The organism is Butyrivibrio sp. TB, from assembly GCF_900110805.1.
In the GTDB taxonomy this organism is placed as follows: Bacteria; Bacillota; Clostridia; order Lachnospirales; family Lachnospiraceae; genus Butyrivibrio; species Butyrivibrio fibrisolvens_C.
This window is the reverse complement of record NZ_FOER01000003.1, coordinates 115343-173013: the sequence shown is the minus strand read 5'-3', so window position 1 is coordinate 173013 and position 57671 is coordinate 115343. Positions and strand designations below refer to the sequence as shown.

Here is a 57671-nt window from a genome sequence, read left to right as displayed (position 1 = left end):
TATAGTTGCCAGATGGAGTGATGCTCATTTGTTCTTTAAAGGGATCATGGTATTTGGGCTTTGCCTTTTTCCTGTGATACAGCCTGCAACTATATACATAAGGTCGTCTGCTCAGGCAGAGAGCATCAAAGATGAGACACTGCTTTATTTTGATGATGCCGGTATGCATATAAGTGTTAATAGTCATAGTCAGATGATAAAATGGAAGGATTATAAGGCAACTATAAACAGACCCTTTGTACTGATTCCTGTTCCGGATGGTCAGCATGCATATATTCTTACAGACAGGATCTTAAAGGGTCAAAGAAAAGAATTGTATAATTATATCCAAGGAAGAAAGCATAGGGTGCTTTTCTAAGGAGATGCTGCATGGCAAAAGATCTTTTTTCATACAATAAAATAAGAATATTTGTATGTATAGTGCTGATCCTGGGATTTGTTTCAGGACTGATCATGGGATGCGGAAAGACAGATACAGGAGATGATGTTCTACCTCAGTACAGGACTATATGTGAAGAATATAAGGATGTTAATCCCAAGTACGTTTTTTCTTATGCAGAGAATCAGGCCAAGGATTATCCTACATCACTTGGGGCGTTCAGATTTGCATATCTTGTCCATGAGAGGTCTAAGGGCAGAATCCAGATAAGAGTATATACGGATTCGGAGCTTGGAGATGAACCTGATCTTGTAAGAGAGCTGACAAGAGGCGGACTGGACTTCATACGAGCATCTATGTCAGGCCTTACCGAGTACAATGATGAAGCCAATGTCCTTGTCATGCCATATTTATACAAGGATGCGGATCATATGTGGAAGGTTCTGGACGGAGATATAGGGCAGGAGATAATGGACTCATTTGATGGAACAGGCATGGTAGCACTATCCTGGTATGATGCAGGTGTCAGGAATTTCTATTCAGATGAGCCTATAAACTGTCTTGAAGATATGAGCGGCAAAGTGGTACGTATTCAGGATTCGGATATCATGGATGATATTATAAAGAGTCTTGGAGCGATATCTTATCCTACTATGTTCGATGAGGTCTATTCTGCCTTGCAGACAGGCCGCGTAGATATCGCTGAGAACAACTTATCAAGTTATGAGTCTATGGAGCATTACAAGGTCGCTCCATATTATATAGTCGATGAACATACCAGAATTCCTGAACTGCAGCTCATATCGCAGACTACATATGATAAATTAACTGATGAAGAAAAAGATATCATAGTATCCTGTGCCAGAGAATCAGCCATGTACGAAAGGCAACTCTGGAAGGAAAGAGAAGAAGTATCACTTGAACGTGTCATGGATGGAGGCTGCCATATAATATATCTTTCTGATGAAGAGAAAGAAAGATTTAAAAAAGCTGTTGAAGGTGTATATGAGAAATACTGCAGCGATTATATGGATCTGATAAATAGGATTCAGGAATATTAACGCACTGCTTTTTGTATCAGGAAATTCAAACTTCTAACTTGGGCAGATCAGCATCCCCCAAGCCTTTGCATGGCTAGGCAGTATATAAATCATTGTCACACTGTTAATCATTTCATGAATTCATGGCATGATATCTGCAGTTTTTTATTCTGGGGTCCAAACTCGCTTCGCTCAGACAGGTGGACCCCGAGCAGAATAAAAATCTGCATCTATCACGCTCATGAATTCTATAAAATGATTAAAAAGTGTGACAATGATTTATATACTGCCTAGCCATGCAAAGGCTTGAGGGATACTGATCTGCCCAAGTGTTAAGATATAACATAAAACATCCGATATATATGAAGAGATAAGTATAGGTATGCCCTGCTAATGACTTGGCTGGTATCAAGGAAGTCGGCCTTTAAAACGGATTTAAGGCTTTTCTACATGGAGGTAGATATTATGGCAGGAAGTTTTAGAATAGAGGGGTATCTGCCCTTTTATAACAATAGTATGACAAGAACCGGAAGTAATGGCGGACGAAGTGTGTCCTCATATGCTTCCGGTCTTTTTGCGTCTTCAAATGCAAAATCGTCAGGGGATGATTCTTTTAACAAAGTAGCTGATGGAATAAATGATGATGCCAAAAAGCGTAAACAAGATCAGCTCAAACAGATAAGAGATAGTCTTCGTCAGATGCAGAAGGAACAAAGGCAAAAAGAGTATATGGATCAGATGAAGCAGATGCAAAGAGAGCAGTTTCAAAAGACCGGAATACTGGATCCTAAGCCTTCGAACTACGTGGATGATTTCCTCAAAATGTCCGGAGCACCTGATGAAGAAGAGGAGGAAGAGGAACTTGTAGTCCAAAAGTATAACTATAAAGACGTTGCTAATAAGATACTTAGGGCCAAGAATTCTCAGAGCGCAGGTCAGGCGGTACTAAGTGCTAAGAGAAAAGTCCTTGAAGTTAAGCGTATGATAGGAAGAGGCGAAGGAGACCCGGAAGAGCTGCAGCTGGCACTTACTCATGCTAAGAGAATGGAGATGGCTGCCAGGAAGAAAAAGCATCATTTAGAACTTGAAGAATTCGTAGAACATTCTCAGAAGCGCAAAGAGAATATGGATAAAGAAGAGGATCAGACTCAGGATCTTAAATCTATGATGACAGAAGCTGCAGAACTTGAAGTAGAAAAGCAGGAAGATGCTATATTTGAAGCAAGGCAGGATATGATAGCTGAAGTTGTAGATAGCGTCAGAGAAAGCGGGATGGAAGCATCTGATGAAGCTTTTGCTTCTATCAATGAGATGATATCTGAGTTTGGTGAAGAAGAGCTTGAGATGCTTGAAGAAACTATGGCGATGCTTGAAGAGATGGAGATAGCCAATCCTAATATGAGTGAGGAAGATCTTGAAGAACTAAAGAAAAAGCACAGAGCATCTGAAAATAAGGCGATAGCCAAGGCCAATATGGACTATCTAAAGGGAATGTTCAAGCATATGGAAGATAAGAAGGCAGCAGGAATCACGCATTCTATGGGAAGTGGCACAGGCTTTAAAATGCCGATGACGATGGGAGGAGCAGGTATGGGCGCTATAGAAGGAGCTGGTCCGGACCCTGGAGGAGCGCCGTCTGTAGCAGCTGTGTTTGTAGATTCCGGAGGTTCATCCGGTTCTGTTGATGTATCTATATGATGACGTAAGGTTCATAACTTCCCACTTGGAGATGCCGGTCCGTCCAAGTGGGAAGTTTTAGTTCATAAGTTAATTTAATTCAAGATTATCTCCAATCGAATATGAATAAGCCGGTACACTGGTGGCTTTTAAAGCATTATTCCTTTATCAAGTTTAGAGAGATTGTTTTTATGAAGGATCATGATCAGTGGGTTTTCTGCTTTAAGTGGTTCGTCAGGATCTATAGATTCTTTGACCACGCCGTCCTTGATGGCGATTACGTTGACTCCGTATTTTTTTCTAAGATTAAGTTCTTTTAAAGTCTTGCCAACCCACTTATCCTTTGGGGCCATCTCTACAAGACACAGTTCATTGCTTATGTCGAAGTATTCAAGGAAGTTACTTGCAATGAGCCTTTTTGCAGTTCTTATGCCGCTTTCTTCTTCTGGATAGATGATCTCGTCGGCACCGACTTTTTTTAGTACTGTGCCCATTCGCTCACTTCCTGCCTTGGCTACTACCCACTTTACTCCGCACTCTTTAGATACCATGGTGCAGATGATGCTGGCTTCAAGGCTCATGCCCATGGATACTATTGCGCAGTCTATATTGGAGATGCCAAGAGCTTTGATGGCTGTAGGATCTGTAAGATCAGCTTCTATGGCAGTAGTTGCCTTGGCAGAGTACTGTTCGATGATATCCTCATCATTGTCTGCAACCATGACATCTGCGCCGCTTTCAAGAAGTTTGTCAGCTATAGCCTGTCCGAATTTTCCAAGTCCGAATACTACAAATGATTTATATTTCATACATATACCTCTTTTTTTATCTTATAAGCTCCGTTTTGATCCAGATGATACACTTATCTAAAATCTGTTATACGGGCCAACTAATTACTACGAGTTATAATTTAACCCACTATAAAGTGTCCGTTTGAGTACTTGATATCATTTTTGTCTGCATGAGATGTACTAAAGAACAGTGCCATGGATATAGGTCCTATCCTTCCTGCGTACATTCCTATCATAACTACTATCATGCCTGCAAGATTCAGACTGGATGTAAGACCTCTTGTAAGGCCTACAGTTCCTGTTGCACTGAATATCTCATAAGTTGCTGATAAAAGCGGCATCTGCGCTGTCTGCATAAGTGCTAGAATAAGAACAATAGTGATGATCAGATTTGAAGTTATGATAGCAGTAGCCTTGTTAATAAGCTTGGCAGAAACAGCTCTTTTAAGAACAACAGCTTCATTTCTGTCTCTTATAAAGGATATTGCATTAAGGAACAATACAAATATAGTAACAGTCTTGATACCACCGGCAGTACCTACAGGAGAGCCACCTATGAACATATAGATGCAGCCTATAAGGCAGGTGGATGGTGTAAGAGCATCCTGAGGAACTGTTGCAAATCCTGCAGTTCTGAAAGTTACTGACTGGAAGAAACTTGTCAGTATCTTATTGCCAAGAGGAAGATTGGCTATAGTATCAGGATTGTTCCACTCAAACCCTAGTACAAACAAGGTTCCTGATATAAGGAAAAAGAGTGTCAGGTTAATAACAAGTCGTGTGTGCTCATTTAGTTTCTTCCAGAAGACTCTGAAATGATAGCCTCTTTTGTAGCTAAGCTTAGCAGTTTCTATAACATCGAACCATACGACATAACCAAGACCGCCAAGTACTATAAGTGTGATAGTAATAGCATTGACAGCGATGTCTGTATTGTAGTCTATAAGTGAATTGGGGCCTATTACGTCCATACCTGCATTACAGAAGGCTGATATTGCATTGAATATTGAGATCCATAAACCTTTAAAAAATCCAAATTTAGGTATGAATACAAAGCTGTATAGAAGCGCTCCCACACCTTCCACTTTCAACGTGTCCTTAATGACTCGTTTCAGGAATTTGATAAGTCCGTGGATGGAATCAAGATTATAGTAGTCCTGGATAAGGAGCCTTGTACTAAGCGAGAACCTTTTTTTCATAAGGATCACAAATCCTGAGTACAGGGTGATAACACCAAATCCTCCGATCTGGATCAGGATCAGTACTATGATCTGTCCAAAGATAGACCAATGTGAGAAGGTATCTACTACTACAAGACCGGTAACACATATAGAAGTTGTAGCTGTAAATAGTGCTGTAGACAGTCCTGTATGCTGGCCTCTTGCAGTTGCAAAAGGAAGCATCAAAAGACCTGCTCCTATAAAGATTGCAAGAAGAAAACCAAGAACGATGATCTGTGTAGAAGACATCTTGGTCTTTTTTTGGTAATTTTCATTGAAAACTCTCAAAACAACTCTCCCAAAAAAATTGATTGATATGACTAAAAAATACTCTCAGAGAAGTAAAACGGCAGTTTTTAATGCGTCAGAATATTGCCTTGTATAGTCATAACTTAACTATTATAAAGCACAGCGTCTTATAAGTCATCACCTAACATATTTATAGATTATTGCGGGCTGTTTCTGCTTTTGCCCACAAGAAGTCATAAGCTTTGAAGACTGCGTGTAAAGTTTTTTTCTTTTATCATACAGTGACCATATGTAATTTAAGACTATAAAGCGTGTGAGCGTTAAAACTATAAAACATCGGCGCGTCGCCGCGTTAAAATACATCAATATTATTGATTTAACTTGTCTTTTTCTCGAAATTGCGATATACTACTTTCTTGCGTTGAAGTTATGCGCTGTTTAAGTGTGCAGTGCTGATTTCCTTTTTTATGTCAGGAATCGCTTCTATGCAGAAATTTATTAGAAATAGGGAAAAGGAAAAACAAATGAAACAAGAAAAGAAAATGACCGGAATGACACTTGCATTCATTGCGTTTTCAACTGTTTGGGGGTTCGGAAATGTTTTAAATGGATTTGTTTATTTCAACGGAATTCAGGTTATCTTCAGTTGGATCCTGATGTTCGCTTTATACTTTGTTCCTTATGCTCTTATGGTCGGAGAGCTTGGATCAGCATTTAAGGAATCAGGCGGTGGTGTAAGCTCATGGATTCACTCAACTATGGGCAAGAAGCTCGCTTACTATGCAGGATGGACATACTGGGCTGTTCACATCACTTATATTGCCAGTAAGTCAAGCGGTGGTCTTAAGGCGCTTAGCTGGGCTGTATTCCAGAATGCAGAAGCTTATGATGAGCTTAATACAAAGCTTGTACAGACTGTAACTTTTATTGTACTTATTGTATTTTGTTATATCGCAAGTAAAGGTCTTAGTCCTCTTAAGGCTATGACAACAATTGCAGGAACCAGCATGTTCGTAATGTCACTTTTATATATCGTTATGATGTTTGCTGCTCCTGTTATCAATCCTGGTGCTTCATACGTATCAATGGATTTTAGTATGAAGAATCTCATTCCTAATTTTAACGTTAACTATTTTACCAGCCTCTCAATCCTTGTATTTGCAGTTGGTGGATGTGAGAAGATATCTCCTTATGTTAATAAGATGAGAAAGCCCAGCAAGGACTTCCCTAAGGGAATGATCTTCCTTGCAATCATGGTAGTTGTATGCGCTATGCTTGGTACTATCTCTATGGGTATGATGTTCGATCCTAAGGAGATCAACGCATCTGAAGAAGCTTTCAGTAGCTATATGTCCAATGGTTCATACTGGGCATTCCAGAAGCTTGGCCAGTACTACCATGTTGGTAACCTTCTTATGATCGTATACGCACTTTGCAACGTAGTAGGACAGTTCTCAACACTTCTTCTTAGTATTGATGCTCCTCTTCGTATCCTTCTTGGCAATGAAGACAGTAAAGAGTTCATCCCTTCAGGTCTTCTCAAGCAGAACAAGAATGGTGCATATGTTAACGGTATAATCATGGTTGCCATACTTTCAGGTGCTATCATAATCACTCAGTCATTTGTACCTGGTGCTGCAGATGTACTTCGTCAGCTTACAAAGCTTAACTCAGTATGTATGCCAATGCGTTATCTGTGGGTATTTGCTGCATATATTGCACTTCGTGTTCACAATGATAAGTTCAATCCTGAATATCGTTTTGTTAAGAACAAGACCGTTGGTATTATATTTGGTGCATGGTGCTTCATAGTAACAGCTGCATGCTGCATAATGGGTGTGTACTCAACAGATCCGCTTACACTTGCACTTAATATCATCACACCTGTTGTACTTATCGCTCTTGGTCTCATCCTTCCTGTAATTGCAGGGTATGAGAAAAAGTCTGGCAAAAAGGTTGCATAAGTATATAAGATCAGGGAATAAGCATTTTAGATAAAAATAATCTTGAACATATTATTTATGGTTAGGATCCTATAAAAAAGACCGGGAACTTTATAGTAAAGCGCCCGGTCTTTTTGTTCATAATGAGTGAATAGAATCAGTTATAAAATGTAATATCGGCCTTAGCAGATGCTTATCAGTCACCTTCGATAACAGCAAGGGTCAGGATACCGACAATTACAAGGAATATGAAGAAGTACTGCTTGGCTGTAAGCTTCTCTTTAAGGAAGATACGGGACAGTAAAAGCGATACTACGCATACAGCTGATATAATAGGAGCTGCGATCGCACCGTTACCACTCATTGCAAATACATAAGTGAACTGGCCGGCTGTCTCGCAGATAGCAGCAAGGATCTTGTCACGCTGTTTAGGAAGTTCATACTTTACACCTTTTGCCGTTATGAAGATATAAAGGATAATTGCTACGAAGAAAAAGGTAAGCTCATAGCTTGTATTGGCTACCTCTTCGATAGTATCTTCTGTAACTCCTATCAAAGGCGTTGTAGCTACATCGTCAAGATAATAGATATCGAAGAAGCTTCCGAAAGCATCAAGAAGAGCATAAAGGAAAGGCATTGCAAATGCGATTATAGCCATCTTGCGTCCTATCTTGGCACTTCTGTTGGTAGAACCTGTGTTTTCAAGGAAGCCTACACCTACAATGCCGACTGCTATAATAAGGATAGCTATAACAGAAGGAATTGAAAGCTTCTCATGAAGGAAGATAACGCATAAAAGCGCAGCTATAGCTCCGGAAGTGTTCTCTATAGGATCTGAGATGGACTCCTCTATGAAGCGCATTCCAAAAAATGAAAATGCCATGGATATAACGTAAAAAAGTGAAACCGGAAGATACCTAAGAAGGTTCACGGGATCATAGCCTATATCCTTGGTAAGCAGAGTGAAAAGAGCGTGGAGTCCCATAACTGCACCTACAGATATACAGATCTTAAGGTGGGCGTATTTCTCGTTAGGAAGGGCTCCTTTTTTATAGAATAATTCGGCAAGACCCCATATGAAGGTGGTCGCCAGAGTGAATATAAACCACATGTTTTTTCTCCTTATCATAGTGGCATTTTAGACGGATCATATGAACTTTGATACTGTCAAAGCCGATGTACTGGCTGATTCATATTTGACCAAATATGAACGAGTCTGCACACTAGTGTGGGTCTTATCTTATTAGTGTTATCCCGTTAAAATGCATTTTAAATTACCAAAGAATATTTCTAACATAATTTGATTATATTATCAATAGGTAGTAAAATTCTATAACTATTCCAAGAAGTTCAGTTTTTAAGATTTCCTTAATATAGAGCTTTTTTGGTTGTATGACCTATATTAATGTGATATAAACAATACGGTGCTGTTTGTTTATGATGAAACAGATGAGATATTAATGAAAAGTTTTGTCAAACTTTGAAAGTCATGTTATGACGACTGCAAAAGAAGGCGTTATGACATTTTGAAGTCTTATAAATAGGCATAGTTGCAGGATATTATTATGATCAGATATTTAAAACGTAAAGAGATACATGATAATCAGACAATCGGAGCTATCATCCTTCATATGGTGATGGCTGCTGTAAGTCTTTTCTTTAACGGATTTGGGATATATCTTACTATAAAGGCAGGTATAGGAGCCGGACCGTGGGATGTTCTGAACCTTGGAATATCCAAGACAAGTGGGATATCTTATGGCAATGCTTCTGTGATGGTGTCGTTTACGATCCTTTTAATAGATATCTTTTTAAGAGAGCCGATAGGAATAGCAATGTTTATAGATTCCGTTGTAGTTGGTAAGGCGGTAGACTTATTTGACAGGCTTGATCTTATCAAGACATGTACCAATAATGCTTCAGGTATAATATTAATGCTTGTAGGGCTTATCATAATGGGATATACGCAGTATACTTATATGGTTGCATCGCTTGGATGCGGACCAAGGGATACTCTTTTGGTAGGTCTGTCCAAACGTATCAGAAAGATCCCGATTGGCATCATAAGCGTAGCACTTCTAAGTCTTGCAACTTTTATAGGTTATATTCTGGGAGGACCTGTAGGTATCGGTACTTTGATATGTGCTTTTGCCACAGGGCCTATAATGCAGCTTGCATTTCACACAGTTCACTTCGATGCGGCAATGGTTCATCATCAGTCACTGACAGGCTCTGTTAAAGTGCTTATGTCTAGAATTGCTTCATAATTAAATTACTATGATATATCATGGCTTCATCATTGAAGATCTATGTCATAAAGTGGTTTAATCATATAGCAGCCTGGAATGGATAGACTTTATTATTTGATATGAAGGGTAAGTTTGAAAATGGGAAAAAACAAGGTCTTATGGTCTGTCCTTTTTCTTGTCCTTGCGGGACTAACGATGGCAGCCATTATTTCGCAAAGTAAAAATTTTTCCCCCGATGATATTTCACAATTGTTCGAGGAATCACATAAAGGCTGGCTTGTATTAGCCTTTGTATCCATGTTTGGATATATATTTTTTGAAGGGTATGCTCTGGTACGTATGGCCAGACGCCTTGGATACAGAGTAGGTGCCATAAACGGAATGACTTATGGCGGGGCAGATGTATATTTTTCTGCTATAACTCCGTCGGCTACAGGCGGACAGCCGGCAAGCGCCTATTTTATGATAAAAGATGGAATAGCACCATCGATGGTCGCAGTAATGCTTCTTATAAATCTTGTAATGTATACTGCGGCACTGCTTATATCAAGTATTGCAGTGTTCATATTCGGAGGAGATCTTTTCTGGGGATTTTCACTTGCGGGTAAGATTCTTGTCGCATTTGGAGCTGCGGTGCTGGTAGTGCTTATCTTCGGATTTTTCTTACTGCTCAAAAAAACCTCATTTTTACATGGGATTTTTGATAAGATATTGGTATTCCTGTCAAGGATACATGTTGTCAAGCATATAGAAAGACGCAAAGCTCAGCTTAAGAATGCTATGAGAGAATACAAAGAATGCTCTGATTTTATATTCGGAAGAGGAAGACTGTTATTAGAAGTACTTGGATGGAACATTTTGCAGAGGATGTCTTATCTGCTTGTTATCTTCATGATATTCATGTCTACAGCTCAGGGCTTCGATAATGCTGTCAAAGCTATGGGGATTCAGTGTTTTGTTACAGTAGGATCCAATTGTATACCTATCCCCGGGGCAATGGGGGTTGCTGACTTCCTTATGATCGATGGACTTAGGCAGATCATAAGCCCTGATAATCTGGTAGCAATGGAACTTCTGTGCAGAGGAATAACATTTTATTCCAGTGTTCTGGTCGGACTTTTAGTAGTGATCATTGGATATATAAGAAGAAAGGAAAAGAAAAACTAATGTTAGGATTTTATGATTATACTTGTTGGCTTACATACTTATCTTTATTGTCTGCAGGATCAGGCATACTTTTGTGCCTTAATGATGACGGACACCCTTATATCGGAATATTCTTCCTGATGATAAGCGGTCTGTGTGATGCTTTTGACGGCAAGGTTGCAAGAACCAAAAAGAACAGAACACAGGCTGAGAAGAACTTTGGAATACAGATAGATTCACTAACAGATGTAGTTGCTTTTGGAGTACTGCCTGCATGTATCGGATATGCAATGCTCCGTAAGTTCCCTTTTATGGAGAGATTCCCTCTTATAAGTGTATTCTTTGCTATCATGCTTATATATATGCTGGCTGCTATGATCAGACTTGCATATTTTAATGTTATGGAAGAAGAGAGACAAAAGACTGAGAATACAGTCAGAGAGTACTATTCAGGACTTCCTGTAACATCATCTGCTCTTATATTCCCTATCATACTTTTGATCCATTATATTGTTGTATGGGATATCACTCCTATATTCTTTGCAGTTATGCTATTTACAGCATTTGCATTCCTTATGCCTATACCGATCAAAAAGCCCAAGCTTAACGGAATTCTGGCTTTGGTTGGAATCGGCGCTGTAATATTCATAGCACTTCTGTGGTTGATTCTTGCAAGAATGTGATATAGCCAAAGTCAAGGCATGCTACTTGCATGGCCAGGACCTGATCTTATATGATTTTCATTAAAAAAACTATAGATTGGTGTGATCAGTCGTAGATATACAAAGGGGGATTAGATGCTCAATTTATTATATGGATCTGCATTGGGAAGGATGATCCTTAAGATACTAACATATCCGCGCTTATCTATCATCGCCGGTAAGTTCCTTGATTCTAAGGCATCAAGATTCCTGATACCTTTGTTTATTAAAAAGAACAATATATCACTGGAAGAATATGAAGATGAAGAGTATGAGAGCTTTAATGCTTTTTTTACCAGAAGGATAAAGCCGGAATGCAGGCCTGTAGATACGGATCCTAATCACTTCATAGCTCCTTGCGATGGATATCTTAGTGTATATCCTATAGAAGATGGACTGATCATGCCTGTAAAGCAGAGCATGTACTCTGTAGCAGATCTTCTTAAGGATGAAGAACTTGCCAAAAAGTATGACGGCGGAACCTGCATGGTATTTCGCTTATGTGTACATCACTATCACAGGTACTGCTATCTGGACGGGGCTTTTAAAGATGATAATGTCCATATAGACGGAGTGCTGCACACAGTAAGACCTGTAGCGCTTAGAAAAGTACCTGTGTTTAAAGAAAATTCCAGAGAATATACGATCCTTCATACTGACCACTTCGGAGAAGTCATTCAGATGGAGGTGGGAGCCATGTTTGTGGGAAGGATAGACAACTACCATCAGAAAGCTCGTGTAGAAAGAGGCTTAGAGAAGGGGCGCTTTCTATTTGGAGGTTCTACTATCATAGTTCTTACCAAGAAGGATATTATAAGGCTTCCTTCCAGTGTCTTCGACAAGACTAGAAGAGGCAAAGAAATACCGGTTAAGCAAGGCCAGAAGATCGGTATTCGAAAAAGGTAAGGCTGCCCTCTCTCAAAACAATACGCCACCCATTGCAACTGCGGCTTCGTAGATAGTAAATAAAGTTTTTTCGTATCTTGAAGGTATTACAATTCAGGGCATGATATCTGGATATTTATATTCTGGGGTTCGAAACTCGCTTCGCTCAGACATGCGGACCCCGAGAAGAATATAAATACCCATCTATCATGCTCCTGAATTTAGTAATACCTTCAAAAGAATACGAAAAAACTTTATTTACTATCTACGAAGCCGCAGTTGCAATGGGTGGCGTATTGTTTTGAGAGGAATAGAAAATTGCTTTGATTGTAAAGATACTGCCAAATAATAAATGTATACTAAAAATGTCAAAACTATTAATGATGATATATATAATTGGAAAGGATATATAGTAGAATTGTGATGCTGTTTTGGTAGCTATATGTTACATTAATAGAAAGTATTCAAATTTTAATCTGATTTTAATCTTACTAAAATCTTATATTAATTTTGGGCGCGTATCATTTCAGATATCAAATAAAGTTACTTACAACTTTGGTCTAAGGCAAGGGTTAAAAATAAAGGCTTTAGGCACAACATATCTGAAAGGAAGGTAGTAGTTATGGAAAATTTTGAGAAGGTTGAAAAGATCGTTGAGAAGACTGGTGTATCTTATGAGGATGCCAAAAAGGCGCTTGAAGAAAGTAATTATGATATGCTTGATGCGATCATAGCATTGGAGCGTCAGGGCAAGGTCAATGAGCCCAAAGAGGGAACTTATACAGCAGGTGCAAGTCAGGATATGCAGAATGTTCAGAAGTTTGAGCTTGCAAGAAGGCAGTATGAGAATGACTGCAAGAAGAACAATTTCAAGGAAGGCTTCAGAAAGCTTGCAGATATCTTCAGAACAGCATTCCGTAAGAGTCTTGAGATCAATTTCTGTATCAACAAGGGTGGCAGGAATGTTATAGCTGTTCCGCTTCTGGTTCTTATCCTTTTGCTTATAGGATTTTTCTGGATCACACTTCCGGCTCTTGTCATAGGTCTTTTCTTTGGTATATCCTATAGCTTTACCGGCGTTGATAAAGTAGTAGTAGATGTTAACAGTGTATGCGACAAGGCTTCTCAGACAGCTGAGAATATCAAAAATGAATTCAAAAAGGAAAACGAACAAAAATAATGAGCAAAATACTGATCGTAGAGGATGAAGCACAAATTGCACGTTTTGTAGAACTTGAACTTATCCATGAAGGAAATACCGTGGATAAGGCAGAGGATGGCAGGACAGGCCTTGATAAGGCACTTGCAAGTGATTATGACCTTATACTTCTTGATGTGATGCTGCCCGGTATCAACGGCTTTGAAGTACTTAGAAGGGTCAGAGCCAAGAAAGATACTCCTGTCATCCTGTTGACTGCAAGGGACGCCGTTATGGACAAGGTATCAGGTCTTGATGCAGGAGCAGATGACTATATCACTAAGCCTTTTGCTATCGAAGAGCTACTCGCTCGTATCAGAGTAGCTCTCAAAAGAAAGGGTTCTGCATCTACTTCCACAAGACAGATCACAGTCGGCAAAGTGATGATAGATCTTGACAGGCATGAAGTAGTAGCAGACGGCAATCCTGTTGAGCTTACCAACTACGAGTTTGAACTGCTCAGAATACTCATGGAGAATCGTAACATAGTCCTTGACAGAGAGCGTCTTATAGGCGATATCTGGGGCTATGATTACGATGGTGAGAACAATGTGGTAGATGTATATATAAGGCATCTTAGAACTAAAATTGATGATAGATATGGCATCAAGCTGATCCAGACAGTCAGAGGTGTCGGATATGTCATCAAAGAGGACTTTCGATGAATATTAATAAACGTACATCATCAATTGCAAGAGGTATCAATACGGCTTTCTGGTTTAACAAACTGAAAGCCTTTTTTACCGTGGACATTCTTATAGTATTGGTATCCTTCGGACTTTTTTGCTATAAGAGTTATCTTACTATACCTACTGATGAATATGTGAGGCGCTTCGATTTGACAGGACAGAGTATAGACAGGATCGTTCTTGAGCTTTATACAGATATCACGCTGTATAGCTTTCCTATGGGTGAGTATATCTATTTTATAGGAATCATAATGGGAGTAATAGGAGTATATCAGGTGCTGAATCTCTTTGGCTCTTTTACCTATACATCGAGGATCAGAAAGAAGCTAAAGCCGCTTAATGAGCTTGCGTTAAAGGCGGAAGCCATAAGCGAAGTGCCGCTTGATACTACTAAATTCGAAGAGCTTGAAGAGGCTATATTAAAGGTGCCTGCAGATAACGCAGGAGCCAGGATCTCGACAGGGGATGAAGATCTTGCCAGTATAGAGGCGGCTCTTAACAGCCTCCTATACAGAATGCAGGATGCACGACTTCAGCAGGCAAGATTTGTGGACGATGCGTCTCATGAACTAAGGACTCCTATCGCTGTAATACAGGGTTATGCCAATATGCTGGATCGCTGGGGCAAGGATGATCCTGCAGTTCTGGAAGAGTCTATCAAAGCTATAAAAAATGAATCTGATAATATGAAAGAGCTAATAGATCAGCTGTTATTCCTTGCAAGGGGAGACAATGGACGTCAGAAGCTGTCTATGGACAGGATAGACCTGTCATCCGTGATAAGAGAAGTCTGGGAAGAATCCATGATGATAGATCCGGATCATAAATATGTGCTGGAAGATTGTGATAACTGCTATATCTATGGCGATAATGCCATGATCAAGCAGTCTGTGAGGATATTCGTACAAAACGCTGCCAAATATTCCGATAAGGGCAATAATATAAAACTTGCTATTAGAAAAAATGGAGCTAAGATCTGCTATATCGTTCAGGACGAGGGAATCGGAATAGCAGGAGATGAGCTAAGTCACATATTTGAACGTTTCTACAGATCAGACAAGGCGAGAAACTCATCCACAGGCGGATCCGGTCTTGGACTTTCCATAGCAAAATGGATCATAGATGCACATAAAGGTAATGTAGAAGTCCTTTCAAGGCAGGACATAGGAACCAGGATCACGGTAAGCTTTGATGCTGTGGTATAAAAAAATATACGCCCCATGCAGTTACGGCGAAGAAGTGTCGCAGTAAAATATGCGCTCTCATGCAGCTACGACCGTGGGGCAGTTTATAAAGTCTTTTCGTGCCATGAAGTTGTTATTATTTCAGGGCATGCTAGCTGAATATTATTATTCCAGGGTCCGAAACTCGCTTCGCTCAGACATGCGGACCCTGGGAAGAATAATAATATTCATCTACCACGCTCCTGAAATTAATAACACCTTCAAATGACACGAAAAGACTTTATAAACTGTCCCACGGTCGTAGCTGCATGAGGGCACATATTTTACAGCGACACTTCTTCGCAGTAGCTGTATGGGACGTATATTTTTTGTATTGTTGGACATTTGTTGGACAGGAGTTTTTATAATATAGATGGTAGAATGGTATTAAGTATAATAACTGACTAAAACTTTCCACTTGGACGTTGCAGTATTACCAAAGCCTTTAGTGATCTGCAACGTCTTAGCGGGAACATATAGGTGGTACCTTAACTGGTATACGGGGGCATTATGTTTGCTGATATTATTAATGCATTGAATGATCCAAACGGGCAGATTCTTCTGGCCCTTAATTTTGCGCTTATAATGCAGCTTTTAGGTGCGCTACTTGCAGTTGCCATTGACCCTTATATGAAGAGGGATAACAGACGCAGGATCTTCCTCATAGTTATGATCATATTTGTACTTTTGATAGAGCCGCAGGTTAGTAATACATATGGCGATACACTGTATCGAAACCATCTGGCCTTTTGGAATACGCTGCTATCGTCAGTTAGTTATATCTTAAGATCTGTTGCTTTATACCTTTTTATCAAACTGACAGGAAGTACAAGATGGGATAAGGTGTTAAACTATATCATTCTTATCAATGCAATCATATGTCTCACACCTTTCTTTGTTCCGTGGGTGTTTAGTTTTGATGCCGGTGGTCATTGGCACAGGGGACCGCTTGGCTTTGTTCCTTTTTTGACATGCCTGATCCTGCTCTTATGGCTTATAGTAGATTCTTTTTCCAGATATAAGGGGATCAGAAGGAGAGAAAGCATCGTTCCTGTAGTGATCGCTGCGTTTGTGGCTTTTGCGGTATATCTTGATACTCCGCTTGGATTTAGCCCTAACATATCATTTCTCACAGTAGCGATGACTGGTAGTACAGTCTTTTTCTATATATGGCTTCATCTTCAGTTTGTAAGGGAACATGAGAATGCCATAAGAGCAGAGCAGAGGATAAGGATCATGATGTCTCAGATCCAGCCTCACTTTCTGTTTAATGCACTATCTACAATTCAGGCTCTTACAGAGACTGATCCTGAGAGGGCTTCCAAGGTCATTGAAGAGTTTGCTATATATCTTAGGCAGAACATAGATTCTTTGAATCAGGATGACCTTATTCCTGTGAAAAAAGAGCTTGAGCATACTAAAGTCTACTCGGATATCGAACAGGTCAGATTCCCATCCATAAGGATAGATTATGATATCGAAGATGAGAACTTCCTGATACCGCCTCTTACGATACAGCCTATGGTAGAAAATGCCATAAGGCACGGCGTTCGAGGCAAGAAAAACGGCTGGGTATCAGTAAGCACCTACAAGGAAGAAGGATATCATGTTATCTCTATCAATGATAACGGTAAGGGATTTGACTATGACGAAGCTTATAGGAAGGCTCAAAATGGTGGTCACATAGGGCTTCAGAATGTTAGAGACAGGATCATTGATATGACTGGAGGATCCTTCTCTATAGAAAGCGAGATGGGTGAGGGAACCTGTATTATCATTAAGATACCGGAATAAGTAGCATGTAAAAAAGTGGATACAGATATACTGTTTGGAACATTATAAAATAAAAGGTAGAAGAGGATTATCATGACCGTAATATGCGTTGATGATGAAGCGCTGATACTGCAAAGAACAGTAACAATGCTTAAGAAAACTAAGAAATTCGATAATGTTGAAGCCTTTATGGAAGTTAAGGAGGCACTGGACTATCTGGATGGAGCTAGTGCTCAGCTGGCTCTTCTTGATATAGATATGCCGGAGATGACGGGGCTTGAACTTGCCGAGAAGATGAAAGACAAGTACCCGGAGATTAAGATCATATTCCTTACAGGGTATTCTGAGTATGCGGTAGATGCCTATGCGATACATGCTTCCGGTTATCTTCTAAAGCCAATAGGATATGATAAGCTTGTTGCTGAGATAAATTATGTTCTGGGACAGGTGCAGGCAGAAACTGTAAGCGCTCCTTCTAAAACTTCAGGTACAAGGGTCAGGATAGAAACTTTTGGATATTTTAATATACTTGTTGATGACAAGCCTGTTGTCTTCAAGCGTAATAAAGCCAAGGAGCTCATAGCCTGCCTTGTGGATCGCCAGGGCAAATTCGTATCAAGAAAAGATCTGTTCTATATCGTATGGGAAGATGATGACTATGACAGAGCCAAGCAAAAGTACCTTGATACTATCATAAGGAGCCTTAGAGATACGCTGGAAGAGTACAAAATATCAGATATCTTCGAGATGGAGAAGGGCCTTATGAGGGTGGTACCTGAGAAGTTCGACTGTGATCTGTACAGATTCCTTAATAAAGACAGGAAAGCAATAGAAGGTTTCAGAGGAGAATATATGAGCTCCTATAGCTGGGCCAGTGAGACGGAAGGATTCCTTTCGGATAGTTTGAATATGTGACCTTGTAGGCCTTATCTTAGCAATAGGATAAGGCTTTTTTGATGTTCTTTTGTGATATTTATTTGTATAAAAAATATATTTTTGGTGTTGTTGGACATTTGATGGACACGCGGTATTATACTTCAACATGTAACGAAATAAAAAACAAATATCTATCACATATATTTTTTGAGGAGGATTTTAACATGAGAAGGAAAATGATTAAATCAACAATATCAATTGCTCTTGTTGCTATCGCAGGTCTTTTTCTGGTTGAAGGATGCGGCTCTGACAATGTAGTAAACGGAAATGCTTCTGCCGGTGAAGTTACAGTAGTCGATGAAAAGGTTCCTATGGATGCACAGCCGCAGGATGCCATGGAGTATTTTGCCAAAGGTGTATATGCCAATTATGCAGCTGAGCTTGAGAATCCTGAGAAGACATACTTCTATGTATTTGAAGGTGATGGTCAGGGACATGTAGAAGATGGCGATGCCGGGACAGGACAATATTTCGTTTATGAGCAGAAAGAAGACGGAACTGTAGAATTTACTTTTGGAAATGATGATCCGATAACAGATATACTAACTGTTAGCTCTTATGAAAATGGCCTTGTCACAGGAGCATTTGAGGATACCATAGATGTGATATTCGAACCGGTTGAAGGAGAAGATCCTGATACCTTTGATGCTGTCAATTATGTACATGCTCAAAGAGGTGAAGACTTCACTTATACAAGTGCCAACGGCTGGAGCGTTAGATACAATCCTGAGAAATTCGAAGTTAACACAGGCGGACCTGTTACAACTTTCGTATATACAGGCGAGTGTGCAGGAACCAATATGATAACAGTTACATATACTGTTGATAACGATGCAGAGGGCGCTATTAAGTCTCTTGGTGAAGCTTATGGGGATGATGCATCATATAGTGAAGCTCCTTTTTTAGGAAATGAAGATATTACAGGTTACTGGGTGTCAACACCTGTAGATACAGAAGGCTCAGGCAGTTATATGACAGCAGTTGCAAGAGACTACATGGATGGAGCGCTGGTATTCGAGCTTACAGGTCATATGAGCGGAGACGAGATGCTTGATATAGAAGTATCTGACTATCTTGCGGATATCATTGATTCAGTACAGTTTGTAAACTAATGATATAAGCCCGGCGCAGTGGAACTTGTTTGCTATTTTTTAGGGTTAAGTTTGAAAATAGTAATAGGGTAGATATATGGATAAATTCGGATAAAAGTCCGAAAAAGTTCTTATAAAGGCATGTCTTGACTTGCGTAAATATGATATCATATATACGTAATATAGTTTCTAAAATCAGGGAGGCCGGAAAGATGGATTATAGGCAATCAGAGCACGTAAAGATCAGAGATATAAATCAGGATATCGAAAGAGCTTATAATGTACTTACTGATTATGCGTTTGATGTAGGAATCAATGACAAAGATTCTCTTAGATTCAGGCTTCTTACAGAGGAAGTACTAAGGCTGGTAAAGCAGATCCTGGATAAAAGGTCAGTTGAACTGTGGTTTGAAGGTGATAAGAGAGTTTCCAGAATCATACTAGAGAGCGCAGGATCTCTTGAAGGAGATAAAAAAGAAGAACTTGGCTCTATTGCATCATCAGGTGTTGTTTTTGAAGAAAAGGGGTTTTTCAAAAAGATCACTGATATGTTCATGATAAAGGTTCCTGAAGAAAAAACATGGTCTTTAAAAGAATATCAAAGACAGTTGCAAGCCAAAAAAGAGCAGGATAAGTACAGCCTTGAAGCCTGGGAAGACCTGGAAAGGTCACTGGTTGCAAACCTTGCGGATGATATAGAGATAACAGCAAGTTCTGATAATATCAAGATGGTTGTGACCAAAGACTTCACGCAGTCATTATCATTCATCTCTACAAGCAGCCTCGAGGCATCTACAAGCCAGATCCTTGTGGGAAGCAGCAAGGATATCGCAAGAGAGCTGGACAGGGCGGATGATCTTATTGCTGAGCTGAATCTTGATAGGAAGAATGCACTTCATGCTAAGCTGGTATTTGAGGAAACTCTGGGTATGCTTAAGGAGATGACTGAGAATTATCAGGCTGTCGTATGGATGGAGAAATACAAGAAGGGGTATTGCTTAAAGCTTGCTGCCAAAACTGAGATGGATTTTGACAAGAAAAAAGAGCTTTTATCTGTAGCTTCTGATAAAAAGAACAGTAGCGTCAAGGGTATTATGGGTAAGCTTGGTGATGTGATAGAAAACGGACTATTAAACTATGAAAATATCATGAATCTGAGTCAGGAATATGGCGGCGGATATGTTGACTATGGCTCGATGGGAATGTATGGAGGCTTTGAAGGATCACTTGAATACGGAATGATGTGGTCACTTAATGACTACAGGACTTGTCTTGAGTCAGTATCTGAGAAGGACGATGCATCCAAAGAAGCTTGGGATGAGTTGGAGAAGTCTATTGTAGCCAATATCGCAAACGATGTACTTGTAGGTGTTAAAGGTGACAAGGTCGAAATGACTATCATCTGCAGGATGAAGTAGTGGAAAGGTGCTTTGGACACCTTCAATACAAAGTTTCATAAGAATAATCGATTTGATCGTAGTTGACAAGAAGGGAGATAGGTAATGGTTATTAATAAGACTAGAAACGGTGATGAGCTCACTGTAGCAGTTGAAGGAAGACTGGACACAACAACAGCTCCTGAACTTGATGATATGCTTAAAGCAGAGCTTGGTGATGTTAAAAAGCTGTTGTTTGATTTTGCAAAGCTTGATTACATCTCATCTGCAGGGCTTCGCGTGTTGCTTCTATCTCAGAAAACCATGAACAAGCAGGGCAGCATGGTCATAAAAAATGTAAACGAAGAGATCAACGAAATCTTCGAAGTTACAGGATTTTCAGATATCCTTACAATAGAATAATGCACACTTACCAATTGGACGGATCAGTATTCACAAAGACTTTACAGTGGGTGGGCAGTATATAAATGATTGCCACACTTAAACATAACAAACGCCATCACCTTGCAGTTACAACTGTGTAGGGATGGCGTTTTTGCATTTTCAATTGGAGCCATTTTGCCGGATTTTTTGCATTAAGTGGGGCTGTATTTGCATTATCTGTGTAAAGGCGTAGATAGATAGTGGCAAGAAGGATATGATGACGTAAAGGTCAAAAGATATTTTGACTTGAGCTTGCTCGACTTGGCAAACGTATGCCGACCGTTAAGCTTGTATTGGTGCATGTTTAAAGGGCAGCGTATGCTTGGCGAGCGCAAAGTTTACATATTGTACCCACTTAAACTACTGAAACTGTCTGAATGGAGCCTGAATGAAGAAGATTGTACTTATTTTTGTTGCTATATTTATTACTATATTGATGCTAATTGTCATATTTGGAGACTTCAAAGTATCCTCATCTAAAATAGAATGCACTACAGCTAATACGAATACTTGTAATAATACTGATACTGTCATTAATGATTATATAGATAACTTCTGCGATGAGACAAAGTGCTCATCTGTCAGCGCTGTGGTGATGCAAGAGGGTAAGATCACTATATATGGAGATGAGGATGCTCTGTATCAGATAGGATCTATGACCAAGGCTTTTACAGGACTTGCAGTATTGAAGCTTATAAATGAGAAAGTTCTGTCTGAGGACGATATAATATCTGATCATATCAAGGGCTTCACAGCGTATTATGAGAAAGAAGCGCGTGATATTACTATAGGGCAGCTTCTTACGCATACAAGTGGATACACTAATAAGGAAACGGACTATCCCAGTGCTTTGGAGGGGATGAGCCTAAGAGCTTGGACTGATACTATATCAGGAAGTCTGAATCTTAAGAGATACATGTATTCTGGCTTCACTGATGATACTGAGTGTTTTTGCAATATCTGTCATATGGATGGGGCTTACAGCGGAGATTGTCCTTGTATTTCAGCTTTTTGCCTTGTCTTTTGTAATAGTGCTTGTTAATTTCTTTCTTGACGAGTATATAAGCTTATCAATTATAGGTAATTACGTGTTAAAGTATATTGTTGCTTCGGCTATTGTAATGCTGTTTGGCTTTGTGGTTGGATGGTTTAATCAGAGCAATTTCTGGATGGCCTTTGTCTATGTGGGAGTGGTACTTATACTTGCGTATATGGTGGATGCCATTAAGACCAGGAAGGACATCGAGTATATCAACTCCAGGATCAAAAAACGATAATAAATAACTTAATTAGCATTCATTAAGCCACATTTGGTATAATATAGTTGAAATTGTGTCGAAAAAGAATTCCGCGCTAGCTTTGCTGATTGGCTGATTTATTGTACAGATATATTGTTACGGATATATTTGGAGGTGAAGGCGTGAAGAAAACTCTGATCATTGTTATTGACCTTGTAATAATGACGTTGATACTTTTCTTTATAGTTCAATATGCCAATGCTAAAATGCGTGAAAGCAATAAAAGTGTTACTGAGGCCTTCGAGAAGATGACTGTTACTGCCGAACAGATCATCACTAATTATCTTGAGGATGAGCAGCATCTTTGCGATATCTGGGCCAATTATATCAACGGGTCTGCTGAGGCAGGGACACCTATGACTGCAGAAGAAGCTATTTCTTTTATCAGAAAGGCCAAGATATCACCTATAATATACGGACACCTGATATTCCCGGAAGAAGAGTATAGAAGAGGTATTTCGACTCACGCAGGCGCCAAAGACCCTGATGATTATTCTGTTTCGTATAGCAATATTAATCTTTTTGACAATTTGGACAAGATCAGCAGGCAGGCTGGTGATATCAGTCTGACTAGAGCATATACTAATCCTCAAAACGGTGTGCAGTCTATTGCATTCATGAATTTCGTGACTATCAAAGATGAGGATACAGGTAATCTCAAAGATGCACTGCTGATGCGTGTCGAACCGGTAAGTGTTCTTGAAGATAAGCTTGTTTTTTTGAAAGGTGAGTACGAGAATATGGAGGTCTCACTTATCAACAAAGACGGCGAGTATCTGGTTCATGGTAAGTCTCTTAAGAATTCCAATTTTTTTGAATATTATAAATCTTATAATAAGACGGATATTGCTGATTTCAACGAGATGACGAACAAGGTTACGTCACAGACAGGGAATATGACAATGATCAATTCCAAGGGAGAGGAATGCGTGATATCGTATACTCCTTTGGAATCAGTAGATACGTGGTTCCTGCTGGCATATATACCTGCAGTAGAGCTGGAGGCAAGCAATACTGTTGTAGACTGGCTGCTTTTGGGAATGGTGACTTTGGGGCTTCTAATCCTGCTGATATTCAATTATCTGATACTTATGATCTATAACAGGAAGCTGGCAGAGGCTGCGGAAGCTGCCAATCAGGCCAATGAAGCCAAATCCCATTTCCTGTCAACTATATCCCATGATATTCGTACACCTATGAATGCAATTTTGGGACTTAATGAGATGGTGCTTAGGGACAGTCACGAAGATGAAATCGTTGCATATTCTGAGAGTATCAGGACTGCGGGCAAGACCCTTCTTGGTCTTATTAATGATATTCTTGATTTTTCCAAGATAGAAGCAGGCAAGATGGACATAATAAATGTGGATTACAGCCTTGCTTCAATGCTCAATGACCTTGTGAATATGGTTCAGGGCAGGGCTGATGACAAGGGGCTTTCGTTTAATCTTGATGTTGACAAGGATATTCCGTCTGTATTAAATGGCGACGAGATCCGTATCAAGCAGGTTATCACCAATATCCTTTCTAATGCTGTCAAATACACCAAAGAAGGCGGAATTATCTTCAAGGCAGGCTTTGAAAAGATCATGGAAGAGCCTGATAAGATAAGACTTATCATAAGCATAAAAGACACCGGTATCGGTATAAAGCCTGAAGATATGAAGCGCTTATTTAAGGCCTTTGAACGTATCGAAGAGAGTAAGAACAGGAATATAGAAGGTACAGGCCTTGGAATGAGTATCGCTCAGAGCTTTCTTAAGATGATGGGAAGTCATATAGATGTTGAGAGTGAATATGGGAAGGGATCTACTTTTTCTTTTGCCTTAGAGCAGGGGGTAAAAGACTGGAATCCGATAGGTGACTACGAAGAGAGCTTCAAACGCTCTGTATCTGAGAGAAAAAAATATAAAGAGAGATTCACGGCTCCTGATGCAAGGGTTTTGGTGGTAGATGATACACCTGTAAACCTGTCTGTATTCAAGAATCTTTTAAAGAGAACCAAAGTGCAGATAGACACTGCAGGCAGCGGGGATCAGGGTATCATGCGGTATAGAAACAGGCACTATGATGTTGTTTTCCTGGATCATATGATGCCTGATAAGGATGGCATAGAAACCCTTAAGGAGATGAAAGAGATAGCCGATATAACGAATGCGCGAACTCCTATAGTATGTCTTACTGCCAATGCAATTTCAGGAATGCGTGAAATGTATATAAATGCCGGTTTTGACGATTATATAACTAAGCCGATAGATCCGGACAGGCTTGAGGCACTGCTACTTACATATCTTCCGAAGGATAAGATCGTTGCGGCATCTAATGAGGATAGTGAGGATAAGGGTGCGGATAATCACGATACGGATGATCATAACATTCCGGATTTTATCAAAAAGATCGATGCTCTTAATGTGAATTCCGGCATCATACACTGCGGAAGTTGCGAGGACTATATGGATACGCTAAAGGCTTATCTGGGAAGTGGCAAGAAGAATGCGGATGAAATCCAGAAGTACTGGACAGATAAAGATGTTAAGAATACTACGATCAAGGTTCATGCGCTTAAGAGTACTTCTTATGTGATAGGAGCGCAGAAACTTGGAGACTTCGCAGCACGCCTTGAAAAGGCCGGAGAAGCCGGGGATGTAGACATTCTTGAAAAAGAGATAGAACCTTTACTTACTCAGTATAGAGAACTGGTAGATAAATTGGAGCCTTTGGCATATGAAGATAGCGCTAAGGCACAGGATGGTACAAAAGATGCGAAAGATAAGCCTTTAATATCTGATGATGATATGAAAGAAGCTTATGTAAGGCTACAGGAAGCTTGTAATTCATATGATTATGACAGCGTTGCAGATATAGTTAGTAAGCTTGAAAAATACAGATTCCCAGAGGATGAGGCGGCAAGATTTGAAGCTATAAGAAGCGCTGTAGACAATTTTGACTATGACCAGATACCACAGATTCTTGCAGAAAAAACAAATTGATGTCGAAAGAGATCACAGATTCTTGCAGAAAAGGAGTCAGCATGATGATCCAGACAAAGAGATTTATTAAAAAGATAGTGATGGTAGCATTAGCAGGATCACTAATACTGAGTATTACTTCGTGCGGTCAGAGTTCTAAAAAGAATGCAGAATATAAGCCGATGCTTTCAACCGATACGTCCTGTAATATCAAGGTTGCAGGAAGCTATTCCAATTTTGAATCTTTAGAGAGTGAATTCGAGCGTTTCTCTGAATACTATCCAAATGTAAGTCTTAACTATATCTATCTGGATGACTATGGTAATACTATAGCAAATGCTTTAAAAAGCGATGAAGCTCCGGACATATATGTAACCGCGTCGTGGATGCTGGATAATGAGAAGATGGCACCGGTTCTTGATAGTGCAGAAATCTTGTCTGAGCCTTCACTTAATATAAATCTTGACTGTATCCGTCAGGGTGCCAGATGGACGCTTGAAAATGGGGATGTGATCATGGTACCTGTTTTCACAAGGTCATATGGAATGCTTGTAAATATGGATATATTTGAAAAAAACAACCTGCAAGTTCCGGATACATACAGTAAACTTATAGAGACCTGCGATAAGCTTATTGCTGCAGGGTATGATGTTCCTATTATGGGAGCTAACGTGACTACTGTAGCAGGAATGTATTATGCATTTGCATTTCCATATTTTTGTGACAATGTACTTAGAAATCCTGGCGCAGGAGATAGCCTTAATGCTATGGACAACTCTGCCGGAGAGTTTATGAGGCCTTCACTTGATAAGCTTAATAGCTTCGTGGATTCCGGGTATATTAATCCTGCGATATGCTCTGAGGAGATAGAAGATGACTATAATGCAGTCATCATGCGCTTCTTTGAAGGTGATGTTCCGATAATGCTAGGAAGTGGAGACATGGTATCAGGTACTCAGAAGCGTGAGAGTAAGTCGGAAGCTTTTATTGCAAATCCTTTTAAATATAAGTTCTATGTAGTGCCTATCGGGGATGATGGAGGATTCTTCCTTGATTCTGTCAATCTGTTCTTTAGCGTCAACAAGAACAGTACTAATCTTGATATGGCCAACGAATTTATAAGATTCCTCATGAGTGAGAAAGAGCTTGGAAATATGGCTGCTATAAAGCGTCTTATAACTCCTACCAATGATTTCTCTTTAGATGAAGTATATGCATCTCTGGAGGGATTCCCTAAAGAGAGATACTTCAGCTATCAGGAGACAGGTCTTAGTGATGCAGTCGATAAAGAATTTCGGGCAGCTGCTTATAAGGTTGCTAACGGTGAGATGACAGTGGATGAGGCAGTAAGTGCCTACGGAAGACTGTGGGATAACTAGCAAGGCACTTGCAGAAAGGATACCGGATGGAAGAGCGCGTAGTCGTTGTAGATGATGATGCGATCATACTAAAGAATGCCAACACGGTTCTGACTAATGCCGGGTTTAAGGTTACATGTCTTAAAAGCGGGCGGCTATTACTTGACTATGTTGTAAGAAATAAGATTGATATGCTGCTTCTGGACATCAAAATGCCTGAACTTGACGGCTTTGAGACTATGAGACTTCTTAGAAAGTGGGAAAAGGATAATGGCGTAAAAGAGATACCTGTTATCTTCTTTACAGCCAATGATGACTGTGAATCAGAAACTATGGGACTGTCTCTTGGCGCTATGGATTTTATAAGAAAACCCTTTGTAGCAGAAGTACTGACGCTTAGAGTGCGTCATCTTCTTGACCTTATAAGGCTCCAGCGTGATCTTCATGCAGAGGTTGAGCGTAAGACCAAAGAGGTAGAGGGCCTGTCACTTCACGTAGTACATACTCTTGCAGATGCCATTGATGCCAAGGATGCATATACTAAGGGTCACTCCGGAAGAGTAGCAGAGTATTCAAGAGAGATAGCCAAAAGATACGGATATTCTGAAGAAAGACAGGATGAAATATACATTATAGGACTTCTTCATGATGTAGGTAAGATAGGAGTGCCTGATGCTGTGATCAATAAACCGGGCAGACTTACAGATGAAGAGTTTGAGAAGATCAAGACTCATCCCGGAAGAGGAGCCAAGATACTTCAGAATATCGAAGAGATGCCCAAACTTGCCATAGGAGCAAGATGGCATCATGAAAGGTACGACGGAAGAGGCTATCCTGACGGACTATCAGGAGAAGATATCCCTGAAGAAGCCAGGATCATAGCAGTTGCAGATGCCTATGATGCCATGACCAGTAACAGAAGCTACAGGGGCATAATCCCCCAGGACGTAGTCAAAAGCGAACTTGAAAAAGGTTCAGGAACCCAGTTCGATCCACGTTTTGCGGCTATAATGCTTGAGATAATCAAAGAAGACACCGACTACAAACTACATGAACAATGATCCTTGGGGACGGAGACAAGTGATCATATTTTGTCAAAAAAGCCTGTGTTGACAGGCTTTTTTGGTGTACAATATAACTTTGAAACTTGGATACTGCACCAAATAGTCCAAGAAAAAAATGTTTTAAAGGGAGAAAAAAGTAACAAATGTGGGAGAATGAAGATAGCAGAGTACCTGTGACTATCGAGGAATTAAAAGATCTATGTGCGCAAAGGGGAATTAATCTATATCAGCTGGGCTTCTATCTTGGTTCGGATCATATCGGACCTAATGCATATGGCGTTTACAAAGACTATTGGACTAGTGACTTTATAGTATATAAAAATATTGAGGACGGATCCAAGGAAGTACTGTATCAGGGACAGGATGAAGCGACAGCTGTAAGTAAGATCAATGAGCAGCTACAAAAGGTATTGGTAAATGCCGGGGCAGAGAATATCGGGACTGAGGATATCAGGTCGGAACATATCTGGGCAGAGGATATAGCCGAAAATTCAGGAACCGGGGATAGTTCATATGTTGGTGAAGAAAATCAAAGCCCGAATAGAAATAATGTATATAGCAAAGATGATAATCTGAATTCACATGGAGATAGTGAATCCAGTGATGAGAATCATGAGAATTCATATGGAGATAGTGAATCCAGTGATGACAATCATCTGAATTCACATGGAGATAGTGAATCCAGTGATGAGAATCATCTGAATTCATCTGAATATAATACATCCGGAACTGGTGAAGTTCTAAATCAAAAAACATATGGGGAAAGCCTGTCAGATAATGATGTATATAATTCATATACTGGCGAACCTTTGAAAGTCAAAGAATTTTCAGAAAACTCCTGGATGGATATTCAGACTCCAATCATGAAAGCAGCTCCTAGTGAAGCTGGTACAAAAGAAAGTGATGAGCCATCTTCTGATGATGATAAGAATGCTACTAAAGAAAAAGAATTTACCGCTGAAGATGTCAAGGATCTAAAGACCGGAGTAATATTTTGTATTGGTAAGCTTTTCTATTATCTGGGAAGGCTTTGCTATTATCTAAGCATAATCCTTTACTATTTGTTCAAAGCTTTTGACGGTGCCAAATATGAGATCAATCTCATACTGACTGGGAATAGAAGAAGTGTCAAAGACAGGAATAATAATGGTGCCGCAACTGGTTATAAAGAAGGTGCTAACATAGATGGAAGCGGCGAAGATAATGGCATAGAGAATGGTAAAGATAACGGTATAGATAACGGTAAAGATAACGAGAATGAAGCTCCGGTATTTTTCAATGAGAAAGAATATGATGATAAGGCAGAACTATTAGGAGCTAAAATACAATTCTATATCAGCAGATTCTTCTTCTATACTGGCAAATACGCTTTGAAATTCAGCCAGTATTGTTATCAGGGTATAGATGATAAATTTAAGTTTGAAGCTGAGTTTAAGGAAGCAGATAGCGAGCATATAGCAAGAACAGATACAATCAGTAGGGCAGCAGAAAGCGAGCATGTAGCTAGAACAGATGTATCTGGCGGGGCAGCAGGCAGTAGTGTTATTACCAAAGAATATACCAACAGAAGACCGGATGTCAGCAAATCGGAGTCTGATGCTTATAACAATGCAGAAACCTATAAAAAAGCTGACACCTATACCCATACCAATGCTAATACCAATACTTATACCAGTACTAATACCAATGCTAATAACAATGCTAATACCAATGCTAATACCAGCTACTACCGAGGTTATGACCAGAATCTCCAAAGCCTTATCAAGAACATTGACCCGGATGTAGAGTTATTAACAGCAGATTCCTCTGAGACATATGATCTGACAGAGATTGCAGAGAAATATGATGATAACACACAAGCAGGTAGTGATGACAGTATAGATGATCTGTTTAGTTCATTGGATGATGAGGAACTTGAGTATTCTGATAATAACGAAGACTATATAGATAATAAACTCGGTAAACAGATATACCTGTTCATAGTGGTGGCACTTGCTGCAGTACTGTTTTTGATATTCCTGATGGCAGGTGCAGATTCGGTGGCCAAATCAAAGCGTAATGACCGAAACTACTATAATTATGAATATAATACAAATAGTCATAATACCTATAACAATAGCTGGAGATGGTAAAAGGGCCAAAGCCCAGAGTGATAGATCACAGCAATCTGTCACTCTGGGGCGGCCCTTTTTTATTATTAAGAACTTATGTTTTATCGCCACATATCCACGCCCATGCAAGATCTGACCATAGGCCTACATCGGCCTTAAGGCTCATATCGATTCCATTTTCCTGGAATTCATCGCCGCTGAAGAACTGTTCGATAAGTTCCTTCTTGCGCTTTTCTGATACGTTGACTCCCTTACCTTCCTTGACACTGAAAGCTGCCCGCATGGTCTGCTCCATAGTATAATCCCCGCCGGACCAGCCTTTGAAGAAAGTATCATTGGCAATTGTAAGGCCGTGAGGTCCTCTTGGGAACACATAGTGGGCGAAAGGAACCTTATGCCTGCGAAGTGCCATGGCAAAGAGATAACTGTTCTCTACAGGGACAAGACTATCTTCCTGAGTCTGCCAGATAAAACAAGGTGGTGTGTTACCTTTAACCTGTTTTTCCAAAGAGAAGTACTCAAGCTCTTCATCAGTAGGATCATCGCCAAGAAGAGCCTTGACTGATTCCTTGTGCGTGAACTCACCTGTAGTGATAACAGGATAGGACAGGATGACGCCATTAGGTCTGTTGGATATCTCGTTGTATTCAGGATCAATATCCTCGACATCATCAAAATGAACTGCAAGGCTTCCGCATACGTGGCCGCCTGCAGAAAAGCCCATGATATAGAGATTGTCAGGGTCTATGCAGTATCTGTCAGCATTTTTTCTTATAAATCTTACAGCTCTTGAGATATCTTCAAGGGGCTGTCTTTTAAGAGGAACTGACATGGTAATATCAGTTGTATAGCTAAGAACCAGTACATTCATTCCGCGTTTGTAGAACTCCATTGCAGGAAGCTCGCCCTCATGAGAGCAGCACATGCAATAGCCGCCTCCGGGGACTACCAGCATACATGGACGCTTATCAGTATCAGGGTGAAGATATGCAAAGACATTGGGAACAAAGCCGTAAGCTGCTTCGTAGGTATACTCGCCATCCTTCCAGATATTATCACGTTGTATCCTCATCCTTGGCCCGTTTTGAGGCATACCTTGAAGCTCATAATCAGCTTCCGGATAGTCAGGAGCCCATCTGTCTATATCACCTGATATATATGGAACTATAGGATCCTTTGAGCTTGCGGCATCTGTTGAATCCGCCCTGTCACCTGAAAGTGCTGCGCTAAGCACAGCATAATAAGCCTCCTTGGCTTCACACTTTCCTTTGAACAAAAGAGGGTAACTTGTCTCACGTCTAAAACCGGTAAGCCAGCTATCTTCATCTCTAAGATTCCAGAATGTGACACTTGTGATATTGGCCTTGCCTGATCTTACAGCGTCAAGGTAGATCTTGAAGAAGTCCCTGTATCGTAGAGCCAGCCTATGCATGGACTCATCTGACGGGTCGGCATTGTGCATATCAAGCTCAGTTATATGGATCTTAAGACCAAGAGCGCCGTAGCTCTCTATAGCCTTCTTGTAATCATCAAGATCTGGATGATCCATAAGAAGATGAGACTGCATGCCCATTCCGTCTACAAGCTTTTGGTCAATAAGGGGTTTTAAAACATTGGCTATGATGAAGTCTCTCTTCCAGTCAAGAGCTGTCTCGTAGTCATTGTAGAAAAGGTCAACACCATCGGATACGTATCGTCTTGCATATTCAAATGCTTTGATAAAAAAGTCATTACCAACAGTCCTGGTCCATAGTGACTTCCTGAAATCTCCCTCGTCAACTATCTCGTTGACAACGTCCCAGACATAGATAACTCCTGGGTAATTGGATTGAACAAAAGTAAGTACTCCTTTTATATAGTTTTCAAGTCTTGCCAGCATAGTATCTCTATCTGCAAGCGGAAAATGCTCGTTGTAGTTCTCGCAAAAGAACCACTTGGGAGTCTGATTGTGCCATACAAGGGTATGGCCGCGCATGGCTATGCCATGTTCTTTGGCAAATTCAAGATAAGGGATGGCGTTTTCAAAAGTCAGGGCAGGTTCAAGGTTGTACTTGTCAGGGTCTGCCTTGTTAAGATCCTTGTCAAGGTAGTACATGGGCTTCATATCATTCTCACAAGTGAAGCTGTTGAACTGATCTGTAAGAAGCTCCATGTGAGCCTTGGTATGGAGATTGACTCTGGAGATGGCAGCACCAATCTTAAAATATGGTTCATAGGCGGTTTTGAGATTCATAATATCCTCCGTAATACGACACTATAATTGTAAAAAACATATCTATTGTAGAATATATCTATTGTATTCAAACTTCCCACTTGGACGGTGCAGCATCTCCAATGACTTTGCAGGGGAGAACAGTATATAAATCTTTGCCATGCGGTTAATCGTTTTAAACTTCATGGCACGATAGCTGCCGTTTTTCATTCTGGGGTCCAAAACTCGCTTCGCTCAGACAGTTGGACCCCAGGCAGAATGAAAAACTCTAGCTATCATGCTCATGAAGTTAATAAAACGATTAAATGCATGGCAATGATTTATATACTGCCCTCCCCTGCAAAGTCATTGGAGATACTGCACCATCCAAGTGGGAAGTTTGAATATTGTATATATAAAGACTCTTTGTATATCTTAATACATTAATAAATAGCGTACTATGTAATTCTTGCCTATTACTTATCATTATTGATTAATTGTTGCAGTTTAGGCTCAATGACATTGGGGCTGAACTGTGACAATTTTTCGAAAATGAGGTTTTTTACCTGATGCGGAGGAACTGAAAGTGAAAACCATCCAGGAAGTCTTGAAAGAATTAGATAAAGAAGAAGTTATTGATTGCTATTTTTCCACTTATCCTATAAATATCTTCAAAGATCTGGATCAGGAGTGGGATGACATGACCGTGGCTGAATGTAAGACTTACAGCCGTGATAAGATTAAGGCTCTGATCGATAGGGTGATAAACACAAAGGGGAATCTATCTGCAGATAAGAAGAGTATACTTTTTGCATATAAATATGCTGAGGATGCGGTGCTTGAGTACGATAATTATTGTTTGGTGATGGAGATGGAGAGAGTCAAGGCCGCACTATTAGCTGATACAGATGAGCTGTATAGTGGAAGATAATATAGGGAGCATAAATTCGAGAATAAAGAAGGAGAAAACCTCGCATTGTATTTAGTAATAATTTTTAGATTTTTAAGAATTGATGTCGTCTATAATACAAAAATAGGAGCAGGATCAATTCCAGTGATATAGGATGATCCTGCTTTTGTATTATCTTATAAATAACTATTCAAGATACCTTCGTAACTGCTCAATAAGTAGATGAACCTTGGTTCCTGGTGCATATAATGATGGTTTGTCTTTTACTGAATCAAATCCTGCCATCCTACGTTTTGCATTGCTGATAGCAGCATCTACTCCGCCGAATGAATCAAGTAAGCTATACAGGTTTTTGATGTTCTTGCTGTATCCGCTTTTGTTTAAACCATACGATTTAAAGAGTTCATCAAGCTTTGCATTCCACTGATGTCTGTGAAGATCCGCATCACTATAATGAAAATGCAGATACAACCAATATTCAAAACTTTGGTTGCTCCATGCTATCGAGTATCCTTTTTCCTCTCCTTCGGCTATAGCTTTGTCAAAATTAAGAAAATCATCCTTGTCAAAAACAACCCATATATTCTGATAGATAATATTAGCCTTGCTGACGTATTGTTCAGTTATTTCAATGAGCTTTTCTGTAGATGCGCCTTCGCCATGAATATCTATTTCAGGAACTTCTACAATGTCAACTGTTCCGCCTATTTTTGCGATAATTTCTTCCTTGAGACCATTTATATAATTTGGCTCAGTGCATTTGCCTTCAGTAACTATAAGGAAAGAGTTGGCTTTAGGTGTTCTAAAAGCATAGTCTCGTTTTTTACGGGCTTCCCTGCGTTTTTTGAAAAGATCATCCTTGCCCAAATCATTCACCTGCCTTTACAGTGAATTCTTTGAGCATAGGGATTCCTCCATATACTCCGGAAAGATAATCTTTCTCAAAGGATGCATCTGAGCGTACCTTGAAATCAGATAACGCTGAAAGTGTAGAATAGCCAAAGTCATCTTTTTGTACGAACCAAATCTGATCACGTCTGAAGAATTTTTTGTCCATAAGGGTAGTATCATGGGTCGTATAAATGAGCTGTGCTTTGGAATCCACGTTATAGAACAGGTCTACTATGAATTTCAAAAGTAGCGGATGCAGCTTGACATTTAGTTCATCTACGATCATTGCTCCATCCTTAGCAATTACAGAAGATGCAAAAATAAAGATGATGATACTTTTCAAAGTACCTTGAGATTCATTAAATAAGTTGATCTGATGTTTTTTCTTATCCTTTCCAATATGAAAAGTATAGAATACAATCTTGTTATCTACTGTCTTATAAGAAATGTCCTTGATGCCGGTATCAATTGCCGAAAGAAAACTTAAAAGATCTTTCTTGTTACTATCTATGATCTCAGGGAGATACTTGTTGATTACACGGCGATTCTCGTAGAAACTGGTATCAACAATCATCATTTTTCTGATTTCATCAAAGACCTTTCGGAAAATAGGAGTCTTAAGAGTTAATTTGCTAAAAAAGGTCAGTGCGAGTGACTCTTTTGGAATCTGTTCTTTATATTTATCACACTCGCGGCGAATTGATGCTCCAATGGTAACAGACTGGTTATCACGTTCTATGAAAGTAGAGAGCCTGTTTGTGCTAAAATCTCGTTTATAGAGCCATTCGCTTTCTATCTGTGTACCATCATATTCAAAGCCATAAGTATATTCTGCTTCATTGTCTGACAAAATAATCTGGAATTCAGAAGTTTCGTTTTCGTCATCAAATGCAAATGGTACATAGCATTTTTTTAGAACGCTTTCTTCGATTTCACCAACAGTGTTCATAGAACTCATTACAATGTCTTGAAACATCTGCATTCCAAGGTACAGATTTGATTTTCCGCTGGCATTTGCACCATAGATTGCTGCAACTCTAAGCAGCTTATCTCCGCTGTTTAGATTTATTAGATTGTAACTATGCTCCTTATAGGCAGGGATTGAGCTAAGGTCCAAAATGGCTTCATCCTTGAAGGAAAGTACATTTTTCATACTAAACTGGACTATCATAATTAACCTCATGTCGCGAGTGAAACGAGTGACTAATGGTTCAAATTGATGGAGCTCGCGTCATCAATTTGGGTTTGAAAGTGGAACACTTTCAAACTTTTACCTCCTCATCCTAAGGTAAGGATAACACTTTATAGATATTAAATCAATAAAAATGTGAAAAACGCGTAAAAAACACAACGAAATATTCAATTTTCATACCCGTAGCCTATGCTCCTACGAAGCCTACAAAGGTTATTACGTTTGTCGTCAAGTATAAATATCGCAATAAGTAAGTCAAAGCTTGCTGCCCTAGATCCTACAGCGCTGTTCAAAATGGGAATTAACTGTTATAATTGTTAGGGATTGCTAACTTGCTGCAGTCTAATAAATGTAACTAATTATCCACAGGAGGAACATCAATGTCTTTTTCTAATGTAATTGTCATAGCTATTCTTGCGGCAGTTGTTTTCATAGCACTAAAGGGTAGTATAAGTCACTTTAAAGGGGAGGGAGGATGCTGCGGAGGCGGCGGATCAGTTGAGAAAGAGCCTGATAAGAAACTCTCTGGGCCTGTAATCCGGACTAAAGTGTTCAAGATAGACGGGATGCACTGCGAGAACTGTTCTAATAAAGTTAAGCGCACCATTAACAGAATAGACGGCGTATCAGCTAAGGTGAATCTGCGTAAAAAAGAGGCTGTTGTCCGTTATGAAAAAGATGTGGATGATAGCCTTATTACTAAGGAAATTGAGGATCTTGGTTACAAGGTGACAGAGTGTTATGGCAAGAAGTAAGAGTATAGAGTATATCATTACCTCTTAAGACAGTGCCGGGGATATCCGGTCAGTATTTTCAGAAGATGCAGAACCCGTCCGGGAATGTCAATGACTAAGAAGACTACTTTGTCATTGATATTTTCGGGCTTTTTTTATTTTTCCTGATAATCTTCATCAAATCTTTATTTTTTCTTCGTATTCTTTTTTCAGGTTGAAAAACGCCTGTGATAGCAAAAACCAAATTTATATATTGAAAAAGAAGAGGAAAATACAATGGAAATGATGCTTAAAACTAGCGAACTTTGTAAGACATTTAAAGATCAGAAAGCTGTAAATAAAGTATCTCTGAATATACCGAAGTGCTGTGTGTACGGTCTTCTTGGACCGAATGGTGCAGGAAAGTCGACAACACTTAAGATGATAACTGGAATCATGAAGCCCACAGCCGGTGAGATCATCTATGACGGAAAGCCTTGGAGCAGAGAAGTACTTGAAGAAATTGGAGCACTGATCGAGAATCCTCCAATCTATGAAAACCTTACAGCAAGAGAGAATCTTGAAGTAAGAGCAATTCTTCTGGGAACTCCAAAGAGTCGTATCGATGAAGTTTTAAAAACAGTTTCACTTACAAACACAGGCAAAAAGAAAGCTGGTCAGTTTTCACTAGGAATGAAGCAAAGACTCGGTATAGCACTTGCGCTTCTTGGAAATCCTAAGCTTCTTATTCTGGATGAGCCTACAAACGGACTTGATCCTATCGGAATTGAAGAACTTAGAGAACTTATAAGATCTTTTCCAAAACAGGGAATCACAGTGATTCTGTCAAGCCACATACTTTCAGAGGTTCAGATGTGTGCAGATTTCATTGGAATAATTTCAGATGGAGTTCTCGGATATGAAGGAAAGCTTCTTCCCGGACAGAATCTTGAAGACCTTTTTATGGAGGTTGTTAAGAAAAATCGTAATCTTAGTAATATCGCATAAAGAGAGTAAACTTCCAACCACTTAATAGATTAACTGAAAGGACGACATCAATGACTAACATAATAAAAGCAGAGTTTTTAAAACAAAAAAGGACCATGAGCAGTAAACTCATATTTGTATTCCCGATAATCACACTTGTTATGGCGTTTGTGCTTACAGCAGGAATGACAAACGCATACGCAGAGAGTGCATGGAACTGGTGGTATGTGCTTCTTCTTCCGGGAATGATCGCTATTGTAAGTTACCTTTCCATAATGAGAGAAAAGAAAAACGGATACTACAACATCAAGACTCTTCCTATGGAGAAAAGAAAACTGATGCTTGGGAAAATAGTCTATCTTGGAATCCTTGTACTTATATCAAATGTAGTGCTCTTTGCGGGAGCTACCATGGGCGGCGCCTTTCTAACAACAAGTGTTCCGGTTATTGGAGCAGCTGTAACAGTTGTCGTTCTTACTATCACAGTGCTTTGGCAGATACCGCTGTTCTTATTCCTTAGTGAAAAATTCGGAATGGTAGTTGAACTCTTAGCCTGCCTGTTCATAACTGTGCTTGGAGTAAGTGTGGCACCTTCAGGAAAATGGTTTTTATTTGTATCTGCAATATCCAATAGAATTGTTACTCCGCTTCTTCATATACTTCCAAACGGCTTGAAAACGCAGGCAGAAGATCCGCTTCTTAGCACTACTGTAATCTTTCCCGGCATTCTCATCGCCCTGGCCCACTTTGTGGTTTTAACTTATCTGTATCTTAACTGGTTTGAAAAAAGAGAGGTCAAATAATAATGTTTACTAGATGTCTTCGTGCGGAGTTTTATAAAATGAAAAGAAGTCCCGTGACAATCAGTCATATCATAATCCCGGTACTGGTAAGCGCAGTGTTTCTTGCTTATTATGCTAGTTCCGGATGGGAAGAGGTAGATAAGATAACTGCTTTTTATCAGGCTCTTGGATCTGCATTTCCTGTATTGATTGGAATCTTCGTTGCAAGTACAATGGATCAGGAGCAAAATGCTGGAGCGTTCCAGAATCTTCTTACTTTGAGAAGTAAGACTGCAGCACTTTTTTCAAAGGTAGTAGCATTACTTTTACTTGGTCTATTTGCTTTGTTATTCACAGCAGTTTTATTCGGATCCGGCTTTAATATGATTCACGGGCAGAGCAGCGCTTCAATGGGAGTGTTTGTTATAGCTTCTCTTGTGATGTGGCTTTCCGCGATTCCGCTTTATCTGATATTTGAGATTTTTGCATTTGTTTTTGGAAAAGCTTTTGCGATAGGTGCAGGACTGCTCTCAGGACTTATCAGTGCACTTTTTCTTACAGGTCTAGGTATGTATGTATGGAAGGTCGTGCCGTTTTCATGGGCAACTAAAATGCCTGATGCATACCTTGTATACGAGCTTGCTGATAGATCGGCGCTTTCTCAGATTAAGTCACAGGCACCGATTTACCTGATAGTTGTCATTGCATGCTTTGCCGGATATTATGTTTTTGCTGCAAACTACGAAGGTAGTAAGATTTCTGAATAAATGGCTCCAAATATTTATACAAAAAGGATGAAGAATATGGCAAACATACTTGCAGTTGACGACGAAAAAGCCATTCTAAACATGATTGGAAATGTTCTTGTTAAGGACTCTCACACAGTTACAAAAATTGATGATCCTACGAAACTAAAGATGGATAAGCTATCACGCTTCGACCTGATATTACTGGACGTGATGATGCCCGGAATTGACGGCTTTGAACTTTGTTCAAAGATAAGGAATGTAGTTGATTGTCCGATTATATTTATCACAGCTAAGACGGATGAGGGAAGTCTTGTAAACGGACTTGCCCTTGGTGCAGATGATTATATCTGCAAGCCCTTCGGAGTTATGGAGCTTCGTGCAAGGATCGGAGCGCACCTTAGAAGAGAAAAGCGTGAGCACGTGGCAAGACTATCACTTGGCAGGATCTGCTTTATGCTTGAATCACGAAAGATGATGATTGATGATAAGGAAGTAAACCTCACAAAAGCTGAGTATGACATATGCGAGTTTTTGGCTAAGAACCGCGGCCAGATTTTTTCCAAGGAACAGATATTGGAAAAGGTACTGGGGTACGACAGTGAGAGTAGTGATAGTACGATAATCACGCACATCAAAAATATAAGAACGAAGCTCTCGCGCTACGAATATATGCCGATTAAGACAGTTTGGGGGATTGGATATAAATGGGAAGAGTAAAGAGCAAGGATAAAAGGAATAAGAGGGGGATGCTGGGGCTTGGAAGCATGTTTGAGGCCTATACTTTTTTAATGGGATTTGCACTCATCATATGGGCTGCCGTATTTTATTTTGCATTTGATATGCTTATGAATATCGGTGTAATCTACCCGGCCAACTACGCGGAATATAGAATAGATGAAGTTTGTGAACAGATTGAAACAGCAAGTGAAGTGACAGCTGATCTGATTCCTGACGTATGCCATTATGTGGTTTTTTCAGAGGATGGAGAAGTTCTCGCAGGTGATCTTAGTGAAAAGGATGTAGAAACTGCATGGAAGGTATTATCGAATAAGAATTATAGTGATGGTAAATTCTATAGAGTTATTCTCCGTACTGATGAATATGTTGTCTTGCAGTACAGCCTTAAGTCTCAGTATAGATCCATGTGGATGAATGAACATCTGCCAAAACCTGAAAATCTTATGTTATTTTTCATTCTTTTTGGCTGTATCGGAATCATGCAGATTTTTGCAAAGAGATTCGGATCGGTAATCCGAAAGAAGATGACTCCCATGAGAGGAGCCTTAGAGCAGATCGGCGACAGAAACCTGGATTTTAAGATCAATTATTCAGGTGTGAGGGAGATTGATGAATGCCTGGTGGCATTGGATGATATGCGATATGCGCTTAAGACTTCGCTTCAGAAGCAGTGGGAGACTGAGCAGGAAAAGAGCAGGCAGATGTCAGCTCTTGCTCACGATATCAAGACTCCCCTTACAGTAGTTCGCGGCAATTCCGAGCTTTTATTAGAGACAGAACTTACGGATGAGCAGAAGAACTATGCGGACTATATTTCGGGAAGTGCCCTTCAGATTCAGAACTATGTGCAGACCCTCATAGAAGTTACGAAATCTCAGGAGGGTATCGAGCAGGCACCTGTCAATGTGAAGGTTTCTGAGATTCTGGCTGATATCAAAAAGCAGACTATGGGGCTTTCAGAAGTTTATCAGCTTCAGATTAACTGGAAGGAAGAATATACACCTGTAAAAGATGCAAATGTGCAGGCGGTGCCGGATGATGAAAATAGCGAGGTCATTATCAGCGTCGTGTATGATCACGTTGTCAGGGCTGTCATGAATGCTGTGAGAAATGCTGCTGAGCATACGCCTAAGGGCGGTATAATAAATATTATAGCAACTTACAATGGCTTAGAACTTGCCTTCACTGTTGAGGATTCCGGAAGCGGCTTCACACCTGAAGCTCTTGCCCATGGCACAGAGCAGTTTTTTATGGATGATTCCAGTAGAACAGGCGGTTCTCATTATGGTATCGGACTATTCTTTGCAAAGAAAGCTGCTAAGGAGCACGGCGGCGAGATTGTTCTTGCTAATTCTAAGGAGACTGGTGGAGGTAAGGTTCGTATCTACTTTACGGTCTGAGCATGAAACTGAAGAGGAAGCATATATTTTTGATAGGAGAAAATGACAATGGCTAACATGATAATGAGATTCCCGGGCGGCCTTCCAAAGGCGCTTACTTTAAGCTACGACGACGGCGTAGAACAGGACGAAAGACTTGTAGAGATCACTAATAAATATGGCATTAAGGGTACCTTTAACTTAAACAGCGGCGCTTTTGCCAAAGAGGGCACAACATATGAACCCGGAACTATTCATAGAAGAATGTCCCTTAGTAAACTCAAGGAAGTATATAGTAAGAGCAGCTGGGAGATCGCAGCTCATGCCTATACACATGCAGCGCTCGTAGGCCTTCCTTCTAATATTGCTACAGATGAGATTTCAAGAGATCGTAAAGAACTCGAGGAAGTATTCGGAACATTCGTAAGAGGATTCGCTTATCCATACGGAGCCTACGATGATGCAAGCGTGCAGATCCTTAAAAACTGCGGCATATGCTACGCAAGAACTGTAAATTCAACACATGACTTCCGCATTCCAACAGACTGGCTCAGACTCCCTGCAACATGCCACCACGCTGATCCTCAGCTTATGGAGCTTGCAAAGCGCTTTGTTGAAACTAAGGGCAGCTGGTCTCCAATGCTTTTCTATCTCTGGGGACACAGCTATGAGTTTGAAGAGAAAGACAACTGGGACGTAATCGAGAAGTTCTGCGAATACGTATCAGGCAGAGACGATATCTGGTATGCAACTAATATCGAAGTATATGATTACTGCAAGGCATTTTCAGAACTCATTTTTAATACAGATATGACAATGTGTAAGAATCCTTCGGCTATAGACGTTTGGTTCACATATGGCGATAAGGATGTTCATGTAAAAGCGGGCGAGATTGTGGAAATCTGATGTAATAATAGACCCAAAAGGAAATAGTAATGAAGAGTAATACTAAAAAAATACTAATTATTGCAACAGTAATTGTTATTGGACTGGTGAGTGTTTCTCAGCTTATCAAGAATCGTGGCGGTGTAAATGTACAATGCCAGACAGCGTATGATGTTGATGGAGAACTAGTCAGCTACAGACAGGATGATCCAAAATGGAAAGATCTGCATCTTGGAGAATCAGAATTCACCATGGAATCATCAGGTTGTATAACCACATGTATAGCAACAGCTATATCAAGAAGTGGCAATCCTCTTAATCCAGGACAAGTTGCAACCCTGTTATCTGATAACGGAGTATTTGATCAAGATGGAAATCTGCAATGGGGCAAATTGGATGAGATTCCCGGCTTTAATACCAAGGTTTATGATAAGCCAGACGTTAATGCTATCGATGAATGCCTGGCACAAGGCTATTATCCAATAGTAAAGGTTCATCGAAACACTATTTTTAGTTATCATCACTTTGTTTTGATCATAGGAGCGGTAGAAGGCGAATATATCTGCATGGATCCGTTAAAAGATGGTTTCACAAAACTTAAAGATTATGGAAACAGGATATACGCAGTCAGATGCGTATGGTATGAAGATGTAGATTGAATGCGAATAAGTACGTTTGATGTACATATGTGGGTAATGCCATGATAAATATAACAAATTTCACAAGTCATAACTTGGAAAGTTTCGATATTAATCATTGTCAAAAAGAAGTTGATGGCGGCATTATTTCTTTTGAACAGATTGATGAAATCCGAAAGTATCCGAAAGCAAAGTCTGTCATTATCTCTGGACTTAAACAAGATACTTTTGAGTATTTTGCTTCTATGTATGGAAATCAATTTGAGGCTATTTCTTTTTGGAAGAATAAAAACGTAGAAGATTTGTCATGCTTAGGACAGTTGAAGAATGTCAATTATATCAATTATTTTTTTAATCAGCGAGCAACTGACTTATGGGACATGTCAGGCAATACTAATCTGATAGGGTTGGCTATATATGATTTTTGTAAATTACATGATATAAGTAAAATTGAGACTTCTGTTAATCTTATAAATTTCCAGCTGGGTGATGCTGTTACACCTGGTATGACAGTAAATTCTCTTAAGCCAATCATAAATACAAACATCACTCACTTTGAATGGTGGGGTAAAGCTGTTAAGGACAAAGATTTTGCATGCCTGTCAAAGGGGAATATTGATGAATTAGATATTAACCCCACGCAATTTACCATGGAAGAATTGGCGGAGTTACTAGCCCAATTTCCAGTTACTATCAAAGGTTCCATTACAAAACCATATGTGAAAATGGGTGTAAAGGATAAAAACGGCTGTAGAGAGTATTACAAATTATGTAAACGTAAACGAATGTGCGAAGCTGGTAAAGATGATGAGCGGTTCCAAAAGTATTTAGAGGAGTTTGAGATTTTATTAGCTAAAAAGCGAAAGAAGAGATAAAAGTGAGAAAAGCGAGAGCGAACACACAGATTTTCAAGAAAAGCAATCTTCCGGAGAATCTAAACTAGTTTGACAAGGATATAATACAATGTTTTCAAAAGTAGTAAAAAATTAAAGTTTTGAAAGCGGGATCTATATGAAGATTATTGAAAGAAAAGATTATTTGGATAGACTCATTCGATTAAAGGATACTCCTGATATAAAGATAATAACAGGACTGAGACGTTCAGGAAAGCTTCTGTATTCATCATAGAAGAAATAGATGTTATGAAGAAATCCATCCTTGCAAAAGCTTTTCGTGGTGAACTCGGTGCTAATAATCCTATGGAAGAATCATCGACGGAATTACTTAAACAGATTCTGGAATAACGCGGAGAATAAAATATGGCAAAGAGCTCGTTAGAAAAAGCCTTAGAAAAATACCAGAAGGAAGCTCAGAAGAATATTAAAAAGCAAATTGATGCAGAAAAGAAACTTGCGGATAAACAGCGTAGAGAGGCTGAGAAACAAGCAAGGATTACGGCACGAAGAGAAAGAGCAGCTTCTATTGTAAACGGACAACCAACTATAGGTGGTATGAAGATTTTAGATAGTGCTTCTGAAGAACTGGTTTCTTTCATATGTAAAGGAAATTGCAGAGATGACTATAGAGTGACCAACAACGATGTTGATATTCCCACATATTTAGAAAATGATTGAAAGCGTAGCAAACCCCCATCTGAGATGGGGGAACCGGCAAAGCCGTGGCGATGCGTAGAGTCTTAGAATGAAAAACCTCCAATGATATAATGTTTTGGGTTTCGCGATCCATAACAAAAATCAAAGGAGGCATCCAAATTGGATAATCAGAGTATACAACATACGCGGTGGAATTGCACGTATCACCTGGTATTTATACCAAAGTATAGGAAGAAAGTGCTGTATGGCACAAATAAGAAAGATTTACAGGAAATCATTCCGAAACTTTGTGAGATGAAACATGTTGAGCTTATAGAAGGCAAGGTATGTAAGGATCATATTCATATGTATGTGGCTATACCACCAAAAATGAGCGTTTCAGAGTTTATGTCATACCTCAAGGGCAAGAGTGCGCTTATGTTTTATGACAGACATCCAGAACTTCACGCAAAGTGGGGAGAAAAGCATTTGTGGGCAAGAGGATATTATGTCAGCACTGTAGGAAATGTGAATGAGGAAACTATCAGAAACTACATTAGAGAGCAGGAAGAGAATGACAGAATAGAAGGATAAGTCCTAAGCCCCCTCAGGGGGCAACTGGTACTAAATGGTATTGCGAAGCACCGCCTCTGGCGGAACCAGTACTAACACCGCGGAGCGGTTTAATAATAAACCCCCATTTGAAATGGGGGTCGCTAACTTTGCATTTTGCAGGAACATTTCCAATTCAGTATGAAAAGGAATTCCATGGCAAGCCTTTCAAGGATAATGAAATCGCATTCGTCTATGTCTATGACGAAGAGGTAGGAATCGATAATCTTACCATCCAAAAGGAAGAGCTGGACAGTGTAGAGTGGTTCAACCTGGATGACGTGTATCAGGCATGCCAGCCACCAAGGGATGAGAAGTTCTGCGTTCCTATGGGCGGACTGGAGATAGTCCGTAAATACATTAAGGGGGAATGCTAATTGCAGATGTTTTACAGATTATTGCAATGTACTTGGGGATTACCTCAGACATTGGCGGGAGCTTTTGTTTTTATTTTAAACAGAGAATGTAAGCATTATTCGTATAAAGGTTCAATTGTTACCGAATGGAAGAGCAAGTCCAGCTTGTCATTAGGAATGTTTCTTTTTGTATCGGATGATCCGTTTTTTTATTATCAGGGAAAAAGAAAGAATTATTCCGAGAAAGCGTTTTCTAAAATGCTAATGGTGCATGAATATGGACACACAATTCAGTCATTAATATTTGGCCCTTTATATTTGATTGCTGTTGGACTACCATCTATTCTTTGGAGTTTTCTACCGGTTTTTGTGAGAAAACGTGATGCTGAGAAGATATCTTACTTTTCTGCATATCCAGAGAGATGGGCAAATCATCTAGGAGAACGAATCACAGGAGATAACTCGATAGGAGAACCAATATAAGAACCAATATAAGAACAGGAGGCACTTCGACGCCTCATGCCAGCTTATTTTACATATTCAGCAATTGCACGGCTGACAAATTCAGCAGTACCATTTCCACCGGCTTTGAAATATTTTACTACGATAAATAGTCTACTATATAATGGACCACAAACCCCGTCCCCTAGGTCCATTATTCCGAGAAGTTAGGCGTTTCTATTTTGCAGGACTGATAGTACAATGGAAGATGCGTGCCCGATAGAATGGTATCATCGGAAAGAACAGCTTGAAAATGTTGGAAATAGAAAGGGAACGTGGATATGTCAACGCTAAAAAAGAAAATACCTGATGAATTTACAGATTTATGTTATGGAAAATCTAATAAACCATGGACGCCCGAAGAAATAGATAGATGTAAGGCAATTTTATCAGAGTGCGAACTGGATGCAACATATGCCGGCAGCTATAAGTATACAGCTCTGCATCAGACTTCGCTTCCACTTGAAATCGTAGAGTGGTTGGTGGAACGTGGTGCAGATGTCAATGCCCCCAATACATATGGAACACCGCTTTATAACCATGCCGGCATGCGCAATTATGATATATGCAAGTTTTTGATTGAGCATGGAGCAGATGTGGAAGCTACAAATTATGAGGGGAAAACGCCATTATTTGCCGCTGCAGATATGGGAGATGCTGCTATAGTAAAGCTTCTCCTTGATAACGGAGCTGATCCAAAACATCATAACCGCCCAGTATATGACAATTTAACTCCGCTTCTTTACATGATTAGACGCATGGAACCCGGCGGAAGAGATAACTCAGAAGTTGCAAAGCTTCTGATAGATGCATGTGGTGGAAAAGAAGAGATTCCTGCAGAAGAATGGGAGATGGCCAGAGAATATATTCGTAAGAAGGGCGAGCAGCATGAACTCGCAAGAGCCAATTATCCCGAATATTCTTTTGAGGATAGTGATGCTGAAATGAACAGGTTCTATGAGATGTTTGAGGTTGAACCGCCAAAGCCCATCATTAAGCATGACGGCGTATCACCGATAATTGTCGATATGTCCCTTCCAATCGGAAAAATTCATGATGAACTCTGGGATTATCTTGTACCCGGAGCAGGAAAATGCAAAAACGTTCAGGGTGAAGTGATCAGAGTCACCGGAAGAGTAGCTGATGAAACCTATAGAAACGGCGGTATAAACTGGGATAGCAATTATAGTAAGATGCTAAAAGCTCTAGAAAAATACTTTAATATGGGAACACCTCTGGAAAATGCAGATATTGAAAAGGTAAAAGCTGCCGCACTTGAAATAGATAGTAGTAAAGGCTGCTGCAGCGAAGAGCCTGTTGAGCTTTTAGAAGAAATGGCTGTAAAGTGGGTTAGCCTTAACAGTAATCCAATTCCGCTTGGACGGGCCTCATATAAGAGATAAATGCTTCAAAAAGTGACTATTGAATATAGAAATGAGGCTTAAACATGATATCTCTTGATTAAGCTAGTTTTTCTGATCATAGAAGCAATAATTATGGCAAAAAAGAAGCAGAAGATGGATAGAGCAGAAGACCAACAACTGAATATCTTTGTGGAATTGGTTTTAAATGGCACATGAATGGCAAAAAAATGGCACATATTTTAATCAGTACTGTGACTATAACAAAGAACCGTATCAAAATTACTTGGCTAGAAATCTTTCTCCAAGTATTAATTTTTCTTTTGAAGAGGTAGAAATCAACGGTAAAAGAGTAGTTGCATTACTTATTCCACCGGCAACGGAAATATCCACATCATTCCGTGAAACTCGTTTTATCAGAATTGGCTCTTCAAAAAAATAATATAAAGAAATATCCAAAACGTGAGATCCAGCTTTTTAAAATTTTGGATGGGCGTATAGAAACTATAGAGACTATTCCGGCAAAATATCAGGACTTAACCTTTAACAAACTGTTTGGATATTATGGCTCAAAAGGGATAGTTCTTAAAGAAGAAACGTTTGAGAAAAACTTAAAACTTAGAAATAAAGACGGTGAGTATAATATGCTTGCCCAGCTTCTATCAGATAATTCTCATATACCGCTCAGGGTTTCAATATTTGAGGGAAAAACGAAGAGTGCGCCTTTGTTTTCTGTTCGTGAATTTGGCAATAATTGTATTCTTTATTCGCTGGATAGCTTGCTCCAGTATGGAGATGTTTTGAATATTATACAAGCGGATGAAACAGACAGAGTCGTTGAACGCAAAGAAGTACCTTTGTTTGATAACAAAGCATTTCGCGAGGCTATTATTAATGCAGTACTTCATAATTATTGGGCGTCCGGAAATGAACCGATGATTTCAGTTTATTCTGATAGAATCGAAATATTATCCAGAGGGACGTTGGCACCGGCACAGACAATGGAAGGGTTTTATCTTGGTGAGTCTGTTCCGGTTAATGAGAAATTATCGGAGATATTCTTGCAACTGCATATAAGTGAAAAGTCTGGAAGAGGAGTTCCTACCATTATTGACACATATGGCAAGGATGCTATTACCTTTAGAGAAAATTCAATTGTGGTTACGATTCCGTTTAACAGGCTTAATGAAGTTGGTAAAAAGGTTGGTAAAAAAGTTGGTAATTCCGATGTGGATAGACCCATATTAAATCCCAGAAGGCAGACAATATTACTGGAAATTGAGCAGAATCCATATATTACAAAGCATGAATTGGCGGAGAAAATAGGCATAAGCACTACTGCTATTGATAACAATATATCATATTTAAGGCAAAATGGTTTCATCGATAGAGTTGGTAAAACCAAGGGTGGTTATTGGAGAATTATTGAGGAATAACGCATGGCTGGTGGTGTACGAAAGTTGTCACTACACGTTTTTACAAATCCGTCCTGACATGGTAATATATATTCGCTGTGTCAGGACTATTTTTATGTCATAATAGATAAATGGTGCCCGGCGTGGTACTCGGTACAATAAGCTGAGATAACAAATGGCTTAAATAAAGCATTTTTAGAAGGAGATACATAGAAAATGAAACTAGGCATTGTAGGTTTACCAAACGTAGGTAAGTCAACACTTTTCAACTCACTTACAAACGCAGGAGCGCTTGCAGCAAACTACCCATTTGCAACAATTGACCCTAACGTAGGCGTTGTTGCAGTTCCGGATGAGAGGATCAAGAAGCTCGGCGAGTTATATAATACTAAGAAGGTTACACCTGCAACAATCGAATTCGTTGATATTGCCGGTCTTGTAAAGGGTGCATCTAAGGGCGAAGGTCTTGGTAACCAGTTCCTTGCCAATATCCGTGAGTGTGATGCTATTGTTCACGTTGTTAGATGCTTTGAAGATACCAATGTAGTTCACGTTGACGGATCTGTAGATCCTGTTAGAGATATAGAGACTATCAATCTTGAGCTTATTTTTGCAGATCTTGAGGTACTTGAGAGAAGGATTGCCAAGACTACCAAGACAGCTCGTATGGACAAGGAAGCTGCCAAGGAACTTGACCTTCTGAACAAGATCAAGGCCACACTTGAAGACAACAAGCTTGTTAAGGATATGGAAGATCTTAATGAGGATGAGCAGGCTCTTCTTAATACTTATGATCTTCTTACATCCAAGCCGGTTATTTTTGCAGCTAATGTTAAGGATGAAGACCTTGCAGATGATGGCGCTTCTAATAAGTATGTTCAGGCAGTAAGAGAGTGGGCAGCAGGCAATAACAGCGAAGTATTCGTGATAAGCGCTCAGATCGAGTCTGAGATTGCAGAGCTTGATGAGGATGAGAAAAAAGAATTCCTCGCTGATCTTGGTCTTACTAAGTCAGGTCTTGATAAGCTCATCGAAGCAAGCTATAGAACTCTTGGTCTTATGAGCTTCCTTACTGCAGGTGAAGATGAGTGCAGAGCCTGGACTATCAAGGTTGGCACTAAGGCTCCTCAGGCAGCAGGTAAGATTCATACTGACTTTGAGAGAGGCTTCATCAAGGCAGAGGTTATCAATTATCAGGATCTTCTCAATGAAGGATCTCTTTCTAACGCTCGTGAAAAGGGCCTTGTTCGCATGGAAGGTAAAGAGTATGTCGTTCAGGACGGCGATGTAATTCTTTTCCGTTTCAATGTATAATATACATATGATATATAGGCTGGGTAAGGCGTAGCAGCTAAGCCCGGCTATTTTTAATTAGACAGATGAAGTGATTAATTAATTGTAAGTCATCAGTTTAAGTGACGGAGGGGGATTTATGCCTAATATTATGGATGATATGTCCATTGCTTTTCCACATCTTGGGATCTACCTTAAATATGTTCCTAAGAGTTTTACAGTATTTGGTTTTAGGATTGCTATGTATGGTCTTATTATTGGTATAGGCGTGTTGTGCGGGGTATCACTTGCTGCACATATAGCTAAGAAGACAGGCCAGAATCCTGACTGGTACTGGGATCTTGCTATATACCTGCTTATCTTTTCAATAATGGGAGCAAGGCTTTACTATGTAATATTTGCTTGGGATTATTACAAAAATGATCCTATTGAGATACTCAATATAAGGAACGGCGGTCTGGCGATATATGGCGGAGTTATAGTTGGCTTTATAACACTTGCGGTATATGTTAAGGTTAAACATAAGAGTTACCGCCTTATGGCAGATACCGGTATCTTTGGCGTTATCATGGGCCAGATCATCGGCAGATGGGGCAACTTTACTAATCGTGAGGCATTTGGAGATTATACAGATTCTCTTTTTGCAATGAGACTTCCCGTATCTATGGTGAGATCTATCGAGATTACAGACAAGATGCAGGCTCACATGAGTACTGCTACTAATTACATTCAGGTTCATCCTACATTTTTGTATGAAAGCTTATGGAATGTTCTCATATTGACATTGATGCTTCTGTATATAAAGCATAAGAAATTCCACGGTGAAGTTGCTCTTCTGTATCTTGGAGGATACGGATTTGGAAGAGGGCTTATAGAGTCTCTACGTACAGATCAGCTACATCTGCCTGGTACCAGTATCCCGGTATCGCAGCTTCTGGGCTTTACGCTGTTTGCATTTGCGCTTATCACAGATATTGCAGTCAGGATCTATATGAAGAAGAATTCATATGTTATCCTTCCTTCAGATGAAGTCATAAACGAGAACGTAAGACTTGATATGGAAGCTGAGGCTGAAAACAAAGAAGATACCGAAGGTAAGGACGAGGAAGAAAACGAAGCTGAAGAAAAGCTTGAAGAAAAGCTTGAAGAAAAGCTTGAAGAAAAGCTTGAAGAAAAGCCAGAAGATAATACTGAAGACGATACTGAAACTAAGTAAGATAAAGCCTGATAAGCAACAAGCACTATACATACAAATACGAAGTATCCAAAGATCAGTCAATAGAAGATCAGCTGAATCAGAAAATTCAAAGACTCAGTGGTGAAGAAAAAGAGATTCTAAGTAAAATGTTAGATGGACTTATAAAGTAAAGGTTCCTGTAAAATGGAGCCTTTATTTTTTTGTTAAAAAAAATTAATCAGCCAAGCCCTAGTTTTTATCTGCCTTTAAACCATTTTGGAATATCACTCCACTTTCCACCACGCCATATTTTTATTGAAAAGCCTAAAAAAATGTAATAAAATGGTGGCAGGTGGAGAAAAGTGGTGGAAAAGTATTAAAAAGTGGTGAATCTTTTCCGATATAGAAAATGAAGATATAAATATTTTGTATAAGACCACAGATGTAGTTTTGAAAGAAAGTAATAGACGCTTAGGTGAGTGCTGATGTTAACTGGTGAATACAGCCATTCAATTGATGCTAAAGGGCGTCTCATCATTCCTTCCAAGATCCGCGATGAACTGGGCGAACAGTTTGCGGTCACCAAGGGACTTGATGGGTGTCTTTTGCTGTATCCGGAAGACAGCTGGGAAGCATTTACCATGAAACTGCAATCGCTACCTTCATCTAACAGCAAGAGCCGTAAGCTCCAGAGATTCTTCCTCGGCGGAGCGCTGGTTACCGAATTTGACAAGCAGGGACGTATCTTGCTTCCTGCCAACCTTCTTGATTTTGCAGGTATGCAAAAAGAAGCAGATGCAGTGATTGTAGGTGTTGGCAATCATGCAGAGATCTGGAGTAGCAGCAAGTGGGAGGAGAACAACTCCTTCGATGACATAGAAGATGTTGCTGAAGAAATGGGTAATATGGGTCTTGATTTCTAAAATGGAGGCAACGCTTGGAATTTAAGCATACATCCGTACTTCTTAATGAAGTAATCGATAATCTGAATATTAAACCGGATGGTATCTATCTGGACGGGACACTTGGAGGAGCAGGACATTCTTCTCATATTGCTGAGAAGTTGACTGCCGGCGGACATCTTTACGGAATAGATCAGGATGAGGATGCCATTAAAGCTGCGACCATGCGTCTTGAACCTTTCAAAGACAGAGTCACAATTATTAGAGACAATTATGAAAATGCTGTAGCTAGGCTCAAAGAGCTTGGTGTTACAGGTGTAGATGGTATTCTTATAGATCTTGGAGTTTCATCTTATCAGCTTGATGCTGCAGACAGGGGATTTAGTTACAAGTACGATGCTCCCCTTGATATGCGTATGGATAGAAGGCAGACACTTTCGGCCAAAGAGATCATCAATGAGTGGCCAGAGAGTGAGATATATCACATCATAAGAGACTATGGTGAGGATAAGTTTGCACGCAATATTGCTAAGCATATCTGCATCGAGAGACAGAAGAAGGAGATAGAGACAACTGGCGAGCTTGACAGGATAGTACATGAGTCAATCCCTGCCAAGATGCGTACTAAGGGAGGGAATCCCAGTAAGCGTACCTTCCAGGCTATAAGGATAGCCTGCAACAGAGAACTTGATGTTCTTCAGAACTCACTGGACGGGATGATCGATTTTCTCAATCCCGGTGGAAGATTCTGTGTTATAACCTTCCATTCTCTTGAAGACAGGATCACCAAGGTCAACTTCAAGAACAATGAAAATCCATGCACATGTCCGCCTGAGTTCCCGGTATGTGTGTGCGGCAAGAAATCTAAAGGCAAAGTAATAACAAGGAAACCTATTCTTCCTAGTCAGGAAGAACTCGATAATAATACAAGATCTGCAAGTGCAAAGCTTAGAGTCTTTGAAAAAGCAGTCACAGTAGACGAGAAATAACATGGTCATCCTAAGGGCACACCTTCGAAGGAGGCACTATTATGAACGAGAGATACAGATATGAGTACAATGCAGAATATGCAGATGGCAATACTGTTCGCAGAAGGCAGAAACAGCAAGACGAGAGATTCCGTGAAGTAAAGGGCGGCAAGGCAAGACGCAGGAAGCACATGTCTTTTGGCTATATGATCTTTCTGTGTGTAGCTATGGCTTTTGTGGCTATCGTTGCTACAGGCTATGTATCACTTAGGATGCAGATAACCAACAGTGCCAATACTATCTCTGCACTTGAAAGTCAGCTCAATGAGCTAAGACAGGAGAATGATGAGAAGTACAACAAAGCCAGCAGCAATGTTGACCTTGATGAGATCAAGCGTATAGCTATGGAAGAGTATGGCATGACATACGCTGATGAGAATCAGATCGTAACCTACTCTGATGAGGGTGGAGACGACTATGTAAGGCAGAATGAAGCAATCCCTCAGAAATAAGATTTTATGATAAAATAGTTCTTTGGAACGCCGGGCAGATGAACAGTTTGGCCGGCGTTTTTCATAGGATTATTTGCTCGTGACATGAGGCTAAGTCTATAAAAAGTATTTGGGGACACAATGAAAGATAAGAAAGAACAGCGCTTTACCTGGCGCATGAAGAAAAAACTTAGGGTCATGTTTGTATGCATGATGCTGATATTCGCGATATTATCAGCTAGGCTTGTATCTATAACAAGAAATAACGGAGCTGATTATGAGAAACAAGTCCTGTCGCAGCAGGAATATGACTCTGTGACGCTTCCTTACAGAAGAGGCGAGATACTTGACAAGAATGGCACAGTTCTTGCCATGAGCCAGAAAGTCTATAATGTCATCTTAGATACAAGAGTATTATTAGAAAAAAAGGATGCGGTAGAACCAACGATCAAAGCCATAGTAGCTCAGTTTGGTGACTATATAGATGAATCGACACTTAGAACTTACATAAGCAATAACCCAAGTTCTGCATACTACATAATCGCTAAAGAACTTCAGTATGATCAGATAGCACCTTTTCAGGCTTATATGACTCCGGGAAGCGGAGATTACAATGCCAATATTCAGGGAGTATGGTTTGAGGATTCTTATATAAGATATTATCCCAATGGGTCACTTGCCTGTGACATAGTCGGTTTTACCACCAAAGACAATCAGGGACAATACGGTCTTGAAGAGTATTACAATGATGAACTCAACGGAACCTATGGCCGTGAGTACGGATATCTGGATGAAGAGAGTACCCTTGAGCGTACTACTATAGCTGCTGTAGATGGAAATAGTATAGTTACTACTATAGATGGTAATATCCAGAGTATAGTTGAGAAGTACCTTCAGGAGTTCAATGATACTTATAAAGATTCTTATCATGAAGGTAATGCTGCGGAGAATGTTGGCTGCATTGTTATGGATGTTAACTCGGGAGAGATTCTTGCTATGGCAAGCTATCCGAATTTTGACCTTAACAATACCAGAGATTCTTCCAAACTCCTTGGCATGAGAATGGTAGATGAGCTTGGCAACAAAGTGGATCTTGAATCTGAGACAGGTGGTTATATCAATGAGACCAACCTTGCCAATATGTCAAGTGAACTTCTTCTTGCCAATTACAATGCGCTTTGGAGAAACTTCTGTATATCAAATACCTATGAGCCCGGATCTGTATTTAAACCGTTTACAGTTGCGGCTGCTCTTGACAATGGAAGCATAACAGGCAATGAAGTATATCAGTGCAACGGAAGCCTTGAGATAGGCGGTCATGATATCAGATGTCATAACAGATATGGCGACGGTCAGGTTTCTGTAGGAAGATCTATTGAGATCTCCTGTAACGTAGCGCTCATGCAGATAGGTCAGAGTTTGGGCTCTGCAACTTTTGCAGGATATCAGCATACGTTTGGTTTTGGACTTAAGACCAATGTCGATCTTGCTGGTGAAGCCAGAACTGCAGGACTTGTATATACAGCAGATACCATGGGACCGACAGAACTTGCTACAGGTACATTCGGTCAGGGCTTTAACGTCACTATGATTGAGACTATAGCCGGATTTGCTTCTCTTATAAATGGCGGATATTATTATCAGCCTCACTTTGTAAGTAAGATTGTATCTCCTAGCGGAGCTACAGTTAAGACTATAGAACCCAGGATCATAAGACAGACGATTTCAGAGACAGTCTCTGACAAGATAGTCAGTTACTGTAATCTGGTTGTTGCGGGTGAGGAAGGTACAGGTAAGACTGCAAGACCGGCCGGATATATGATAGGCGGTAAGACAGGTACAGCCGAGACTATCCCGCGAGATAAGACCAATTATGTAGTATCTTTTATGGGATATGCTCCTGCAGATGACCCGGAGATAGCTATCTATGTAGTTGTAGACAGGCCTAATGCTCAGTTTCAGGCTGATGCTAAGTTTGCAACAAGAATTGTAAGGAAGGTCCTTACTGAGGTTCTTCCGTATCTTCACTATCCTATGACAGAACCTGTGACAGAAGAGGAGCAGGCCGAGCTTGATGCTCTTAATTTAAGCGGCTATTCAGTACAAAGTCAGGATGACACAGCTACTTATGACTCTATAGAAGATGGCAATGCATCAGGCCAGTCAGGCGATACCAATGTGGACGATCTTGATGAATCACAGATTGGCTCAGAGGGCGTGCCTATGGATGATGGAACTGCGCAAGACGGTACTGATACACAAGAGGACGGCGAAGCAGGTGATGGCAGTAGCGATGCTTCTGAAGAAGGAAGCACTAGAATCTGGGAGACATTTGACGTTGACCCTGAGACGGGGTATTATATTGACCCGAATACAGGTGAACTTATCGATCCTGAAACAGGTGATGTTGTTGGAGGCGGAGAGTCATCTCTTCCTGATACAACAGCCAATACACCGGCAGAAGGCGACGGACCGTGATCATATAGTAAGATGTATGGCTTTAGAGAAGCTGCTTATGTGGGATGCATTTAGTGTATATGTGTTTGGGAATCTACACTGTATTTAATAGTAATGTATGGAGATGTTGTTATGTCTAATGAAGTATTGTTAAAGTATATCGCTGCGCCTATCATTATCGGGTGGATACTGGCTCTTATAGCCGGTAAGATCATCATCCCGATCCTTAAGAATCTTGGCATTAAGGATTCTGAGAGAGAAGAGGGTCTTGAATCTCATAAGAAAAAAGCAGGAACGCCTCTCATGGGAGGTATCATATTCCTTCTTCCGATGCTGATAGTTACTATTCCATATGCCGTTAAGACTCCTAAGCTGTGGGCAGTTGTCATACTTACAATAGGTTTTTATATCGTAGGCTTTATCGACGATTATATCAAAGTTGTAATGCACAGGAATCTCGGTCTTCGCGTATGGCAGAAGCTCCTTTTGCAGTTCATCGTGATGGTAGTATTTGTTGTTTTTGTTAATACTGCATTTGATGATTTCTACAATATGTACATCCCTTTTTGGGGAAAAGAAATTAATCTATCATGGTTTAATATTCCGTTCCTTTTCCTTGTAGCACTTGCTACAACCAACGGAACCAACTTTACGGACGGAGTAGACGGTCTGTGCGGATCTGTTACAGCTGTTGTTGCGACATTCTTCGTGATAGTTGCAGCTATGTCTACTGTAGAGCTTGCTCCGGTAAGCGCAGCTCTTCTTGGAGGACTTCTTGGATATCTTTACTACAATGTATATCCGGGTAAAGTATATATGGGAGATGGCGGATCACTTGCGATTGGCGGATATGTAGTAGCAGTAAGTTATCTTACAGGTCTTACACTCTGGATCCCTATCGTAGGTATCATCTATGCTGTAGAAGTTATATCTGTTGTAATGCAGGTTGGATATTTTAAGCTCACTCATGGTAAGAGAATATTCAGAATGGCACCTATTCATCATCACTTCGAAAAGGGCGGCTGGTCTGAGACAAGAGTTGTTAATGCGTTCACTACAGTTACGATCATCGCAGGTATTATAGGACTTCTTGCAATAAGCAGATAATCTGAGATCATGTATCTGCAGTGAGCTTTGATGGAAGATAATACGTAAGTGTGTATATAGTGATCTGATATTGCAGATAGAGTATGATCGCATGGTTATACACAATAATGAGCTATATAGCCATTATAGAATAATGTTTTTATAAGTATATTTTGTCTTTGGACGGAGGATTTACAAATGGATTTAAAGGATAAGAAGGTCTTGGTCATAGGAACGGGACTGTCCGGAATAGGTTCTGCGCACCTTCTGTGCGGAGCAGGAGCATGGCCTGTTCTACTTGATGAGAATGAGAAAGTTAATGAAGCAGATGTAAGAGCCAAGCTCGAGCAGGATGCTGATAATGTTAAGATCGTTATAGGAAGGCTTCCTCAGGAACTTGCAGATGAGATTGCGCTTGTGGTGCCAAGTCCTGCTGTACCGCTTGATACAGATACCATCATGTATTTTAAGAACAAAAATATCCCTGTATGGAGCGAGATAGAGCTTGCATATAATTTTGCTAAAGGAAAACTTATAGCTATAACAGGAACCAATGGTAAGACAACTACTACAACTCTTGTGGGTGAGATCATGAAGGCTCACTTTAATGATGTATATGTAGTAGGTAATATAGGTCATTCATATGCACTTGAAGCACAGAAGATGACTGATGAGAGTGTAACTGTTGCCGAGATCAGCTCTTTCCAGCTTGAAGCTGTTGAGAATTTCCATGCAGATGTATCAGCAATCCTTAATATCACTCCTGATCATCTTAACAGGCATCATACTATGGACAACTATGCAAAGTGCAAGGAGAATGTCACCTACAATGCTACTAAAGCAGATACCTGTGTGCTTAACTATGACAATGAGTATACAAGGGAATTTGCTGATAGGTGCCCTGCCAAGGTGGTTTTTTTCTCATCACATGAAAAGCTTGAAAAGGGCTTCTATCTTGACGGTGAAGAGATATATCTTGCCGGTGAAGGTGACAATGTCCGTATCATGAATATCCATGATATGAATCTTGTGGGTCTTTGCAATGTTGAGAATGTTATGGCAGCTATCGCTATCGCTATGGCAATGGATGTTCCTATGGCTACTATTCTTAGGGTAATCCATGATTTCAAGGCTGTAGAGCACAGAATAGAGTTCTCAGGTACGAAGAGAGGCGTTGACTATTACAACGATTCCAAGGGTACTAATCCGGATGCTGCTATCCAAGGTATCAAGGCTATGTCCAAGCCTACATTCCTAATAGGAGGCGGATATGACAAGGGCAGTGAATTTGATGAGTGGATAGAAGCTTTTGATGGCAAAGTCAAAGAACTTGTGCTTATCGGAGCTACAGCTGACAAGATCGATGCATGTGCCAGAAAACATGGATTTACTGCTATCCATCACGAGGATAGCTTTGATGGCGCTTTAAAATACTGTACAGAGCACGCGGTACCTGGCGATGCAGTTCTTCTGTCTCCTGCCTGTGCCAGCTGGGATATGTTCCCTAGCTATGAAGTTAGGGGCAAGATGTTCAAGAGCTATGTTAATTCTCTTTGAATACGGTAAGACGATGTAAGGATCAAAAGAAACTTTTGACACCTGCTTCAATAAAGAAAAAACCTAAGGAGGGGGATACTTATGATGGATGCGCAGGA

General features: G+C 40.0%; 53 protein-coding genes and 1 pseudogene (2 of these 54 running past the window's edge). 48 read left to right on the top strand and 6 right to left on the bottom strand.

Going from position 1 to position 57671, the window contains the following annotated elements; translation table 11 throughout:
* The 3 genes from BMX21_RS03150 to BMX21_RS03140 form a co-directional block, all read left to right on the top strand.
* Positions 1-358: the 3' portion of a hypothetical protein gene (locus tag BMX21_RS03150; protein ID WP_092041219.1), read on the top strand. 122 nt of this gene lie to the left of the window's left edge; 358 of the gene's 480 nt are visible here — the last part of the coding sequence; its start codon lies off the left edge, out of view; it ends in the stop codon at positions 356-358.
* Positions 359-369: 11 nt separating this feature from the next.
* Positions 370-1440: a TRAP transporter substrate-binding protein gene (locus BMX21_RS03145; protein ID WP_242952861.1), complete on the top strand. Its 1071-nt coding sequence runs from the start codon at positions 370-372 to the stop codon at positions 1438-1440.
* 444 nt (positions 1441-1884) lie between these two features.
* Complete coding sequence (locus BMX21_RS03140; protein WP_092041216.1) at positions 1885-3117, top strand: hypothetical protein; 1233 nt, start codon at positions 1885-1887, stop codon at positions 3115-3117.
* 128 nt (positions 3118-3245) lie between these two features.
* Here BMX21_RS03140 and BMX21_RS03135 read toward each other — a convergent pair whose 3' ends face one another.
* Positions 3246-3905 carry a potassium channel family protein gene (locus tag BMX21_RS03135; protein WP_092041213.1) on the bottom strand — a complete coding sequence of 220 codons (660 nt, stop codon included), beginning with the start codon at positions 3903-3905 and terminating at the stop codon, positions 3246-3248.
* 101 nt (positions 3906-4006) lie between these two features.
* Positions 4007-5395, bottom strand: a complete 1389-nt coding sequence (locus BMX21_RS03130) for a TrkH family potassium uptake protein (RefSeq protein WP_242952860.1) — start codon at positions 5393-5395, stop codon at positions 4007-4009.
* Between the two features lie 485 nt (positions 5396-5880).
* On the opposite strand from BMX21_RS03130, the gene BMX21_RS03125 reads away from it, so the two are divergent.
* Positions 5881-7320 carry an APC family permease gene (locus tag BMX21_RS03125; RefSeq protein ID WP_092041210.1) on the top strand — a complete coding sequence of 480 codons (1440 nt, stop codon included), beginning with the start codon at positions 5881-5883 and terminating at the stop codon, positions 7318-7320.
* 175 nt (positions 7321-7495) lie between these two features.
* On the opposite strand, the gene BMX21_RS03120 is transcribed toward BMX21_RS03125, so the two are convergent.
* Complete coding sequence (locus BMX21_RS03120) at positions 7496-8410, bottom strand: EamA family transporter (RefSeq protein WP_177173896.1); 915 nt, start codon at positions 8408-8410, stop codon at positions 7496-7498.
* Between the two features lie 454 nt (positions 8411-8864).
* On the opposite strand from BMX21_RS03120, the gene BMX21_RS03115 reads away from it, so the two are divergent.
* The 18 genes from BMX21_RS03115 (at position 8865) to BMX21_RS03030 (ending at position 29831) form a co-directional block, all read left to right on the top strand.
* Positions 8865-9566 (top strand): YczE/YyaS/YitT family protein, encoded by a 702-nt coding sequence (locus BMX21_RS03115; protein ID WP_242952859.1) that lies wholly within the window; start codon positions 8865-8867, stop codon positions 9564-9566.
* A gap of 120 nt (positions 9567-9686) precedes the next feature.
* Positions 9687-10715 carry a lysylphosphatidylglycerol synthase transmembrane domain-containing protein gene (locus BMX21_RS03110; RefSeq protein WP_092041204.1) on the top strand — a complete coding sequence of 343 codons (1029 nt, stop codon included), beginning with the start codon at positions 9687-9689 and terminating at the stop codon, positions 10713-10715.
* On the top strand, positions 10715-11377 hold the full coding sequence (locus BMX21_RS03105; RefSeq protein WP_092041201.1) for a CDP-alcohol phosphatidyltransferase family protein: 663 nt from the start codon (positions 10715-10717) through the stop codon (positions 11375-11377). The genes BMX21_RS03110 and BMX21_RS03105 overlap by 1 nt, the downstream gene beginning before the upstream one ends.
* 114 nt (positions 11378-11491) lie before the next feature.
* A complete protein-coding gene (locus tag BMX21_RS03100) occupies positions 11492-12301 on the top strand; it encodes a phosphatidylserine decarboxylase (RefSeq protein WP_092041198.1) in 810 nt (269 codons plus the stop codon).
* Between the two features lie 601 nt (positions 12302-12902).
* A complete protein-coding gene (locus BMX21_RS03095) occupies positions 12903-13460 on the top strand; it encodes a UBA domain-containing protein (RefSeq protein WP_092041196.1) in 558 nt (185 codons plus the stop codon).
* Positions 13460-14143: a response regulator transcription factor gene (locus tag BMX21_RS03090; protein ID WP_027203966.1), complete on the top strand. Its 684-nt coding sequence runs from the start codon at positions 13460-13462 to the stop codon at positions 14141-14143. The genes BMX21_RS03095 and BMX21_RS03090 overlap by 1 nt, the downstream gene beginning before the upstream one ends.
* Positions 14140-15372 (top strand): sensor histidine kinase, encoded by a 1233-nt coding sequence (locus BMX21_RS03085; RefSeq protein WP_092041194.1) that lies wholly within the window; start codon positions 14140-14142, stop codon positions 15370-15372. Before BMX21_RS03090 ends, BMX21_RS03085 begins: the two co-directional genes overlap by 4 nt.
* Positions 15373-15900: 528 nt before the next feature.
* Positions 15901-17184: a sensor histidine kinase gene (locus BMX21_RS03080; RefSeq protein ID WP_092041191.1), complete on the top strand. Its 1284-nt coding sequence runs from the start codon at positions 15901-15903 to the stop codon at positions 17182-17184.
* A gap of 72 nt (positions 17185-17256) precedes the next feature.
* On the top strand, positions 17257-18078 hold the full coding sequence (locus BMX21_RS03075) for a response regulator (protein WP_092041188.1): 822 nt from the start codon (positions 17257-17259) through the stop codon (positions 18076-18078).
* 185 nt (positions 18079-18263) lie between these two features.
* Positions 18264-19211 carry a hypothetical protein gene (locus BMX21_RS03070; protein ID WP_092041185.1) on the top strand — a complete coding sequence of 316 codons (948 nt, stop codon included), beginning with the start codon at positions 18264-18266 and terminating at the stop codon, positions 19209-19211.
* Between the two features lie 191 nt (positions 19212-19402).
* On the top strand, positions 19403-20608 hold the full coding sequence (locus BMX21_RS03065; protein WP_092041182.1) for a hypothetical protein: 1206 nt from the start codon (positions 19403-19405) through the stop codon (positions 20606-20608).
* 84 nt (positions 20609-20692) lie between these two features.
* The gene (locus tag BMX21_RS03060) at positions 20693-20989 is read left to right on the top strand and encodes an STAS domain-containing protein (protein ID WP_022755017.1); all 297 of its coding nucleotides are present in this window, start codon (positions 20693-20695) and stop codon (positions 20987-20989) included.
* A gap of 409 nt (positions 20990-21398) precedes the next feature.
* Positions 21399-22052: a serine hydrolase domain-containing protein gene (locus BMX21_RS03055; RefSeq protein ID WP_092041179.1), complete on the top strand. Its 654-nt coding sequence runs from the start codon at positions 21399-21401 to the stop codon at positions 22050-22052.
* A gap of 46 nt (positions 22053-22098) precedes the next feature.
* Complete coding sequence (locus tag BMX21_RS03050; protein ID WP_143057199.1) at positions 22099-22287, top strand: hypothetical protein; 189 nt, start codon at positions 22099-22101, stop codon at positions 22285-22287.
* A gap of 143 nt (positions 22288-22430) precedes the next feature.
* The gene (locus tag BMX21_RS03045; RefSeq protein ID WP_092041173.1) at positions 22431-25298 is read left to right on the top strand and encodes an ATP-binding protein; all 2868 of its coding nucleotides are present in this window, start codon (positions 22431-22433) and stop codon (positions 25296-25298) included.
* Between the two features lie 41 nt (positions 25299-25339).
* A complete protein-coding gene (locus tag BMX21_RS03040) occupies positions 25340-26656 on the top strand; it encodes an ABC transporter substrate-binding protein (protein WP_177173895.1) in 1317 nt (438 codons plus the stop codon).
* Positions 26657-26682: 26 nt separating this feature from the next.
* Entirely contained in the window at positions 26683-27696 is a 1014-nt protein-coding gene (locus BMX21_RS03035; protein ID WP_092041168.1) for an HD domain-containing phosphohydrolase, read from the top strand.
* 146 nt (positions 27697-27842) lie between these two features.
* Entirely contained in the window at positions 27843-29831 is a 1989-nt protein-coding gene (locus tag BMX21_RS03030) for a hypothetical protein (protein ID WP_092041165.1), read from the top strand.
* A 73-nt stretch (positions 29832-29904) separates the two neighbouring features.
* Here the strand turns inward: BMX21_RS03030 and BMX21_RS03025 are convergent, their stop codons facing one another.
* A complete protein-coding gene (locus tag BMX21_RS03025; RefSeq protein WP_092041162.1) occupies positions 29905-32043 on the bottom strand; it encodes an endo-1,4-beta-xylanase in 2139 nt (712 codons plus the stop codon).
* A gap of 544 nt (positions 32044-32587) precedes the next feature.
* Between BMX21_RS03025 and BMX21_RS03020 the strand changes: the two genes are divergently transcribed.
* Complete coding sequence (locus BMX21_RS03020; RefSeq protein ID WP_092041158.1) at positions 32588-32932, top strand: hypothetical protein; 345 nt, start codon at positions 32588-32590, stop codon at positions 32930-32932.
* A gap of 165 nt (positions 32933-33097) precedes the next feature.
* Here the strand turns inward: BMX21_RS03020 and BMX21_RS03015 are convergent, their stop codons facing one another.
* Both BMX21_RS03015 and BMX21_RS03010 read right to left on the bottom strand, forming a co-directional pair.
* Positions 33098-33787, bottom strand: coding sequence for an RloB family protein (locus BMX21_RS03015; RefSeq protein ID WP_242952858.1), 690 nt, complete (start codon positions 33785-33787; stop codon positions 33098-33100).
* Complete coding sequence (locus tag BMX21_RS03010) at positions 33780-34973, bottom strand: AAA family ATPase (RefSeq protein ID WP_092041152.1); 1194 nt, start codon at positions 34971-34973, stop codon at positions 33780-33782. The genes BMX21_RS03015 and BMX21_RS03010 overlap by 8 nt, the downstream gene beginning before the upstream one ends.
* A gap of 401 nt (positions 34974-35374) precedes the next feature.
* Here BMX21_RS03010 and BMX21_RS03005 point away from each other — a divergent pair, with 401 nt between their 5' ends.
* The 25 genes and pseudogenes from BMX21_RS03005 to BMX21_RS02880 form a co-directional block, all read left to right on the top strand.
* Positions 35375-35749 (top strand): heavy-metal-associated domain-containing protein, encoded by a 375-nt coding sequence (locus BMX21_RS03005; RefSeq protein ID WP_092041149.1) that lies wholly within the window; start codon positions 35375-35377, stop codon positions 35747-35749.
* 255 nt (positions 35750-36004) lie between these two features.
* On the top strand, positions 36005-36715 hold the full coding sequence (locus BMX21_RS03000; protein WP_022758770.1) for a lantibiotic protection ABC transporter ATP-binding protein: 711 nt from the start codon (positions 36005-36007) through the stop codon (positions 36713-36715).
* 50 nt (positions 36716-36765) lie between these two features.
* Positions 36766-37497 (top strand): lantibiotic immunity ABC transporter MutE/EpiE family permease subunit, encoded by a 732-nt coding sequence (locus BMX21_RS02995; protein ID WP_092041146.1) that lies wholly within the window; start codon positions 36766-36768, stop codon positions 37495-37497.
* A 2-nt stretch (positions 37498-37499) separates the two neighbouring features.
* Positions 37500-38243, top strand: a complete 744-nt coding sequence (locus BMX21_RS02990; protein ID WP_092041143.1) for a lantibiotic immunity ABC transporter MutG family permease subunit — start codon at positions 37500-37502, stop codon at positions 38241-38243.
* Positions 38244-38279: 36 nt separating this feature from the next.
* Complete coding sequence (locus tag BMX21_RS02985; RefSeq protein ID WP_092041376.1) at positions 38280-38942, top strand: response regulator transcription factor; 663 nt, start codon at positions 38280-38282, stop codon at positions 38940-38942.
* Positions 38930-40363, top strand: coding sequence for a sensor histidine kinase (locus tag BMX21_RS02980; protein WP_092041139.1), 1434 nt, complete (start codon positions 38930-38932; stop codon positions 40361-40363). The genes BMX21_RS02985 and BMX21_RS02980 overlap by 13 nt, the downstream gene beginning before the upstream one ends.
* A gap of 48 nt (positions 40364-40411) precedes the next feature.
* Positions 40412-41248: a polysaccharide deacetylase family protein gene (locus BMX21_RS02975; RefSeq protein WP_092041136.1), complete on the top strand. Its 837-nt coding sequence runs from the start codon at positions 40412-40414 to the stop codon at positions 41246-41248.
* Positions 41249-41277: 29 nt separating this feature from the next.
* A complete protein-coding gene (locus BMX21_RS02970) occupies positions 41278-41886 on the top strand; it encodes a hypothetical protein (protein WP_092041133.1) in 609 nt (202 codons plus the stop codon).
* Between the two features lie 41 nt (positions 41887-41927).
* Positions 41928-42740, top strand: coding sequence for a hypothetical protein (locus BMX21_RS02965; RefSeq protein ID WP_092041129.1), 813 nt, complete (start codon positions 41928-41930; stop codon positions 42738-42740).
* A gap of 384 nt (positions 42741-43124) precedes the next feature.
* Positions 43125-43439: a hypothetical protein gene (locus BMX21_RS02955; protein WP_092041126.1), complete on the top strand. Its 315-nt coding sequence runs from the start codon at positions 43125-43127 to the stop codon at positions 43437-43439.
* Between the two features lie 138 nt (positions 43440-43577).
* Positions 43578-43991 carry an IS200/IS605 family transposase gene (tnpA, locus tag BMX21_RS02950; protein ID WP_092041123.1) on the top strand — a complete coding sequence of 138 codons (414 nt, stop codon included), beginning with the start codon at positions 43578-43580 and terminating at the stop codon, positions 43989-43991.
* Between the two features lie 128 nt (positions 43992-44119).
* Positions 44120-44386 carry an NUDIX hydrolase gene (locus BMX21_RS02945; protein WP_330390138.1) on the top strand — a complete coding sequence of 89 codons (267 nt, stop codon included), beginning with the start codon at positions 44120-44122 and terminating at the stop codon, positions 44384-44386.
* 6 nt (positions 44387-44392) lie between these two features.
* Complete coding sequence (locus BMX21_RS02940; protein WP_143057198.1) at positions 44393-44848, top strand: hypothetical protein; 456 nt, start codon at positions 44393-44395, stop codon at positions 44846-44848.
* Positions 44849-45147: 299 nt separating this feature from the next.
* Positions 45148-46269: an ankyrin repeat domain-containing protein gene (locus tag BMX21_RS02935; RefSeq protein WP_092041117.1), complete on the top strand. Its 1122-nt coding sequence runs from the start codon at positions 45148-45150 to the stop codon at positions 46267-46269.
* A gap of 166 nt (positions 46270-46435) precedes the next feature.
* A complete protein-coding gene (locus BMX21_RS20005; RefSeq protein WP_143057197.1) occupies positions 46436-46669 on the top strand; it encodes an AlbA family DNA-binding domain-containing protein in 234 nt (77 codons plus the stop codon).
* Complete coding sequence (locus tag BMX21_RS02925) at positions 46629-47663, top strand: ATP-binding protein (RefSeq protein WP_242952857.1); 1035 nt, start codon at positions 46629-46631, stop codon at positions 47661-47663. The genes BMX21_RS20005 and BMX21_RS02925 overlap by 41 nt, the downstream gene beginning before the upstream one ends.
* A gap of 195 nt (positions 47664-47858) precedes the next feature.
* Positions 47859-48956, top strand: coding sequence for a redox-regulated ATPase YchF (ychF, locus tag BMX21_RS02920; RefSeq protein ID WP_092041114.1), 1098 nt, complete (start codon positions 47859-47861; stop codon positions 48954-48956).
* Positions 48957-49095: 139 nt separating this feature from the next.
* Positions 49096-49932, top strand: a pseudogene (gene lgt / locus BMX21_RS02915) (prolipoprotein diacylglyceryl transferase); the annotation flags it as partial.
* Positions 49933-50597: 665 nt separating this feature from the next.
* On the top strand, positions 50598-51035 hold the full coding sequence (gene mraZ, locus BMX21_RS02910) for a division/cell wall cluster transcriptional repressor MraZ (RefSeq protein ID WP_022752670.1): 438 nt from the start codon (positions 50598-50600) through the stop codon (positions 51033-51035).
* A gap of 14 nt (positions 51036-51049) precedes the next feature.
* Positions 51050-52003 (top strand): 16S rRNA (cytosine(1402)-N(4))-methyltransferase RsmH, encoded by a 954-nt coding sequence (gene rsmH, locus BMX21_RS02905; protein WP_022752669.1) that lies wholly within the window; start codon positions 51050-51052, stop codon positions 52001-52003.
* A gap of 41 nt (positions 52004-52044) precedes the next feature.
* Positions 52045-52494 carry a hypothetical protein gene (locus BMX21_RS02900; RefSeq protein ID WP_022752668.1) on the top strand — a complete coding sequence of 150 codons (450 nt, stop codon included), beginning with the start codon at positions 52045-52047 and terminating at the stop codon, positions 52492-52494.
* Positions 52495-52614: 120 nt separating this feature from the next.
* Positions 52615-54951, top strand: coding sequence for a penicillin-binding transpeptidase domain-containing protein (locus BMX21_RS02895; protein WP_092041111.1), 2337 nt, complete (start codon positions 52615-52617; stop codon positions 54949-54951).
* 111 nt (positions 54952-55062) lie between these two features.
* Entirely contained in the window at positions 55063-56037 is a 975-nt protein-coding gene (mraY, locus tag BMX21_RS02890; RefSeq protein ID WP_092041108.1) for a phospho-N-acetylmuramoyl-pentapeptide-transferase, read from the top strand.
* Between the two features lie 177 nt (positions 56038-56214).
* The gene (gene murD / locus BMX21_RS02885) at positions 56215-57573 is read left to right on the top strand and encodes a UDP-N-acetylmuramoyl-L-alanine--D-glutamate ligase (protein WP_092041105.1); all 1359 of its coding nucleotides are present in this window, start codon (positions 56215-56217) and stop codon (positions 57571-57573) included.
* 81 nt (positions 57574-57654) lie between these two features.
* Positions 57655-57671, top strand: partial view of an FtsW/RodA/SpoVE family cell cycle protein gene (locus BMX21_RS02880; protein WP_022752664.1) — the 5' portion only. Its footprint extends 1156 nt past the window's final position; 17 of the gene's 1173 nt are visible here — the first part of the coding sequence; the start codon lies at positions 57655-57657; the stop codon falls past the right edge of the window.

Bases quoted from the DNA above. Each gene is read 5' to 3' on its own strand.
- BMX21_RS03145 (WP_242952861.1), top strand. From the start codon at position 370: ATGGCAAAAGATCTTTTTTCATACAATAAAATAAGAATATTTGTATGT.
- BMX21_RS03140 (WP_092041216.1), top strand. From the start codon at position 1,885: ATGGCAGGAAGTTTTAGAATAGAGGGGTATCTGCCCTTTTATAACAAT.
- BMX21_RS03135 (WP_092041213.1), bottom strand. From the start codon at position 3,905: ATGAAATATAAATCATTTGTAGTATTCGGACTTGGAAAATTCGGACAG.
- BMX21_RS03125 (WP_092041210.1), top strand. From the start codon at position 5,881: ATGAAACAAGAAAAGAAAATGACCGGAATGACACTTGCATTCATTGCG.
- BMX21_RS03120 (WP_177173896.1), bottom strand. From the start codon at position 8,410: ATGTGGTTTATATTCACTCTGGCGACCACCTTCATATGGGGTCTTGCC.
- BMX21_RS03115 (WP_242952859.1), top strand. From the start codon at position 8,865: ATGATCAGATATTTAAAACGTAAAGAGATACATGATAATCAGACAATC.
- BMX21_RS03110 (WP_092041204.1), top strand. From the start codon at position 9,687: ATGGGAAAAAACAAGGTCTTATGGTCTGTCCTTTTTCTTGTCCTTGCG.
- BMX21_RS03105 (WP_092041201.1), top strand. From the start codon at position 10,715: ATGTTAGGATTTTATGATTATACTTGTTGGCTTACATACTTATCTTTA.
- BMX21_RS03100 (WP_092041198.1), top strand. From the start codon at position 11,492: ATGCTCAATTTATTATATGGATCTGCATTGGGAAGGATGATCCTTAAG.
- BMX21_RS03095 (WP_092041196.1), top strand. From the start codon at position 12,903: ATGGAAAATTTTGAGAAGGTTGAAAAGATCGTTGAGAAGACTGGTGTA.
- BMX21_RS03090 (WP_027203966.1), top strand. From the start codon at position 13,460: ATGAGCAAAATACTGATCGTAGAGGATGAAGCACAAATTGCACGTTTT.
- BMX21_RS03085 (WP_092041194.1), top strand. From the start codon at position 14,140: ATGAATATTAATAAACGTACATCATCAATTGCAAGAGGTATCAATACG.
- BMX21_RS03080 (WP_092041191.1), top strand. From the start codon at position 15,901: ATGTTTGCTGATATTATTAATGCATTGAATGATCCAAACGGGCAGATT.
- BMX21_RS03075 (WP_092041188.1), top strand. From the start codon at position 17,257: ATGACCGTAATATGCGTTGATGATGAAGCGCTGATACTGCAAAGAACA.
- BMX21_RS03070 (WP_092041185.1), top strand. From the start codon at position 18,264: ATGAGAAGGAAAATGATTAAATCAACAATATCAATTGCTCTTGTTGCT.
- BMX21_RS03065 (WP_092041182.1), top strand. From the start codon at position 19,403: ATGGATTATAGGCAATCAGAGCACGTAAAGATCAGAGATATAAATCAG.
- BMX21_RS03060 (WP_022755017.1), top strand. From the start codon at position 20,693: ATGGTTATTAATAAGACTAGAAACGGTGATGAGCTCACTGTAGCAGTT.
- BMX21_RS03055 (WP_092041179.1), top strand. From the start codon at position 21,399: ATGAAGAAGATTGTACTTATTTTTGTTGCTATATTTATTACTATATTG.
- BMX21_RS03040 (WP_177173895.1), top strand. From the start codon at position 25,340: ATGATGATCCAGACAAAGAGATTTATTAAAAAGATAGTGATGGTAGCA.
- BMX21_RS03035 (WP_092041168.1), top strand. From the start codon at position 26,683: ATGGAAGAGCGCGTAGTCGTTGTAGATGATGATGCGATCATACTAAAG.
- BMX21_RS03030 (WP_092041165.1), top strand. From the start codon at position 27,843: ATGTGGGAGAATGAAGATAGCAGAGTACCTGTGACTATCGAGGAATTA.
- BMX21_RS03025 (WP_092041162.1), bottom strand. From the start codon at position 32,043: ATGAATCTCAAAACCGCCTATGAACCATATTTTAAGATTGGTGCTGCC.
- BMX21_RS03010 (WP_092041152.1), bottom strand. From the start codon at position 34,973: ATGATAGTCCAGTTTAGTATGAAAAATGTACTTTCCTTCAAGGATGAA.
- BMX21_RS03005 (WP_092041149.1), top strand. From the start codon at position 35,375: ATGTCTTTTTCTAATGTAATTGTCATAGCTATTCTTGCGGCAGTTGTT.
- BMX21_RS03000 (WP_022758770.1), top strand. From the start codon at position 36,005: ATGGAAATGATGCTTAAAACTAGCGAACTTTGTAAGACATTTAAAGAT.
- BMX21_RS02995 (WP_092041146.1), top strand. From the start codon at position 36,766: ATGACTAACATAATAAAAGCAGAGTTTTTAAAACAAAAAAGGACCATG.
- BMX21_RS02990 (WP_092041143.1), top strand. From the start codon at position 37,500: ATGTTTACTAGATGTCTTCGTGCGGAGTTTTATAAAATGAAAAGAAGT.
- BMX21_RS02985 (WP_092041376.1), top strand. From the start codon at position 38,280: ATGGCAAACATACTTGCAGTTGACGACGAAAAAGCCATTCTAAACATG.
- BMX21_RS02980 (WP_092041139.1), top strand. From the start codon at position 38,930: ATGGGAAGAGTAAAGAGCAAGGATAAAAGGAATAAGAGGGGGATGCTG.
- BMX21_RS02975 (WP_092041136.1), top strand. From the start codon at position 40,412: ATGGCTAACATGATAATGAGATTCCCGGGCGGCCTTCCAAAGGCGCTT.
- BMX21_RS02970 (WP_092041133.1), top strand. From the start codon at position 41,278: ATGAAGAGTAATACTAAAAAAATACTAATTATTGCAACAGTAATTGTT.
- BMX21_RS02965 (WP_092041129.1), top strand. From the start codon at position 41,928: ATGATAAATATAACAAATTTCACAAGTCATAACTTGGAAAGTTTCGAT.
- BMX21_RS02955 (WP_092041126.1), top strand. From the start codon at position 43,125: ATGGCAAAGAGCTCGTTAGAAAAAGCCTTAGAAAAATACCAGAAGGAA.
- BMX21_RS02940 (WP_143057198.1), top strand. From the start codon at position 44,393: ATGTTTTACAGATTATTGCAATGTACTTGGGGATTACCTCAGACATTG.
- BMX21_RS02935 (WP_092041117.1), top strand. From the start codon at position 45,148: ATGTCAACGCTAAAAAAGAAAATACCTGATGAATTTACAGATTTATGT.
- BMX21_RS20005 (WP_143057197.1), top strand. From the start codon at position 46,436: ATGGCACATGAATGGCAAAAAAATGGCACATATTTTAATCAGTACTGT.
- ychF (WP_092041114.1), top strand. From the start codon at position 47,859: ATGAAACTAGGCATTGTAGGTTTACCAAACGTAGGTAAGTCAACACTT.
- mraZ (WP_022752670.1), top strand. From the start codon at position 50,598: ATGTTAACTGGTGAATACAGCCATTCAATTGATGCTAAAGGGCGTCTC.
- BMX21_RS02900 (WP_022752668.1), top strand. From the start codon at position 52,045: ATGAACGAGAGATACAGATATGAGTACAATGCAGAATATGCAGATGGC.
- BMX21_RS02895 (WP_092041111.1), top strand. From the start codon at position 52,615: ATGAAAGATAAGAAAGAACAGCGCTTTACCTGGCGCATGAAGAAAAAA.
- mraY (WP_092041108.1), top strand. From the start codon at position 55,063: ATGTCTAATGAAGTATTGTTAAAGTATATCGCTGCGCCTATCATTATC.
- murD (WP_092041105.1), top strand. From the start codon at position 56,215: ATGGATTTAAAGGATAAGAAGGTCTTGGTCATAGGAACGGGACTGTCC.